The sequence below is a fragment of the Sphingopyxis sp. SCN 67-31 genome, from assembly GCF_001725095.1.
Genome location: NZ_MEFH01000060.1, coordinates 1 through 55373, shown reverse-complemented (window position 1 = coordinate 55373; position 55373 = coordinate 1). Strand labels below are relative to the sequence as shown.

The window sequence follows — 55373 nt, the reverse complement described above, 5'->3', positions numbered from 1 at the left end:
ATCGATCCGCCGCTCAGCAACGTCTCGCGCGCATAGGCGCGGTGCTCCTGACCACCCCGGACATAGCAAACGCCCCGCACCCGCCCGTCCTCGATGATCAGGCGGCTGACCGGCGCACGATCGAGCAGTTCGAGGTTGGGACGGCGCCGCGCCGGCCGGAGGAAGGAGTGGGCCGTCGAATTGCGCCGCCCCTCGCTGATCGTGAACTGATAGAGCTGGGCGCCCTCCTGCTGCGCGCCGTTGAAATCCTCCGTCGGCGGCAGCCCGGCCGCGCGGCCGGAATCGACGAAGGCGTCGACCACCGGGATGTCATAGGAAGCACGCGCGACGCGCATCGGCCCCGTCGATCCGTGATACTGGTCGACGAAATCGAGATTGGTTTCGGCGCGCCGGAAATAGGGCAGAACGTCGGCGGCCGACCATCCCGCATTGCCCTCCGCCGCCCACCGGTCGTAATCGAACCGATTGCCGCGGATATAGACCATGCCGTTGATCGCGCTCGATCCCCCCATCAGCATGCCGCGCGGGTGATAGACGCGCCGGCCGTCCAGCGTCGGCTCCTCTTCCGAATGATACATCCAGTTGAGCCTGGGATCGGTGTAGAGGAACGGAACTCCCGCCGGGGTGCGGACCCAGAAGCTTTCCTTGTCCGGCCCCGCCTCCAGCAACAGCACCCGGTGCTTTCCGCTCTCGCTCAGCCGATTGGCGAGCACGCAGCCGGCCGAGCCGGCGCCGACGATGATATAGTCATAGTGCTGCATGATCCGTCCGCCGGACCTGTCCGGCGCCTCCCGTCATTTCGTTCGCCGGCCATGATCATCGCCGCGGGGTCCCGCGCAAGCCGGGCACCCATCTCATTACATCTGCGATGGAATGGCGCCCCGCCGCCCGCCGCTCAGCGTCCCAGCAGATGGTCGGAAATGATCCGCAGCTGGATTTCCGACGTGCCCTCGAAAATCTTGGTCAGCCGCGCGTCGCGCCAATAGCGCTCGACGGCATAATGGGTGGTATAGCCGGCGCCGCCCAATATCTGCAGCGCGTCGCTGGTGACGCGCTCTGCCATTTCGGAGGCGAGATATTTGACCATCGACGCCTCGGCATCGCAGCGCCGCCCCGTGTCGATCTGATCGCAGACATGATACATGAGCTGGCGGCATGCCTCGATCTCGGTCGCCATCCGCGCCAGCTTGAACCTTATGTCCTGAAATTCGGCGATGGGTCGGCCGAACTGCTGTCGCTCCTTGGCGTAAGCGAGCGCATCCTCCAGCGCGCCGCGCGCGAGACCGATCGAGCGCGCCGCGGTGTGCGCCCGCGCGCGTTCGAGGCCGTGCGCGATCATGTAGAAGGCCTTGCCTTCCTCGCCCAGCAATGCCGAAGCGGGAACGCGCACGCCGTCGAACGCCAGTTCCCATGTCTTCCAGCCGAAATAACCGATCTTCGGGATCGGCGACCCCTGCACGCCCGCGGGCAATTCGCCGCGCGGCTTTTCGAGAACGAAGGCCGACAGCCCCGCATGGCGGCGCTTCGGGTCGGGATCGGTTCCGGTGCGCGCGATGACGGTGACGAAGTCGGCTCCATCGGCGAAGGTGCACCAATATTTGTTGCCGGTGATGATATAATCGTCGCCGTCGCGGACCGCGCGCGTGCTGATGTTGGCGACATCGCTGCCGGCGTTCGGTTCCGACATGGCGAAGGCACCGAGATATTCGCCGCGCGCGACGCGTGGCAGCACGTCGGCGCGCCATTCCTCGCTCATGCTTTCCATGCCGATCATGCTGTTGCCGCGCGCGATCAGGCTGCCGACGCTCATCCACGCGCGCGCCAGTTCCTCGGCGACAAGGCAATATTCGAACGCGCCCAATCCCAGGCCGCCGTATTTTTCCGGCACGACGATGCCGAAATAGCCAAGCTCGCCCATCTTGCGGATCAGATCGTCGGGGATGATCCCCTGGACGGGATCGAGCCGGTTCGCGATCGGCAGCACTTCGTTCATCGCGAAATCGCGCGCGCTTTCCTGAATCATCAGGCGTTCTTCGGTCATCCACCCCATTGCCAAGCTCCCGATCTCATGTCGTGCGGCGCTGCACCGGCGCCCTCGCTTCCCGTCTATGCGGATCGGCGTCCGGGCGCCACGCGACCACCCGCTTCATCGCATGTGTAATGGAAGGGTGCACGCAGCAGGTGCGAACTCGACAGCGAGGACAAAGCGCGCAAGACAAGGGGCATCGGACAGGACGGGCGCGAACCGCCGTCGCAGGGAGAGTGTAGCCATGCCTTCGACCGAGATATTGGACGCCTTGAACGCGGACCCGTCGGTCCAGCGAAGATTGCGATTCGCAAACTGCGTCTTGCGCATCGAGACCGGCGACCGGCGTTGGCTGCTGGCGCTGCGCGACGGAAAGGTCGCATCGGCGGCGGCCGACGAGACTGCCGACGTCACGATCCGGATCGCGCCGGAGGCCTGGGCCGCGTTCCAGCAACCGGTGCCGCCGCCGGGATGCCACGACATCTATGCGATGGCGGAAACGGGCCGCGCCGACGTGACGGGCGACTTCCTGACGCTGTTTCGCTATTCCTATGTCCTCAAGGACATTCTCCAGCAACTCGCAACCGGAAGGATGTTCGGATGACCACCGTCGCACCCTGTTTCGAACCGGCCGTCGGCCGCTACATCACCATCGACGTCGAGGGGCGCCGCAACCGCGTCTATGTCGAGCAGGCCGGCGAAGGCATTCCCCTGCTCTGCCTGCACACCGCCGGTGCCGACAGTCGCCAGTATCGCGCGCTGATGAACGACGAACGGCTGCTGTCCCAATATCGGGTGATCGCCTTCGACCTGCCCTATCACGGCAAGTCGTCGCCGCCCGAAGGGTGGGAGCGCGACGATTATCTGCTGACCAGCGACCGCTATGTCGCGACGGTGATGAAGGTGATCGAGGCGCTCGGCATCGACCGCCCCATCGTCATGGGCTGCTCGATCGGCGGCCGCGCCGTCCTGCACCTCGCGCTGCGCCACGGTCCGAAGTTCCGGGCGGCGATCGGTCTGCAATCGGGGCTTCATGCCGAAAGCGTCTTCAACGCCCAATATAGCGACGAAGCGATCATGAACCGCCCCGAAGCGCACGGCGGCGAGATGTGCTCGATGCTGATCTCCGGCCTGATCGGGCCGGAAGCGCCGCACAAGGACCGGTGGGAGACAATCTGGCATTATATGCAGGGCGGCCCCGGCGTCTTTGCCGGAGATCTCTATTATTATTTCGACGACGGCGACCTTCGCAACGGGCTGGTCGCCAATATCGACACCGCCGTCTGTCCGCTCTACCTGCTCAGCGGCGAATATGATTATTCGGCGCCGCCCGAAGCGGCGGAAGAGGTGGCGCGGCACGTCGAGGGCGCAAAGTACAGCCTGATGCCGGGCCTCGGCCATTTCCCGATGAGCGAAGACCCCGAGCGCTTCCTCGGCTATCTTCGCCCCGTGCTCGATGAAATCCGTGCCCGGGAAAGCAGTGTCGCGGCTTGAGATCGGGGCAGAATCGTCTTCGAACATGAGGCCGGGGAGGTCGGCACAGGCGACGCCCGGCGGCGATACGATCTAAGGGCCAAGGATCGTATCGCGCGAACTCGGCTCCTGCTGCGGCAGCGTGATGATTTTCAGCCGTTCGCTGGCATGGCGCAGTGCATCGACGATCATGTCATGCTTCGCCTCGATCCGCTCGACGGGAATGCCGACGCCCAGCGCCATCGGCATGAAGCCGCGCGGTGCGGGCACGGTCACGGCGATCGCCCCGAATTCCGGCGTGACGTCGCCGCGGGTCTGTGTGAAACCCTGCCGCCGGATCTGCTCGATGATCGCCATGAATTCGCTGACGCCGATCCGCAGCCGATCCTCGGTCGCCTCGGCGTTGCAGCGGTGCACCCAGCGCTGGATTTCGCCGTCGCTTTTCAGCGACAGCAGCATTCGTCCGACCGACGAGGCCGTGAGCAGTTTGTGCTGCCCCGCTTCCACACGCATCCCGCGCGGCTTCTTGAGCAGGATGGTCGCGATATATTGGGCATAGGGTCCGTTCTGGAGACCCAGAAAGACGGTTTCCTGCACTTCGCGCTGAAGGTCCGACAGGATCGCGGTCAGCGATCCCGCCTGGTCGAACTCGCGGTTGATCCAGCTACCGAGCAGCGCGACGCGGATCGTCGGCGCATAGGTGCGCCGGTGCGCGTCATAGGTGATGTAGCCCAGGTCGCGCAGATTGGCGAGCAGCATGCTGGTGCTCGCCTGCGGGATCGCGAGTTCGGCCGAAATGCGCCCCACGGTCAGCGGCTGCTGTCGGCGCGAAAACAGCTCGAACAGCGCGAGCGTCCGTTCCGCCGACTTCACCGACCGTGACATGTTCCTATCCTACATCCCTATGAGCTCGGCCTTGCGCAGCGTATTGCGCGTCAGGCGCAGCACCGCAACGTCGATCATCACGCCATCGACCTGCACCGCGCCCAACCCCGCGCTTTCGGCCTCGCGATAGGCCTGCTCGATCCGGCGCGCCCGATCGACTTCCTCCCGCGAGGGGCTGAACACGTCGAGAGCGGGCTGGATCTGCGACGGGTGGATTGCCCATTTGCCGACCATGCCGAGCGCCTTGGCGCGTTCCGCTTCCTGGCGATAGGCCGCGTCGTCCTTGAAATTGGCGAACGGCCCGTCGACCGCATCGATACCCGCGGCACGCGCGGCCATGGTGATGCGAAAACGGGCATAGTGGAAGATGTCGCCCGGATAACCGTCGGTCGATCCGATATTCTTCGTCTCGATTCCCTGCGATCCCGAATAATCGCCCATGCCGAAGATCAGCGCCTCCATCCGATCCGAACAGCGGGCGATCTCCTCGACATTCTGAAGCGCCTCGACTTCTTCGATCAGAACCTCGATGCCGATCCGCCTGTCCAGCGACAGCTTCTGTTCGAGCTGGCCGAGCATGCGATCGAGGAAGATCACGTCCGCGGCGCAATAGGGCTTGGTCAGCATGATCGTATCGACATTGGCGCCGGCGCCCTCGACGATCTCGATGATGTCGCCGTGGCACCATTGGGTGGTCACGTCGTTGATGCGGACGCAGCGGGTCTTGCCGCCCCAATCGAGCGTGTTCAGCGCGTGGACGATCTTCTGCCGCGCCTCGACCTTGGCGGATGGCGCAACGGCGTCCTCCAGGTCGCAAAAGACGTGGTCCGCAGCCGAGGCGGCCGCTTTCGCCAGCATCTTTTCGCTGCTTCCCGGGACGGAGAGCTGGGAACGGCGGGCACGCGCGGGCCGCTGGGTCATTCGGAATTCCTTTCGTTGGTATCAAAGCCGGCGGCCTCTCGGCGAGCGATCAGCCCTTCGATCTCGTCTTCGGTCAGGCCCGCCTCGATCAGGCGGACGCGGGTATGTTCGCCAAGGAAAGGCGCGCGCCGGCGCACCCCACCGGGCGTTGCGGTCATCTTGACGGGCACGCCCGCCACGGTGGCGTCGGGCTGCCCCGGCTCGTCCACCGTCACGATCATTTCGCGCGCGGCGAAATGCGGATCTTCGGCGATCTCGGCGATGTTCATTACCGGGCCAAAGGGCATGCGCCCGCCGAGCCGGACGACCAGTTCCGCCTTGGTGAAGCGCCGCGTGATGTCGCTGAGGATCGCAATCAGGCGCAACCGATTGGCCGACCGTGCATCCTGCCGCGCGAAATCGGGATCGGTCGCGAGTTGCGGCGCGTCGATCGCATCGCACAGCGAGGCGAAGAAACTGTCGATATGGGCCGCCAGCGTGACGAACCCGTCCGACGCGGGATACATGCCGAAGGGGCAGAGGAAGGGATGATGATTGCCCTCCGGCCCCGAAAGGACACCGTCGAACGATCGCTGCCACACGCTGCGCTCGCACACCGCGAGCACGGCGTCGGTCATCGCGACGTCGACGATCTGCCCCTCGCCGGTCCGCCGTGCATGGTGGATTGCCGCCAGCACGCCGAAGCCCAGCATCATGCCTGGTATGATGTCGCCCACCCCCGGCCCGACTTTCGTCGGCGTCGCGGCATCGGGCCCGGTGATCGCCATGATGCCGCCCATCGCCTGCGCGACGACGTCGAACGCCGGCCAATCCTGATAGGGGGAAGCCCCGGTACGCGGGTCGCCGAAACCGCGCAGGCATCCATAGACGAGCCGCGGGTTGATCGCGCGCAGCACGTCCCAGCCCAGACCCAGCCGGTCCATGACACCCGGGCGGAAGTTCTCGACCACGGCGTCGGCGTCGCGGACCAGCGCCTTCAGCGCCCGCACGCCGCCCTGAGTCTTGAGATCGAGGACGACGCTGTCCTTGTTGCGCCCGATGCTTTGGAAATATCCCGAAAGCTTCCTTTCGCCTGCGGCTTGCGCCCTTCCGGCCGCGGCGCGGCTCATGTCGCCTTCGGGGCTCTCGACCTTGATGACCTCTGCACCCTGATCGGCGAGCATCATCGTGCCATAGGGCCCGGCCAGCATCTGCGTCAGGTCGATGATCCGGATGTCGGACAGCGCTCCGAAACGCGGCGCGCTCACCGGTCGCCCCAATGGCTCTTGCGCTTCAGCAGCACCGTGCGCTCGACCTCGGCGACCAACTCGTCATGCTGGTTGTAGCCATAATGCTTGAAAACGACGATGCCCGCATCGTCACGATCGGCGTCGCGCTTCTCCAGCACCTCCGAACAGGCATAGAGCGTATCGCCGTGCGTGACCGACTTCGTCAGCCGGATATTGTCGAGCCGCAGTTCCGCCAGCGCATTCTCGCAGCAATCCTGCGACGCAAGTCCCAACACCATCGAGAAATTGACCCCGCCATAGGACAATATCTTCCGGAACGGCGAATTCGCCATATGATGCTCGTTGAAATGCCCCTGCGCCGTGTTCATCACCATGTTGGTGATAAGGACGTTTTCGAGCGGGGTGATCGTCTTGCCGCGCTGGTGCCGGATCGCGTCGCCGACCGAAAAATCCTCGAAATAGTTGGCTGTGCCCGTCAGGCTCGACAGCTTGTCCATCACTCCGCTCCTTCGGGAAAGCGCCGCGCGACCAGGTTCGAGCGCCGGAAGGACACGATCCGTTCGCCCGCGTCGTCGAGGCCTTCCGTCTTCCAGGTCACGATACCGTTCGCCGGATTGCTGGCGGACAGGCGCGCCTCGATCGTCTCGCTACGCGCACGCAGCGTAATGCCGGGATAGACCGGGCGATGATAGTCGAGGTCGAACACGCCCAGGAACGGCCCGCCGATCTCGCTGCAATCCTCGACCGTCAGGCCGAGCACGACGTTGAACACCAACTGCGGGTTGACCACGATGTCGGGATGTCCATGAGCGACCGCATAGCTGCGATTGAAGTAAAGCGGATTGAAGGACAGGGTCAGGGTAGAGAAGAGCATGGTATCGCTCTCCAATATCGTCCGCCCCCAATGATGATCGAATCTTTGCCCCTCGTGGAAATCCTCGAACAGCCGCCCCTTTGCCCAAAGCTCCGCTCGCGCTCGCACGTCGTTCGACACGACTTCCTTCTCCTGCTGCCGCCGCACGCTTTGCGATGCGATGTTCGCGGGAAGGCGGCAAGGTGGCAAAGCGCGTTGCGGCCTTGTCATTACAGATGCGATGAGATCGCTGCATTGCGGCGCATGGACGGGATCGGAATCCATCGCCGAAACCGTAGGCAGGCACGATATCGCCATGACGGCCGACAATTGATGCGGGAGAAGCGTGCGTTTTGCGCTAGGTCATTTCGTTGCGGCTGCCATCGGCTATCAATCGGTTCGCCACGCCCGGGACCGGCCGCGATCAAGATAAGGGGAGATATGTATGAACGGCGCCGAAGCTCTGATTGAAACCCTGGCCCAGGCAGGCGTCGAAGTATGTTTCGCCAATCCCGGAACGTCCGAGATGCAGCTCGTCGCCGCGATCGACCGGCAGCACGGGATGCGCGCGATACTGGGCCTGTTCGAAGGCGTGGTCACGGGCGCGGCCGACGGTTACGGCCGCATGGCCGACAAGCCGGCGATGACCCTGCTCCACCTCGGCCCCGGCCTCGCCAACGGCCTTGCCAATCTGCACAATGCGCGGCGGGCCGGATCGCCCGTCGTCAACGTCGTCGGCGATCATGCGACCTATCATCTGCAATATAATTCGCCGCTGACCAGCGATCTGGCGGGCGTCGCAAGGCCGATGTCCGATTGGGTCAAGGCGTCGCGGTCCGAACGCGACCTGCCGCAGGCCGGTGCCGAGGCGATGGCGGTCGCCACCGCCTATCCCGGACGCATCGCGACCCTCGTCGCCCCCGCCAACCATGCGTGGACCGAGGGCAGCGCGAGCGTCACTGCGCGCCCGGCGCAGGCCGCGCCGACGGTCCCGGCGGCGGTGATCGAAGAGGTCGCGACACTGCTTCGCGAAGCCGATGCGCCGAAAGCGATCTTCCTGGGCGGACGCGCGCTGCGCGAAGGCGCGCTCGATCAGGCCGGGCGTATTGCAGCGGCGACGGGCGCGCGCCTGATCTGCGAGACGTTCCCCGCCCGGCTGCAGCGGGGGGCGGGCCGTGTTGCGGCGGAGAGACTCCCCTATTTCGGCGAACAGGCGCAGGAATATCTGCAGGATTTCAAGGCGATCGTCTTTTGCGGCTGCGAACCGCCGGTGTCCTTCTTCGCCTATCCCGGCAAGCCCAGCCGGCTTTCGCCCGATGGCGCGCGCACGGCCCGGCTCGCCTCCGCGGAAGAGGATGCCGAACGGGCGCTGACCGATCTCGCCGACGCGCTGGGCGCCCCGGCCGAGCCAGCGCTGGTCCAGCAGGCGGGAACGCCTCCCATCGACGGCGGCCGGCTCGATCCGGTGAAACTGGGTGCGGTCATCGCGGCCGCGCTACCGAAGGACGCGATCGTCACCGACGAGGCGAACACGTCCGGCATCGCGCTATTTCCGTATACGGCGGGCGCCGCGCCGCACGACTGGCTGACGCTGACCGGCGGCGCGATCGGGATCGGCCTGCCGCTCGCCGTGGGAGCGGCGGTGGCATGCCCCGATCGCAAGGTGATCGCGCTCCAGGCCGACGGCAGCGCGATGTATACCTGCCAGGCGCTCTGGACGATGGCGCGCGAAAAGCTCGATGTCACGACGATCCTCATCAACAACGGCAGCTATGCCATCCTCAACATCGAACTGATGCGCGTGGGCGTGCAGAACCCCGGCCCCAAGGCGCTGTCGATGCTCGATCTGCGCAATCCGGCGATCGACTGGGTTTCGATCAGCGAGGGCATGGGGGTGCCGGCACGGCGGGCCACAACGTCGGAAGAGCTACGCGAAGCGCTGGACGAAGCGCTGGCCGACAAGGGACCGCACCTGATCGAAGTCCTGATCTGACCCCACCATATCCCGCCGCCAGGAGACGCAACCATGCCACAGGACGATCTGCTCGACGCCATCAGGGCCATCGCGGGGGATGGCGGCGTCATCGCCGGTGCCGAACTTGCCAAACGGCCGGGCGACTGGCTCGGTTTCTCGTCCTGCATGGCCGCCGCCATCGTCCGGCCGCGCTCGACGGACGAACTGTCCCGGATCATGCGTCTGTGCCACGCGCGGCGCCAACCCGTCATCGCCGCGGGCGGGCTGAGCGGACTGGTCCACGGCACCGACGCGGCCGGCCACGAGCTGCAGATATCGTTCGAACGGATGCGCGCGGTCGAAGCGGTCGATCCGGTCGGGCGAACGATGACGGTCGAGGCGGGCGTGCCGCTGCAGGCCGCGCAGGACGCGGCGCTGGAGCACGATCTGATCTATGCGGTCGATCTGGGGGCGCGGGGGTCGGCCACGATCGGCGGTACCGTCTCGACCAACGCCGGCGGGAATCAGGTGGTTCGCTATGGCATGACGCGCGAGAATGTCCTGGGGCTGGAAGTCGTTCTCGCCGACGGCACGGTGCTGTCGTCGATGAACCATCTGCTCAAGAACAATGCCGCCTATGACCTCAAGCAGATGTTCATCGGCAGCGAGGGGACGCTGGGCCTCGTCACCCGCGCCGTCCTGCGGTTGCATCCCAGGCCCCTGACCACCGCCACCGCTTTGCTGGCGGTGGGCGATTTCGATGGCATCACCGGGCTGCTTTCGCTGTGCAGCGGCAGGCTCGGCGCCATGCTGACCTCGTTCGAGGTGATGTGGCAATCGCATTACCGGGCGATCGCGATCGACAGCGGGCGGCACCAACCGCCCCTCCCCGCCGGGCACGCCTATTATGTCATCGTCGAAGCGTCCGGCATGGACCCGGGGCGCGACGAGACGTTCTTCACGGCATTGATGGAGGAAACGCTCGCCGGCGGACTGGCCGCCGACGCGGTGATCGCGTCGTCGGGCGTCCAGCGTAGCGCGATCTGGGGCATCCGCGAGGATATCCCCGGAATCATGGAGGCGATGATGCCCTGCGCGGTGTTCGACGTGAGCCTGCCCGTGACGGCGATGCCCGATTATGTCGCGGGCCTGACCGCTTCGGTCGACGCCGAATGGGCGGGCCAGGGCAAGCTGATGGTGTTCGGCCATCTGGGGGACGGCAATCTGCACATCAGCGTCGCTCCGCGCCCGTGGAGCGAAGAGGCGCGCCACCGCGCGGAGGAACTCGTCTATCGCCCGCTCGAAGCGATCGGCGGATCGATCTCCGCCGAGCATGGCATCGGACTGGAAAAGCGCGCCTGGCTGTCTTCATCCCGAACCCCGGAAGAAATCGCCACCATGCGACTCCTGAAAGCCGCGCTCGATCCGCTGAATCTGCTCAATCCGGGCAAGGTCCTCATCCCCGACAGCGGAGCCTGACCAATTTGTGAGGCGGATGGTCCACTTAGGGAAGGAGGCTCAGCGCGAAGCTCCCCATCCGAGCGACGGCTCGACAACTTGTTCCGGTTATTCCGGCCGATTGAAGACGATCCGCCGTGGAGAAAATTATAGGAAAAAGATACTATTCCGCCGACAATTGGCAGGCGATCTTGACCCAGGAATCGCCGCCAATCTGTGTGCATGTGTTGATGGGTATCTTTTTTCCCTTCAACAGCACAAACGCGTTCTTGAACTGGGTCGGTGTCAGGCCGAATGCCTGCTCCGTCGTGCCGATCATTCGGCTTCCAACATAAACGATTCCTCCGGCGGGCTGTGAACTGATGCGCAATTTAACGGGCTCCTGCCGACCGCTGTTGAATATCCAGTCCAGAATGCCTGGAGCGCGGATCGCCGCTTGTGATGTGGCGATGCCTCCCAACAATCCCCCGAGGCTTCCGCTTAAGATATCGCCAAAATCGGGCTGGACGCGCTCGGCGTCCGGGAGGCTTTCAAGTCCATTCCACGAAAGCCGTTTCCAACGCGGGATGCGGACGGAGACGGGGGTATTGGCAATCAAAAGCTGTTCTGGCGCACAGACGCCTTGCGGTTCGCCGTGCGGCAATAAAAACAGAATTGGTGTTTCGATGTCTGCGGGCGCGGGGTGGTTCGCGCGGATCGTGACCTTCATGATAAGGCCGTACTTCACGCCGGTTGCCGACCGATACTGGTCGACTGGCAGGACCGTATCACTGCAAATAGTGCTGGCTTGAGATTCGATGACCAGGCCGAAGAAAGCACAATTATTATCCGGGGCGGGAATGCAGTTCACCCGCTCAACTTGCCGAAACTCCTGGCTGACCGCAGTTTTCAATGCAGCTTGTCGTTCGGCATAAGATGCAACGGGCTCCTGCGCACGCGCCCCGCCACCGCATCCCCCGAGAACCGCTAGCATCGCCAAATGGCATAATCGCATCAACCGCGCCCCCCTGTGCGATATCGGCCGTCCCGATAATAATGATGGACCACGGCGGTGAAAGACAAGATCGACAGCTGGGCAAGAAGGCCTATGCCTTCCCAATAGAGCCGCGATCTCACAAGGCCGAACTCGAACGGCATCAGCGTAAGTTGGACGCCGCTGTCATAGAGAAATCGGAGGCCGGAATAAAAGGTGACAAGAGCCGCCAGCATGGATGCGATAAGCATCGCGCCCTGGAATCGCCGATATCTGGGCTTCAGCGGCTGCCGAAACAACCACAGCGCCGCAACGACCAACCCCACCGACATGGTAATCATGACCTGTGTCAAGGAGGCGAAAAGATCGATCGCCTTTTCGGATGGCCTGATGTCGACCAGAATTTCAGGGGTAGCGGCGTCAGAAAGGGCCAGGAATGAAAGCGCCAGGACCGCGAGCATGGGAACAAAAAAGGCGACGCAAGCGACTATCCATCCCCAAAGCTCGATCGTCCGTTCGCCCACAATATTTCGCCTCCCATCCCCCCTTGTTCATCATCGTTCTGCAAGTCGTCAACTGCTATTCAAGAGCATTGCATTTGGGAACGGCAGGACCACTCGACTGAAATTCTGGAAACCCGAAATCCAGGCGATGGTTCGGCGATTCGCTCAGAAAAGTTCTGGAAACCAGCCGCTTACTGGGAGATCCCGGACATTGCCTTAAAAGGCCAAATGGTGCCCGGGGGCGGGATCGAACCACCGACACTGCGATTTTCAGTCGCATGCTCTACCAACTGAGCTACCCGGGCATCGCCGCCGCGGCTGACGGCCGGGCGGGAGAGCGGCGGCTATAGGCAGGGCTTTCGATCCTGTCCAGAGCCTTTGTGGCGTCCGTCACGCCTCTCAATCTTCGCTTTGCCGGCCGCCGTCGGCGCCGCCGTCCGGGGGCTGGTCGACGGGCACCCGATAGCCTTCGCCGAACCAGGCGTTGAGGTCGCGATCGCGGCAGCCGCGGCTGCAGAAGGGCTTGTAGGCCTCGTCGCGCGGCTTGCCGCACAGCGGGCAGCGCCGCGCCCTCGCCGAACGTTCATTGGGCATGGCCCGCTCCTTTTACCTGCGCATCGGCGGCGACCGTCACGGCGCGTCCGCTCTTCTTCTGCAAGGCATCGATCCAGTGTGGATGCGCGCCGATCCATTCGGCAACGGCCGGGCGCGTCACAAGTTGCAGCGCTCCCGTCCCCACCGCGCGCCCCGCCTGTCGCAGCAGCAACGCCGCATCGGTCGCGACCGGGTCGAATCGCACCTGCTCGATCAGCGACGGCCGTTCGCGCCGCCGCACGATCTGAAGAAAACCGAAGCCGTTGACCGCGGTGCGCTCGAAAGGCTGCGGCAACAGGGCATCGATCAGCCCGTCGATCGCCTGCCGCTCGGCACGCCCGGGCAAGGACGGAAAGTCGATGCCGATCGCGCCGCCGACGTCGCAGCAGCGCACGACATGCACCGCCGCCGCCGCGCCCGCCCTGGCGAGCGCAAGAGCGTCGCCTTCGCCGTCGATGTCGATCAGCAGCATCGCCGGGGTCGCATCGACCCACAGCGCCCCGCCCGCGAAAGGCCAGTATCCCGTGCGAACGCGGTCGATCAGTTCGGACCAGCCGGCCGCTTCGAGCCGGTCGGGCCCGGTCGCGGGCAGATCAGCGACGGGAATCCCGGTGGCGGCGATCCGCGCGCGCAGGTCGGGGCCCGGCGAAAGGTGGGTGCCGTCATCCGCCAGCCGCGCGCGCGGCGGCTTGTCGCGGCCGCGCTCGCGCAGCGCCATGCGGGTGATCTCGACCGTCAGGCGGCTGCCGAGCGGGACGCCCGGCGCGGAGATCGTCGCGACCGGCTCGCCCGGCGCGTCGAGCGCCAGCCGGCCCGGTTCGACGAGCCGTGCCGTCAGGATCGCCCCGACACGCGGTCCCTCGCCTTCGCGCTCGACCCGCGCCTCGACGATGCGGCCGTCCTCGACCAGCGCGGCGCGCGCCTCGCCGATCCCGGCCTCATAAAGCCACTTAGCCAAGCGGAATGCCTGCGGCGGTCAGCAGCGCCCGCGTCTCAAAGAGCGGCAGGCCGACGACGTTCGAATGGCTTCCCGACAGGAAGCGGACGAAGATTTCGGCGCGCCCCTGGATCGCATAGCCGCCCGCCTTGCCCATGCCCTCGCCGCTCGCGACATACCAGTCGATCTCGGCAGGGGTCAGCCGCTTGAAGGCGACGACGGTGTCGGCAACGCGCCCCCGCGCCCTGCCATCGGCATCGACGACGCAGACGCCCGAATACACATGGTGCCGGCGTCCCGACAGCAGCGCCAGCATGCGGCGCAGATCCGCCTCGTCGACCGGCTTTTCCAGAATGCGGCGGCCGACCGCGACCGTCGTGTCGCCGGCGAGCACGACCTCGTCCGCCGCCCGCTCGACCGCGCACGCCTTGCTTTCGGCGAGGCGCGCGACATAGGCGCGCGGGCTCTCACCCTTCAGCGGCGTCTCGTCGATCTCGGGGGCGGCGACGCGCGACGGCGTCAGGCCGATCCGCGCCAGCAGTTCGCGCCTGCGCGGCGATGTCGAAGCGAGGACCAGATGTCGCATGGGGGCGGGCATCGTCGCCGCACCGCTCATTTGAAGCGATAGGTGATCCGACCCTTGGTCAGGTCATAGGGGGTGAGTTCGACGAGCACCTCGTCGCCCACCAGCACGCGGATGCGGTTCTTGCGCATCTTGCCGGCCGTGTGGCCCAGAATCTCGTGGTCGTTTTCCAGTTTGACGCGAAACATCGCGTTCGGCAGCAGTTCGACCACCTGGCCGCGCATTTCCAGAAGTTCTTCTTTCGCCATCTATCCTCTGGGGGCTCGAATATTCGGATGCGCGCCCATAACGCCAAATCGGCGCAATGGAAAGCCATCTGTCGCGGGGGTGGCCTTCACGCCGAAGGCATGAAGAATTTGCTTCACGCAAAGACACAAAGAGGGTGCGCCGCCTTGCAAGCGTGCTTGCCGCCGCAGGCGGTCGTTTTTTAAAGCGCTGCGCGCATCATGCACGATGTCGCGGAGCGCAGTCGCCCTCTTTGTGTCTTTGTGTGAGATCTTTTATTTGGCGATTATATCGATTGCAAACGCAAGCGAGGACGCCGGCTTTGGGGTGGGAAGCGGACATTCGCCTGCCTTCCCCACCTTTGTCATTCCCGCGAAAGCGGGAATCCAGGGTATGCGTCGGCTGCCCCCACGCTGGATTCCCGCTTTCGCGGGAATGACAAGATTCTAAACATGCCGGCAGTCGCCTTCCGCTCGAAGGCCGGCGCCAGCGCGTTTGCAAAATACATAGTCGCCTTTATTTACGCCTTTGCGTGAGGCAAATCATCATGACACCAGCCTGAGTTTCCGGGCGATCCGCCAGCCCACCGTCTTTACCCGCGCATAGTCCGGCCAGCGCGGCGGCATCGTGGGGTTCAGGCCGAAACGCCGCAGCAGCGCGTTGGCGGCGTGCGCCTCGGACTCGCGATAACTCCATTCGCTGCGCCAGGTGATCGACAGCGAGATCGACGGCGCATCGCCGTTGGCGACGAAATGCGGGGCCATCACCGGCACCAGCACCGCGTCGCCGGGGCCGAGCGGCACCTGCTGCTCGCCGCCGCGAAAGGCGTCCTGCCACGGCAGGTTGCGATGGCCGCCGGTGTGATAGCGCTCATGCTCGCGCCGGTCGGCGAAGCGTTCGTCCCCCGCGGGCCAGACGTGCATCACCTTGCGACCGCGCAGTTGCAGCAGAATGTTGTGCTCGGGATCGAAATGATAGGGGGTGATCGACCCGGGCGACGAGATGAAGAGAAAGCCCTGCGGCATCAGCATGGCGCCGGTGCGCGGTGCGACGACCGGTTCGAGCTCGCCGAGCAAGTCCATCAACAGCGCGCGATAGCCGGCCTCCGTCTCGATATTCTTGAGCACCGCCCAGCTCCGGTTGGTCTCGATGGTGCGGATCGTCTCGCCGATCGACAGGCCGTTCGACGGGACGTCCTCGGGCCGGATGCCGACCGGCAGGTCGCCGGGATTATATTCGACATGCCCCGCGGGCAGGCTCTCGCCGAGCGCCGCCAACGCGCCCAGCGACAGCAACGGATGCTCATCGAGCCGATGGTGCAGCAATCCGGCCTGCGAGGGATAGAGTTCGGCCATGCGGTCGAGCGTCTCGGCAGGAAAGATCGGAGTGGCGATCGCCTGATGCATGGTCATGACGGGTCCTGTATTGCGTCGGAAGGGGTGGAATGCGGGCGCTTCCAGCGCCGCCAGATCGCCTCGATCCGGGTCAGCGCGTCGAAGCGCCAGCGATCGGGCGCGGCGGACAGCGGCACATTGACCCAGACCAGCCGCCGGCGCTCGCGCCAGATGCTGTCGATCATCGGATGATGCGGCACCGCGCAACTGTCGACCCAGTCGATCGCCGGATCGGCGAGCAGGTCGAGATTCTCGCGCTGGAGGAGGACGCCGGGGGAGAAGCGCGCATAAGCCTCGTCGAACGCCGTCTTGAACGAGAAGCCGCCGGGTGGGCAGAGGAAATGGATCAGCATCGCGAGCGGCCGGCCGTCGAGATCGAGCGCGCTCATCGCGAGCCGGTCGGTGGCGACAGCGCCCGCCAGCGTCGCGCGAAACCAGGCCTCGGTCTCGCCATGGCTCGCGAGCGCCGACCCGGCGCGCCCCTTCCAGCCGCGCATCTCGAGGTCGAGGAAGGCGTCGATCCACGGGTCGAGCGGCTCGTCCGGCCGCCAGCGGCGAAAGGCAAGCTCGCCCTGATCTGCGAGACGCTTCGTCTGCCGGCGCAATTCCTTGCGCTTCTTGGCGCGCACGGCGGCCTGCCAATAGGCGTCGGGCGACAGGCGGCTGTCGAGCAGCGCGCGTTCCTCGCGGTGGACGATTTCGACCGCACGGCCGCGCCCCTGCGCCACATCGGCGAGCGCGCGGTGCAACGGCCCGTCCTCGGTCAGGCGCGGCAGGTGGACCAGCGTTCTCGCCCAGGGCGCGGCGTCGCACCAGCCGAGCAGGATCGACCAGAACAGCCGCTCGAACCCCGCGCGGACCAGCGGCAGGCCCAGGAAATGGTTGGGGTGCGCCCAGCCGATCGCATGGCGCAGCGGCAGGCGGCCGTACCGGTCCGCCGGCGCGAGCGGCATCACGCCGATCACCGGCCCGCCGTCGCCGTCGCGCACCATCACCAGCCGCGCCCGCCGTTCGGGGTCGAGCAGATGGAGCGCGGGCTGCAGGCACCAGCGTTCGGCAAAGGGGTTGGGTTCGCTCGCCTCGTTCGCCAGCGCGTCCCACGACGCCGCCAGTTCGGGCGACAGCGACAGCGGATCGACGACGCGCACCGCCAGCGGCGCGGCGTCCTCGTGCGTCGCCACATCGTGGGCCGGAAAGGCGGGATAGACCGTCATCGGCGGCGAGCCTGACAGCAAGTCGTTAAGATGACGTGGCGATTCATGCGACGGATTTTCCGTAGGCCGATCTTCAGCCGTCACAATCCGAACAGCTTCGCCAGCGACTTTTCGAGCATGAAGAACTGCCAGATCAGCCGGCCGTGATCGCGGCGGCCTGCCTGGTGCGCGGCGACGATGCGTTCGATTTCCGCCATGTCGAACCAGCCCGACCGCGCCAGCGTCGACGAGGTCGCGAGCGCGCGCGCCTGATCGGCGAGCGCGCCGCGGAACCAGTGCGACACCGGCGTCACGAACCCCATCTTCGGCCGATAGAGGATGTCGTGCGGCAGGTAGCGCTCCATCGCCTGCTTGAGGATCGCCTTGCCCGTTCCGCCCTTGACGCGCATCGCGGCGGGCAGCGCCGCGGCGAATTCGACGAGGCGATAGTCGAGCAGCGGCTCGCGCGCCTCCAGCCCGACCGCCATGCTCATCCGGTCGGTCTTGGTCAGGATGTCGCCGGGCAGCCAGATCTTCAGATCGGCATATTGCGCGCGGTCGAGCCGCTCGCGCGCCGGTGCCTCGACCATCGCCTTCCAATAGCGCGCCTCGGCGACATGATCGCCGAGCGCCCGTTTCGCGGCGTCGTTGAACAGCCGCGCGCGCTGGGCGGGACCGGTGACGCCGACCGCCTCGGCATAGGCTTCGGCCCCGCCTTTCGACAGGCCGGCGAGCGTCGCGCGGGCACGCAGCGGGCGCGGCGCCCAGTCCATCTGCGGCCAGACGCGCGCGAGCGGACCCAGCAGGTTGCGCCGCAGCACCGCCGGGATCATCGCGCGCAGCCGTTCCTCCTGATGCTGGAACACCAGCCGGCGATAGCCCGCGAACGCCTCGTCCGCGCCGTCGCCCGACAGCGCGACCGTCACCTCCTCGCGCGCCAGTTCGCACACGCGGTAGGTGGGAAGCGCGCTTGCGTCGGCGAAGGGTTCGTCGAACATGTCGGCGATCCGATCGACCAGCGCGAAATCGGCCGCCGCGACGGTACGCGTGCGATGGTCGGTGGCGAACCGCTCGGCGATCTGCTGCGCATAGGCGGTCTCGTCGAGCGCCGCCTGGTCGAAACCGATGGTGCAGGTCCTGACCGCCCGCGCGCTCGCCTCCGCCATCAGCGCGACGACCGCGCTGCTGTCGACCCCGCCCGACAGGAACGCGCCCAGCGGCACGTCGGCGACCATCCGGTCGGTGACGGCGGCGCGCATCAGGTGGACGAGATGCTCGGCCGCCTCGCCTTCGCTGGCGCGGATGCGGTTCGAAAAATCGGGCGACCACCAGCAGGAGGGCGCGGGAACGGCCTTGCCGCGTTCGAGCATCAGATAGTGGCCGGCGGGCAGTTTCTCGACCCCCGCGACGATGCAACTGTCGTCGGGAACATAGCCGAGAGCGAGATAATCCTCGACCGCGGTCAGCTTCGCCTCGCAGCGCAGCAGCGGGTGGCGGAGCAACCCCTTGAGCTCGGACGCAAAGGCGATCGAACCGTCGGACAGGCGCGCATAATGCAGCGGCTTCACGCCCAGCCGGTCGCGCGCGAGGAACAGGCAGCCGCGCGCATGGTCGTGGATCGCAAAGGCGAACATGCCGTTGAGTCGCGACAGGCAATCGGGCCCCCATTGCCGCCACGCGGCGATGATCACCTCGGTATCGCCGCTGGTGCGGAAGCGATGGCCGCGATCCTCCAGCTCGGCGCGCAGCGCGCGGAAATTATAGATTTCGCCGTTGTAGGTCAGCGTCACCGCCTCGTCGTCGCTCGCCATCGGCTGCGGGCTGCCCACGATGTCGATGATCGACAGGCGCAGGTGGCCGAGCCCGACCCCCGGCGCGGTCCAGTCGCCCGATCCGTCGGGGCCGCGATGCGCCATCGGGTGCAGCATCGCGCGCACGCGCGCCGGGTCGACGGGCTTCGCCGTTTCGAGATGATAGATGCCCGCGATCCCACACATGGATCAGGGCCTTAGCGGTTTTCGAGAGCGCGGTCAGCCATCGCCTGCGCTCCGCCCGACGCGGAAAGGAAATCGGCGATCGCATCGCGCCCGCCCTGCCCCGCCTCGCTCGACACGATCAGCGACAGCGCGCGCGGGTCGCCGCCGAGCAGCCGCGCCCGCAGCCCGGCCAGCTTCGCCGCGCGCGCGCTGCCGGTCGCGCGCCCGTCGACGACATACCAGGTCGCGGCGTCGCGAAGCACCGGGCCGGGGTGGAGCAGCCGCTCGGTCCGGCCGCCGTCCACCGGGGCAAGCGCCGCGCTCCACGCCCATTTGCTGGCGGGATCGACCGCCCCCTGTCCGAAAGCGACGACCTCGCGCCCCTCGGCCTGCCGCTCGTAACCGCCGATCGCGACCGCAACGCGCCGCCCCTTCGCATCGGCGAAATGGCGCAGCAGGCGCTGGTCGGCGCCGTCGAAACGCGGCCCCCAGCGCAGGCCCTGCGCCGCCGCCGCATGCCAACCGGCGGGCGTCTCGACCGGCATCGTCGCCGGCAGCGGCGCCGAACGCCCGCCGACCAGCGCGGCCCAGCCGATGAACAGCAACGGGATCGCCAGCGCGACCGGCAGGATGGCCCGGCCGTCGCCGCGATAGCGCACAGGCCCGCCGAGCCGCGAGACGTCGACCGCCGCATCGCCGGCCGGGCGGTCGAACCAGCGGCGCGCGCCCAGCATCACCGCCAGAATCACCAGACCGAAGAAGATCCAGCCATAGAAGATATGGTCGATCCCCGCCGCGCGCTCGATTCCCCAGATTTCGGCGGCGACCATCGTGCCCCAGGCGCGCAGCGCGTTGGCGAGAACCGTCGCGGCCAGCGCGATAGCGACGAACAGGACGCGCCGCGGCCAGCTTCGGAAGCAAAGATGCGCCGCGAACACCGCATAGGCGAGCATCGCGATCAGGAAATTGACCCCCGAACAGGCTTCGGCCACCTCGAAGAAACCGGCGCGCGTCGTGATGAACACGCCCTCCATATGCGCTTCGAGCCCCGACAGATGCAGCAGCGCGACGCTGATATGCGCGGTGAGCGTCTGGAGCAGCGGCACCAGTTCCTCGCCGAGCGGCACGAGGAGCAGCGCATAGCCGAGCGGAAAGAGCAGCGCGCGAACCACTTTTTCGCCGAGCGTCGCGCCGACCGCTCCCTGCAGCATCAGCACAAGGCCGAACTGTCGCAGCAGCGCCACCCCCGCCGCCTCGCCGACCAGCCAGACGCATGCCGCACCCGCGAGCCAGCCGACCGCCGGCCACCAGAAGGCCGGCGTCAGCGTCTTCAGTTGCGGCCAACGCTGCGCCACCAGCCAGCCGATCATCGGCACCATCAGCAGGCAATGGGTGAAGGTGGAACTATGCCACCAGATGCCGACCAGATCGGCCAGGTCGCGCGCGAAAAGCGCGAGGATCGCCCCCGCCAGTAATGCCAGCGCGGCCAGATGTCTCCGCCACCCCGTCATCGCGCCGTCAGTCCCAGCAGATCGCCGAGCGGGGCCAGCCGCGCGTCCCAGCCATAGCGCGCGATCATCCGCGCGCGCGCGGCGGCGCCCATCGCCGCGGCCGCCTGCGGATCGTCGAACAGACGGACGACCGCATCGGCCATCGCCGCCGCATCGTCGGCGACCAGCAACTGATCGCCGCGGACCGCGTCGATCCCCGTCGCGGCGGCGGCGCTGGCGACGACGGGCCGCGCCATCGCCATCGCCTCGAGCAGCTTGTTCTGCACCCCGCGCGCCAGCAGCAGCGGCGCGACGACGGCGTCGGCGGCGGCCAGCCACGGCCGCACGTCGGGCACTTCGCCGGTGACGGTGACGCCGGGCTGGCCTTCGAGCGCGCGCACCGCATCGGTCGGCGCCCGGCCGACGATCGCGAAACGCGCCTGCGGATGCCGCCGTCGGATCAGCGGCAGGATATCGGCCGCGAACCAGCTTACCGCATCGACATTGGGGCGATAATCCATCTGGCCGGTGAACACGGCAAGCGGCCCCTCGCCCGCCCCGACTTCGGCCAGCGGCAGCGCGGGGTCGAAGCGATCGGTGTCGATACCGTTCTCGACCGCGTGCACCTTGTCGGCATCGACCTCGCTTTGCCGGCGGAACAGCGCCGCCTCCGCCTCGCTGACGAACAGACTGGCATCGGCGCTGCGCGCGACCTTGGCTTCATAGGCGCCGAGCACCCGCGCTTCGCGCGCATGAACCCAGTGGAGCGGCTGGCGCGCGTCCTGCTGTGCGTAAGTGGCGAATTTGGCCGAATCGACATCGACGAAATCCATGATGACCGGACCGTCGAACCGCTTCGGCAGATATTGCGCCATCTGGCCCGAAAAGCCGACGATATGCGTGACCCGGCCGCTCGCCAGAAGCCCGCGCACATGCGCGGCAAGCGCACTGCTGCGGAACAGCCGGTTCGACACCGGCTCGCCGCGCAGCACGGCCTGCGCCAGCGCCACCGGTCGCGACACCTTGCGAACCTCGATTGCCAAACTTTTGCAAAGCGGGGTCATTTTCTCACGCGCCACCGCTGCATCCGCCACATCGTCGGCGAGCGCGGCAACATGCACCGGTGCCCATTTCGCCAGTGCCTCGAACATGTGCCAGCTTCTGATCCGGTCGCCGCGATCGGGCGGCCACGGCGCGCGATGCACCAGGAACAGGATTTCAGCCATCGGGAAAAGGCCGTCGAGGGGCAGGCATCTATCCCAACCCCCGCGCGATCAGCGGTCCGATGCGGTTGGCGGCCCACAGGGGCATCTTCTTCCACAGATCGACCTGCAATCGGTATTTCGCGCTGGTGGGATTGGTGTCGCGCGGCGTCTCGCCCGACGCCAGCCAGCGCGCATAGACAAGCGGTCGCGGCTCGAACCCCCAGTTCTTCTTGTAGGCGAACGGCCCGGTGCCGACTTTCGAGCGGCCGAAATCGAAGCGCGTGCACCCCTTGGCGCGCGCATGCCCCATCAGCGCATAATACATCAGCTCGTTCGCGCGCAGCGCCCGCGCCTCGGCCAGCCCGCCGCCCCAATAGGGCATTACGGCGCCGCGCCAGTAGAGGCTGAGTACGCTCGCCACCGCGCGGCCATTCTCGCGCACGGTCAATATGTCGGCATCGTCGCCAAAGGCGTCGAGCACCGCGTCGAACAACCGTTTCGGGAAAACCGGCGTTCCCAGATTGCGCACGCTCGTCGCATAGACGCGATAATGGTCGCGCCGTTCGGCTTCGTCCCGGCCCGTCGTCACGGTCAGGCCGCTTTCGAGCGCCTTGCGCACCTCGGCGCGCTGCTTGCGCGGTATGGCGAGCAGTTCTGCGGCATCGTCGGCCGCCAGATCGCGCGCGAAACCGGCGTAGACGCCATCCTCGCGCGTCCATCCTTCCGCCATGGGCAGCACGCCGCCGCGCAATTCGACCGAAGCCACGCCCAGCGACCGCGCGACATCGGCCGCCCCGTCTGCCAGCGTCGCCGCGACGGCGTCATCGTCCGCCAATATCCCGCCATCGACGGCAAAGCCGGTCGCGACGAGCGCTTGGCCGAACAGCGCCGATCGGACATGATGAAGCGGCAGGATGCCGGTCAGCGCCCCTGTCGCGTCGCGCGCCGCGACCAGGTGGCACCGATGTCCCGTCGCCGCGGTCACCGCCTCGCACCACATGCGGCTGTGGAAAGGCGTCGCGGCGGGATGCGCCGCGACATAGGCGTCCCACGCCGTCGCTTCGCTGAGCGGCGCGGCCGAAACGCCCGGCGCTGCGGCTGGATGGGTGGGGGCGTTCATGCCGCGGCGCGCCACGGCCGCGCGCGGTCCTGCTGCGCGGGAAGCAGCGCATCGGCTCGCGTCCATTCGAAATCGGCGAGCAGTTGCTTCAGCTTGCCAGCCATGGCCGACAAGCCGCTGTAATGTCGTATCTTCGATTTCAGCGGCGCGTCGGTCACGCGCGGCTGGCCGGGGTCGATCTCCCACGGGTGAAAATACAGGATGGCCGGATGCCCCTCGGCATTCATCCGCCGAATCGCCCAGCGCGTGAAGCCATAGGGCAGCAGGCGCATGAAGCCGCCGCCGCCCGCCGCGAGCGTGCGGCCAAAGGCGCGCGCCGTCGTCACCGGCCATTCGACAAGCTCGCTGTCCGCGACCGGCCGCCATGCGTGGCGCGGACTTTGCGGCCAGCCATAATGATCGTGGACGACCGGCGCGACGCTGCTCGAATAGGCATAGCCCTGTTCGGCAAGGATCGGATGAGCCCACGGCGTGCGCGCGTCGATCGAAAAGCTCGGCGCGCGATAGCCGCGCACCGCGACGCCGCCCAGGTCCTCGAGGATCGCGCGCGCTGTCTTCAGGTCCGCGGCGAAGTCGTTTGCGCTCATCTGAAAGACGCGCTTGTGGTCGTAGCCGTGGCTCGCCAGTTCGTGTCCCGCCGCGACGATCCGCCGGATCAGCGCCGGGTAGCGCTCGGCGACCCAGCCCAGCGTGAAGAAGGTGCCGTGGACGCCGGCTTCGGCGAACATCTGCAGCACCGCGTCGCAATTCGCCTCGACCCGGCATTCGAGCGTCGGCCAGTCGGCGCGGTCGATCGTGCGCTCAAAGGCGCCGACCTGGAACCAGTCCTCGACATCGACCGACAGGCCGTTCCGCATCGTTCTTCACCTCATGAAACCCATAGCCGGGAATCGTGGCTGCGTCAGGCCGCCCATACCTGCGACCGCGCCGGATTGGGCGCATTCTCGGGATCGCGCTCGACCCATTCGATCAGCAGGTCAAGCACCCGGCGCAGCGCGTCGTCCTGTTCGCAGACGCGTGCCTCGAGCTGCGCGATCTGTTCGCGCAGGGCGGCAAGCTGCTCGGGATCGACCGCCGGCGGATCGGCGGCGACCGGTGCGGCAAAGGGCGCCGCGTCGGGCGCGGCCGGCGGCCATTCCGTCGGCGCCGCGGGCGCGGCGACGGGCGCCATCGCGGCGGCAAGTTCCACAACCTCCTCGACCGGCGCCGGCGCCAGCGTCGCTTCGTCGATGCCGCGGTCGGCCTCGATCTCGGCGATCACGCTGCGGACATGATGCCCCGAAATCCGGTTCAGTTCCTCGACCGCGCCGAACAGCAGCAGGCGGCTGACCAGCACGTTCAGCTTGCGCGGCACGCCGCCGCTGTAATCGAAGATCAGCTCGAACGCCTCGGGGCTGAAGCTCGGGTTGCCCGTCCAGCCGACCTTGCCCAGCCGGTGCAGGATATAGGGCTCGACCTCCTCGGGCTCCATCGGGTCGAGGTGATGCGTCGCGATCACGCGCTGGCGCAACTGCTCCAGCGTCGGCGAATGGAACAGGGTCTGGCGGAACTCCGGCTGGCCGAGCAGGAAGATCTGGAGCAGCGAATGCCCGCCAAGCTGGAAGTTCGACAGCATCCGCAGTTCTTCGAGCGCGGAGATGGCGAGATTCTGGCCTTCGTCGACGATCAGCAGCGTGCGGCGGCCCGCGCGCGCCTGCTCGCGCAGATATTGTTCCATCGCGCGGATCAGTTCGGCCTTGCTCTGCCCTTCCCACTCCAGGCCGAACTGCTCGGCGACCAGGCGCAGCAGATCGTCGCCCTCGACCTGCGTCGACACCAGCTTGACCGCGGTCAGCCGGTTGGCGTCGATCGTGTTCATCAGGTGGCCGACCAGCGTCGTCTTGCCCGCGCCGACGTCGCCGGTGATGACGATGAACCCCTCGCCCTGCGCCAGGCCATAGCCGAGGTACGACATTGCCTTGCGGTGCGTGCCGCTCTCGAAATAGAAGGCCGGGTCGGGCGTAAGCTGGAACGGACGCCCGCTGAAGCCGTAAAATTGATCGTACATCGTCTATCCCCGGGAGTCTGGATCAGAAATTATAGCGCAGGCCGACGAGCGCCGAACCGATAAGCTGGCTGTTGAAGCCGTCCTGGTCGAACGCATTCAGCGCCGCCGCCGCGGTTCCGGTCAACCCGCGCCAGAATCTACGCGAATAAGCCGCCGAAACCCCACCCGACCGCACATCGCCGGCCCCCGGCGCGCCATTGTCGAAATAGTTGACGTAACCCGCAAGGCTGAGGCTTGCATCGGCGCCGAGTTCGCGGCCCGCCGACAGGAAGAGATAATAGCTTTCATCCTTCACACCGTCGAAATCGGCGATCGCCGACAGTGCCGGTGCCAGCAAGCGTCGCTGGTCATAGCCGACACCGACGCCATAGGTCCAACGCCCGTAGCGCGAAGAGTACATCGCCTGAACGCCGCGGCTGCGGAACTGGAACGCCGTTGCGCTGCCGAGCTGCGGATTGAGGCATCCGGCGCTCTGCTGGCCGAAGACACAGGGATTGATGTCGCCACCGACCGGGTTGCGCGACGGGTCGAACTGGGTCGGGAGCGCGGCAAGCCCGCCCGACAGGCCGCGTCCGAAGCTGGAAAGGCCGTCATAGAGGCCGACCTGCACCAGCGTCGCGTGATCGGGACGATAGGTGAAGCTGCCGGTATAAATGGTATCGCCATAACGGCGGCCGACGCGCGCGGTCAGCGAGGTGCGGCGGCTCGGCTGCCACATGACGCCTGCGTCCCAGATCAGCCCGTCGGTATCGAAGGAAAGCTGGCGCGGGCTCGATTTGTCGGTGACGTAGCGGCCATTGGCGTCGAGAACCGGAATGCCGTTCGTGTCGAGCACAGGGTCGCGCTGACCGATCTCGATGTCCTCATAGCCGACACCGCCAAGCAATGCGACGGTCGGGCTGATCGGGACGGTGATGTCGGCGCGCGCATATTTGCCTTCGAAGCGCTGGTCTAGTTGGCTTGCATCCTCGCGTTCGTAGCCGCCCGAAAGCTGCCAGCCGAAGGGCAGATTGCCCGGCCGCTGGCCGATGCTGGCCCACGCCGCATGGTTCGTCGAGCTGTCGAAGACATTCTGCCGCGCAGCACCGCCAGGCAGTAGCGCGGGCGCCTCTACGTCTACTTTGGTGTAACCAAAGCGATAGCCGGCCCCGATGTCGAGATCGCCAATGCGCTGCACCAGTGTCGGGCCGGCGTAGAATGAATAGAGGTTTGCGACGTTCGTGGCGCGGCCGTTGAAGATGCCGTTGTCGGCGCCCTGCCCGTCGGCACGCGTTCGCGTCGCGAGCGCGCCGCCTTCGAGGTTGAGGCCGCGCACGAGTTCGAGCCGCCCGCGCGCCAGACCGCTGATGATATCCTGATCGCTGTAGCCGCGCGATTCGGCGAACTGATGCTCGTAGCGCAGCGTTGCCGCCAGCTCGGCGCGGCGGGTGACGATCGCGGCGTCGACCCCGGCCGCAACGGTCGTGTAGGTCAGCACGTCGCCGCCGCCCTTGAGCTCGGCGGTCAGCACCTGCCCGATTTCGAGATAGGGCGACACGTCGACCTTCTTCTGTCCGCGCGACCGCGAACCCGCGCCGGCTGCGGAAGGCGCAGCGGGGGCCTCGTCCGCCTCCGGACCGCCATCGCCCGAAAATTGCGCGTGCGCACCGGTCGCGGTGCCGGCGAGCAGCAGCGCTGCGATCGCGCCCACGCGGCGCAAGCTGGTTGTGCGCATCATGACGCGCCTCCCTGTCCGTAATAGGTGCCGAAGCGGCGACCGCCCGGTGAATATTTGACGCCGTTGAGCAGCAACTGAACGTGCGGGCAGGCGCCCATCAGTCCGATCGCGTCGCGCAGTGCCGATTCGAGCGTTTCGTCGGCGCGCACGATCATGATGAGCTGCCCCACATGGCCGGCGAGCACCGCGGCCGGCGATGCCGCCAGCACCGGCGGCGAATCGAAGATGATGATGCGCCCCGGCGCACCCGCTTCGAGCTGGGCGATCAGCGCCTCTGTGCGCGCGGAGGCGAGCAGTTCGGTATCGTGCGTATGCTGCGTTCCGGCAGGCATGACCTTCAGCCCCGGAATGTCGGTCTGGATCAGGCAATCGCCGAGCGTCAGATGCGGATCGGCGAGCGCGTCCATCAGGCCCGGCCCATCCTCCAGCCCCAGCGTTTCGAGCACGCTCGGCTTCGCGATGTCGGCATCGACGAGCAGCACGTCATGATCGGCCTCGACCGCGAGGCTGAGCGCGAGATTGACCGCGGAGAAGGTCTTGCCCTCGCCCGGATTGGCCGAAGCGATCAGCACGCGGTGGCCGCGCGGCACGACCGGGCGGTTCGCCGTTCCCGCGAAGTTGCGGATCAACTCGCGCTTCACGATACGATATTCCTCGGCGATCCCGGTGACGGGCGCGCCGGGCACGATCATGCCGCGCGCGGCAAGCCGCTCGCGGTCGATCGTCCCCTGGCGCGTCGGCACGACCGCGGGCGCGGCCTTGGCGACCTCCTTGCGCGGCGAAGGTTTCGCCGGCGCGGGATCGATCGCGGGGGCGGCCTCGACCACGGCTTCGGGAGGCAATGCCTCCGCCTGCGGCGTTTCGGCGGCGGGCGCCGGCCGGGCCTTCGCCTTCTTCTTCTCGGGCTCGGGCGGCAGCTTCGATACGTCGATCGTCGGCGCGTTCGCCGCGGGGTCGAGGCCGAACATGTCGGCGGCGCGTTCGAGCAGCGACGGCGGGCGCTTGACGGGGCGTTGGTCGTTCATGTCCTTCTCCCCGCTCACGCGACCATGCCGCGCTGGACGAACTCGGCGACGAGCAGCAGGGCGTAGAGGCCGACGAGCGCGCCCGCCCCGCCCGCGAGCCACATCAATCGCTTGCGTCGTTCGACATGCCGTTCGGGCGTCACCACCTCGGTGATCGAGCCGATCACCGGCAGTCCGCTTGCGCGTTCGAGCTTGCCCGCCGTCGCGTAGCTGGTGCGGACCTGCGCGAGGCCAAAGGCCACGCCGATGCCGCCGGCAAGACCCGCGAGCAGGACGCCGGTCAGGAACAGCGGGCGATTGGGCGCGGCGGGGCTGGTCGGCTTGGTCGGCGGATCGAGCAGCTCGACGCGGATCGCGTCGGTTTCCGTCTGCACGTCGCCGCGGAGGCGCACCTGCTCGCGCTGCCCGAGCAGCTTGTCATATTGTGCCTTGAGCGCGGTATACTCGCCGTTGATCCGGTCATATTCCGCCGCGATGCCGGGATTCTGGATCTGCTGCGACGTGATCCTGGCGATATCGGCGGTCAGTTGCGCCTTGCGCGCGCTCAGCGCGCTGACGGTGGCCTGCCGCTCGGCACGCATGGCGGCGAGCGAACCATAAGCCGGGTTCTGCGCGTTGCCGGCGCTTCCGCCGCTGCCTTCGCGATCCGCCTGCGCCTTCAGCGAGGCGATCTGGCTCTTGAGCGCGACGACGTCGGGGTGCGCATCGGTCAGCCCGCGCGCGCGCATCGCCGACAGTTCGGCCTGCGCGCCCGCCAGCTGCTGGCGCGCGACGCCGCCGCCGGTGGCACCGAGACCCGGCACGTTGATCGTCGCCGGGGTCGAGGCGAGCTGGCCGTTGGTCGCGGCAAGCGCAGCCTGCGCGGCAACGAGCTGCGTGTCGATCTGACCAAGTTCGGCGCGCGCCGCTTCGACGCGCTGCGCGGGCGAGCCGGCGCCGGCGGGAATCAGCCCGATGTTCTGCGCCTCGAAGGCCGCGCGCCGACCCTCGACCTCGCGCAGCGCCTTTTCCCGGTCGGCGATCTGCGAATCGAGGAATTTCAGCCCCTCGCGCGCGTTCATGCGCCCGCCGCGCAACTGGTCGTCACGGAAAACGGTTATCAGGCTGTCGAGTACCCCCGAAGCCAGCTTGGCATTGTCGGCATCCGACAGGCTGCCGACGGCGACGCTCGACGTGATCTCAAAGATATTATCCTGTTGCGGAACGATCTTGATGCTCTTCTGCAACATGCCGACCGCCCCGGCCTGCTCGCGCTCGCCCGCGCCGACGGGCAGCAAGCCCGTCGTCACCGCGACCTTTTCGAGGTTGCGCGCGCTGGTCAGCGTCTCGCGAATCTGATCGATCCGCTGACGGCCGCCGAAACCGGCGGTCGTATCGTCGGGCAGGATCTGGTTGATGTCGACGAGCAGGCGCGCCCGCGAATCGTAGCGATTCGGGATCGAGGCGATCGCGAGCCAGCCGAGGATGCAGATACCCCAGGCGACGCCCAGCACCAGCCACCGGCGTGTCCAGACGCTGTGCAGCGCCAACCGCAGTTCGTCATATAGACCATTCATCGCCGGGGTTCAGTCCTTCGGATCGGGGGGCAGGGTCGGCCGTCCATGTCAGAACATGCTTTCGGGAATGATGATGACGTCGCCCGGCTGAAGCTTCACATTGGCCTTGATGTCGCCGCGCTTGATCAGATCGTTGAGGCGCAGCGCATATTCGTGCTGCTTGCCGCTTCCCTTATCGTAGCGCACGAGCCGCGCCTTGTTGCCCGCGGCATATTCGCCGAGACCGCCGACGGCGATCATCGCGTCGAGCACGGTCATGTTGGCGCGATAGGGAATCGACGCCGGCTTCTCCGTCGCGCCGACGATGCGCACCTGCTGCGAGAAGGTGCTGTTGAAGCTGGTGACGATGACGCTGACGATCGGGTCGGTGATATATTGGCCGAGCGCCAGCTTGATGTCCTGCTGAAGCATCGTCGGCGTCTTGCCGACCGCGGGCATGTCGGTGATCAGCGGCGTCGTGATCCGCCCGTCGGGACGCACCTGGACCTTGCCGCCGAGTTCCGGATTGCGCCACACGAAAATCTGCAGTTCGTCGAGCGGCCCGATGATATATTCCTCGCCCGGCCCTTCCTGGTTCGCGACGAAATTGGCGCTCGGCAATTGCGGCGCGGTTCCGGCGCTCATGCAGCCGGTCAGCGCGGTCGCGGCGATGCCGGAAACCAGCGCGGCGCGGGCGGCGCGGAGCGAGGGGAAGGATCGCATGTTCATATCACCTTTCGCATAGCCGGGCGCCCTCGCGGGCCCGGAAACGCGCCGGAACCCGCAATGACATCCATTGCGTCGGGGTCAGCCATGCTCGAAAAGGGTGAACATACCGTTAGTATTGGGGTAGGTTCGCGCCGCGCTTGTCGCAAACTGTCCCTGTTCGGAACAGAAATCGCCGTCTAGACGAGCATTTCGCGCGCCGGTCCCTGGCCGAGAAAAGCTGCCGGGCTCGCCGTGGCGCCATAGGCGCCCGCCTGAAAAAGCGCAACAAGATCGCCGACTTGTGCCGCGGGTAGCGCAACCTGATCGCCCAGCCGATCGAGCGGCGTGCACAGACAGCCCACTACCGACACCGTCTCGGCCGGCTCGCCGCCGAAGCGGTTGGCAAGCGCGATCGGATAGTTGCGCCGGATCACGGTGCCGAAATTGCCGCTTGCCGCCAGTTGATGGTGGAGTCCGCCATCGGTGACGAGGAAGGTTTCGCCGTGGCTGACCTTGCGATCGACGATCCGCGTCAGGTAGACGCCGGCTTCGGCGACGAGCCAGCGGCCAAGTTCCATCGCGAAGCGGCTGGTCGCCAGCACCGGATCGCGCGCCGCCAGCGTATCGGCGAGTGCGGCGCCGACCGCCACAGCATCCACCGCGGTATCGCCGGGAAAATAGGGCACGCCCATACCGCCGCCGATGTTGACGAGCGGCGGCGGCGCACCGACGTCGTTCGCCAGCCGCGCCGCGAGCGCCACCGTCTGCCCCTGCGTCTCCGCGATGGCGGCGGCGTCCAGCGCCTGCGATCCGGCGAAAATGTGGAAACCCCGCCAATCGGCACCGGCGTCGATCAGCCGCCGCACCAGCGCCGGGACCTCCGCCGCATCGACGCCGAACGGCTTGGCGCCGCCGCCCATCTTCATCCCCGATCCCTTGAGGTCGAAGTCGGGATTGACCCGCACCGCCAGCCGCGGCGTGATGCCGAGCCGCGCGGCGACAGCGAGCGCGCGGGTCGCCTCGCCCGCCGATTCGAGGTTGAGCGTCGCGCCCGCCGCGATCGCCGCTTCCAGTTCGCGGTCGCGCTTGCCGGGTCCGGCAAAGCTGATGTGTTCGGCCGCCATGCCGCTCGCCAGCGCGGCCCGCAATTCGCCGCCCGAGGCGACGTCGAACCCGTCGACCCGCTCCGCCATGAAGGCGAGCAATGGCGGATAGGGGTTCGCCTTCATGGCATAGTGAAGCTGCACCGTTTCGGGAAATGCGGCGCGCCATTCGGCGATCCGCGCCGCCAGCAGCGCGCCGACATAGACGAACAGCGGCGTGTCGCCCGCAGCATCGGCAAGCCGGTCCGCGCGCGCGCCCCCGATCAGCAGCATGCCGTCGGCGTCGGCGGCGAAGCCGGGCGGGATCGGGCCGTGCGGCTTCATGCCGCCACCTGCCGCGTCCAGTCCGCAGCGATCGCGACGCGGTCGAGCTTGCCGTTGGGATTGCGCGGCAGAGTGTCGCGCCACTCGATCGTCTGCGGCTGCATGAAGTTGGGCAGCGTCTGGCGCAGCCACGCCGCCAGCCCGTCACGATCCGCATCGCCCCCCCTGCCGCGCACGATCAGCACGATCGCGGCGCCGAGCCGCGCATCGGGGATGCCGAAAGCGACCGCCTCGTAAACAAGGCCGGAGGCGACGGCCGCATCCTCGACCTCGGTGGGGCTGACGCGATTGCCCGCAGTCTTGATCATCGCATCGTCGCGGCCAACGAAGGTCAGCAGGCCCTCGGCATCGCGGCGCACGGTGTCGCCCGACCAGACCGCGATGCCGCCATGGCGCGAGGCCGGCGGTGCGGGGCGAAAACGCTCTGCGGTGCGTTCGGCGTCGCGCCAGTAACCCTGCGCGACGAGCGGTCCGCAATGCACCAGTTCGCCCGGCTCGTCGTCGTCGGTCACGCTGCCGTCGGGGCGGCACACCAGGATTTCGGCATGGGGGATCGCGCGGCCCATCGAGGTCGGATGCGACGCCACGAGCGCCGGGTCGAGCCAGGTCGACCGGAACGCCTCGGTCAGTCCGTACATCGGGTAGATGGCGGCATTCGGAAAGGTGTCGCGCATCGCATCGATGAGCGTCGGGGTCAGCGCGCCGCCGCTGTTGGTCAGGCGGCGCAGCAGGGCGGCAGTATCGGCGGGCCAGTCGCTTTCGACGAGTTGCACCCACAGCGGCGGCACCCCCGCCAGCGTCGTTGCGCGGTATCGCGCCACGGCCTTCACCACGTCGCGCGGGGTCAGATAGTCGAGCGGCGCGACCGCCCCGCCCGCGTACCAGGTCGAAAGAAGCTGGTTCTGGCCATAGTCGAAGCTGAGCGGCAGCACCGCAAGCACGCGGTCGTCGGGCGCGATCTTCAGATAGGAGGCGACGCTCTCTGCCCCCAGCCACAGGTTGGCGTGGCTCAGCATCACGCCCTTGGGACGCCCGGTCGATCCGCTGGTGTAGAGGATCGCGGCCAGTTCGTCCGTTCCGGCCCGCGAGGGCGGCAGCGCCGGCCCGTCCGAATCGATCGCCGTTTCGGCGGCCTTCAGATCCTCGAACGCGCAATCCGCCGGCCGGCCGTCGCCGAGCATGTCGGCGCGCGGCGCGTTGGTGACGAGCAGCGTCGCACCGCTGTCGGCCAGTATATGCGCGACCTGCGGTCCCTTGAGCAGCGGGTTGACGGGCACATGGATCAGCCCGGCGCGCGCCGCGGCGAGCGGCATCAGGCAGATCGCCCGCGTCTTCGCGCCCCAGCTTGCGACGCGCTCGCCCGGACCGCCCGCGCGCTCGCGCAGCCAGGCGGCCAGCCGCCCGACCCCGGCATCGAAGTCGGCGAAGGACAGGACGCGCTCGCCGATCAGCAGCGCGGGCGCGTCGGGAACGCCGCGCAGCGCGAGATGGTCGATCGGATGCGACGGAGGATTTTCGATCTTGGTCATCGGCTGTTAGGAGACGGGTGATAGAGCGCGCGACCATGCAAGGGAACGGTGAACATCCCGCTAATGATGCGAAACGCCCCCCGGCGCGGGGCGCTGGCTTCGCCTCGCCCTTCGACCGCGAAGAGTGGTTCGATCTGCTCGCGGCGCATGGCTTTGCCGGTGCGGGACGCCATGACGCGCGCGGCACGGCCGGCGACACGCACGCCCTCCTGCCCCTGCGCATCGAACGGCCGGGCCATTATGCCGGGCTGACCAACTGGTACAGCTTCGCGATCCGGCCGCTCTACACCGGCGATGGCGACCGCCCGGCGGCGCTCGCGGACCTGTTCGCGGCGCTGCGCCGGCGCGCCGTGCGGCTGACCCTCTACCCCGTTCCCGATGCCGAACAGGAGGCCGTCGCCTCCGCGTTGCGCTCGGCGGGCTGGTGGGTGAAGGCCGGCCCGAAAGGCGACCGGCACTGGCTCGACCTGTCGGGTCTCGATCATGACGGCTGGTGGGAGAGCCGCCCCGGCGCGCTGCGCAGCACCGTCCGGCGCAAGGCGAAGAAGGGCGTGGTCGACATCGAACTGTTCACCGCCTTCGACGCCGACGCGTGGGCGGCCTATGAAGCGATATACGCCGCGAGCTGGAAGCCGGAGGAAGGCGACCCCGCGCTGCTGCGCGCCTTTGCCGAGGCCGAAAGCGCGCGCGGTACCTTTCGCATGGGGCTCGCGCGCATCGAGGGCGCGCCGGTCGCCGCGCAATATTGGACCGTCGAGGACGGCACTGCCTTCATCCACAAGCTCGCGCATGTCGAGGACAGCCTGAAAGCGTCGCCGGGGACCTTGCTGTCGGCGGCGCTGTTCCGCCACGTCATCGAAGTCGACCGCGTGTGCCGGGTCGATTTCGGCACCGGCAACGACGCCTACAAGCGCGACTGGATGAACCGGCACGAACCGCTGTGGCATATCGAGGCTTTCAATCCGGCGCGCATCGCGGCATGGGGACCGGGACTCAAGGCTTTTGCGCGTTCGGTCCTCGGGCGCGAATGAGGATCAGGATCGTGACCGAACCCGTCGATACCCAACTTCGCGCCCTGCTCGCCGACATCCTCGGCCTGGGCGAAGAGCGCGCCGCCGCGCTAACCGCCGACAGCGGCCTGTTCGGCGAACTGCCCGAATTCGATTCGATGGCGGTCGCGACCGTCCTCACCGAGATGGAAGATCGCCTCGGCATCCTGATCGACGACGACGAGATCGACGGCGAGATATTCGAAACCTATGGCCACCTGCTCGCCTTTGCCGAGCGCAAGGTTCGAGGTTCATAGGATAGGCGGGGGCGCATGGACGGTCATCGGCTGCGCATAGACCCCGCCGGAACGCCGCGCGCGACCGTCCTGTTCGTCCCGCCGCTATTCGAGGAAGCGAACCGCACGCGCCGCACGCTGGTGCTGGCGATGCGCGCGCTGGCGGCCGACGGATTCGCCGCGCTGCTGCCCGACCTGCCCGGACAGAATGAAAGCCTGACCCCGCTCGTCGAGGTCGATCTGGCGCGCTGGATCGAAGCGCTGGCCGCGGTCGCAGAGCGAATCGACGGCCCGCTGATCGTCGCGTCGCTGCGCGGCGGCTGCCTGGTCGATCATCGCGCCAAGGCCGCGGCCCATTGGCGGCTGGCCCCGGTCGCCGGCGCGTCACTGCTCCGCACGCTGCTGCGCGCGCGCGTCAGTGCCGACCGCGAGGCTGGAAAATCCTCGTCGCTCGAAAACCTGCAAGCCGAAGCGCGCAATGCCCCGCTGCTGCTCGCAGGCAATCTGCTGTCGCCCGCGATGATCGCCCAGCTTGGCGGCGCCGAGGTCCAGGCGGTCGCGCCGTTGCGCAGCCTCACACTCGGCAGCGGCGATGGCGCGCTGCCGGGCACGCCATTGTGGCTGCGCGCCGAGCCGGGCGAGGATGCCGCGATGGCGCACGCGATCGCCGCCGACATCGCGGCCTGGGGGGCGGCATGCGGCATCAGCTGAGTTTTGCCTGCGAGGGTGCGGCGCTTGCTGCGACGCTCGACGACGCGCCGGGAACGAGCGGGCTGCTGATCGTGTCGGGCGGCAACGAAATCCGCAGCGGCGCGCATCGCGGCATGGCGATACTCGCGCGGCGGATTGCCGACGCCGGTCATCCGGTCTTTCGCTTCGACCGCCGCGGCATCGGCGACAGCGAGGACGATAACGGCGGCTTCGAGTCGAGCGCCCCCGACATCGCCGCCGCCATCGCCGCCTTTCGCACCGCGGCGCCGCAGGTCGCGCGGATCGTCGCCTTCGGCAATTGCGACGCGGCGAGCGCGCTGCTGCTCCATCAGCCGCTGCCGCTCGACGCGCTGATCCTTGCCAACCCGTGGACCTATGATGCGGAAGCCGACGACGAAGCGGACGCCGAACCGGCGCTGCCGCCGGCGGCGGCGATCCGGGCGCGCTATCTGTCGCGGCTGAAAGACCCCAAAAGCCTGCTCAGGCTGGTGAAGGGCGAGATCGATCTTCGCAAGCTGGCGCGCGGCCTGTCGGCGCTCGGCAGGCGGAAGCCGGAAACGGCTCCCGACAGCCTTGCCGCGCGGCTCGACAAGGCGATGGCGGCGCTTCCCTGCCCCGCCACGATCCTGCTCGCCACGGGCGACCGGACGGCACAGGCATTTGCGGAGAATTGCAGGCCGGACGCGCTGCCGGTCGAACGGCTCGACAGCGCATCACACAGCTTTGCGGGTGCGGATGGCGACTGGCTGGCGACACGGATATTGGAAAGACTGGGCTGACGTCCGGTTCGGGACAAGGAACTGCCCGTTCCAAAATCGTCATGCTGAACTCGTTTCAGCTTCCATGGCCAGCGTCGACAGGTAACCGTTCCCCGGCAAAAGCCGGGGTCCAGCTACGTGCGCCTGCCTCGCATGGACCCCGGCTTTCGCCGGGGATCACCAACGTCCCTGTCTCAGGGGTATAAACACCAGACAAGTTCAGGGTGCCGACGAAATCTGAATGTCAGCTTTGACCGAAGCCTCTCCGTTCGGGCTCCGTTTACGCATCCACCGTGGCGCGATACTCCGCCTCGGCAAGGAAGCGTTCGGCGTCGAGGGCGGCCATGCAGCCCATGCCTGCCGCGGTCACCGCCTGGCGGTAGACCTTGTCGGTCACGTCGCCCGCCGCGAAGACGCCGGGAACGGCGGTCAGCGAGGTGCCGGGCGTCACCTGCAGATAGCCGTCATCGTCGAGCGGCAGCTTGCCGACGAACAATTCGGTCGAGGGTTTGTGCCCGATCGCGACGAAGCCGCCGTCGGTGGGCTCGTGGCTCGCTTCGCCGGTGACGGTGTCGATCAGGTCGACACCGACCAGCCCCGCGGCGCCTTCGCCCGCGACGAAGCGATCGACCTTCTTGTTCCAGATGACCTTGATCTTCGGATTGGCGAGCAGCCGGTCCTGCAATATCTTTTCGGCGCGCAGCGAATCGCGACGGTGGATCAGCGTCACGTCGTCGCTGTGGTTGGTGAGGTAGAGCGCCTCCTCGACCGCGGTATTGCCGCCGCCGATCACCACCACTTTCTTGCCGCGATAGAAGAAGCCGTCGCACGTCGCGCAGGCCGACACGCCCTTGCCGCCCAGTTCCTGCTCGCCGGGAACTCCCAGCCATTTCGCCTGCGCGCCGGTCGCGATCACCAGCGTTTCGGCGACATAGACGTCGCCGCCGTCACCGATGAGCCGGAAGGGGCGTTGCGACAGGTCGACGTCGACGATCGTGTCCCAGATCATGCTGGTCCCGACATGGACCGCCTGCGCGGTCATCTGTTCCATCAGCCAGGGGCCCTGAATCACCTCGGCGAAACCGGGATAATTTTCGACGTCGGTGGTGATGGTCAACTGGCCGCCGGGCTGGAGCCCCTGGACCACGATCGGCTGCATCCCGGCACGCGCGGCATAGATGGCGGCCGACAGGCCCGCCGGACCCGAGCCGAGGATGAGCATCTTGGTGTGGTGAGTGGTGGGCATGATCGTCCTGTTGCTGCGTGATCGATGAGCGTTTCGACCGTCTCTTCGACAATCGAACCGCCCGGTCAGATGGGTGTTGCCAAGCGCGCTAGCAAGGGACAGGCTGCGCGCCAAGGGGAGAGAGACAATGGCTAGCTGGTGGGACCGTCACGCCGTACCGCGCCTGATCCGCTGCGCCTGTTCGCAGGGTCAGATCATGAAGGCGCGCAGCAAGGTCGTCCCGAACGCGTCGGGCGACGTGCTGGAACTCGGCTGCGGTGGCGGCATCAACATGGAATTCTATGATTGGAGCCGGGTCTCCAGCTTCACGGGCCTCGACCCGTCGCCCGAGCTGCTCGCCATGAGCCGCGCCGCGGCGCAGGAGCGCGGGATCGAGGCGACGATCGCGGGCGGGGTCGGCGAGGCGATGCCCTTCGACAGCGGACGCTTCGACACCGTCGTCACCACCTTCACCCTGTGCTCGGTCGCTGATCAGGCGGCGGTACTGGCGGAGATTCGCCGGGTTCTGAAACCCGGTGGCACCGCGCTGTTCCTCGAACATGGCGGCGCACCCGACGCGGGGGTCGCGAAATGGCAGCGGCGGATCGAGCCGGTGTGGAAGCGCATCGGCGGCAATTGCCACCTGACGCGGCCGATTTCCGACGCCTATGCCAAGGCCGGCTTTGCGGTCGATCGACAGGCCGCGCACTATATGCCCAAGACCCCGCGCCCGTTCGGCTGGATCGAATATGGCGCGGCGCGTGCGGTGGGGTGAGGTAAGGATTGACGGAAAGGGACGTTGCCCGGCCTCGCGACCATTCATGGAGCCGGAAGGCCGGCCACGGCAAAATTCTTCCAGAGCCGCGGCCCGATCAAGCCGTCGGATCGGCAGCTTCGTCAGCCAGCACCAGAGGCATGACCGTGGGAAGAGGGGTGCCTCGTTCCCCTTTGAACCGGCTTCGTCGATAGCGACTTTGATACTCGCGCCTCTGTTTCGTCACCTCGTAAAGGACGATGCCAGAACTGGTTCCAAGGTTGAGGCTCTCTATCATGCCGAACATCGGGATCGCGATGCACATCTCGCTACGCTCTACCGCGATGTCGCTGATCCCACGTTTTTCATTACCGAACCACACGGCGAGCTTGGTATGCCGGGTGTAATCGCCTTCATGAAGATAAACGCTTTTCTTTCCCTTTACTTGGGGCGAGGTCGCAACTGAAACAAAGCCCTGCTTTTCCAGGTGATCGAGGCATTCGGCCGTGCTGTCGAAGCGTTTGACGAAAGTCCATTTGACGGCAGACACCGAAGTCTGGGAGAGCGACTTACGCGAGCGCATGTCCTGCCAATCCTCCGGAAGGGCTTTGCGCGGATCGACGATATAGACTTTTTCGACGCCAAGCGCGTTCACATTGCGAATGACGGTCCCGATATTCCGGATGTCGGACGGGCTTTCGATAACGGCGATCAGATTCTTGCAGCGGAAGGATTTTATGGCATCCGCCCGTTCACGAACCGACGGCTTCGACTTGCTTAGCTCGATCATTTCCATCTAAACAACCTAACATGGTCGAAAGAGGCTGCAAGGATTGACCTGAAGCCGTGTCCCGCACATGTCCACGCCAAATCGCGCGCATCTCTACGCCTTCTCCCCCATCTCCACCAGCCCGTGGCCGACGCCGACGCGCTCGTCGAAGACGAAGCAGTTTCCGTGCCAGCGGCTCTCCGCCTCGGGCACCTGTTCGAGATAGGCGAGGATGCCGCCCTTCAGATGGACCACGTCGGCGACGCCCTCGCGCTTCAGGAAGGCGGTCGATTTCTCGCAGCGAATCCCGCCGGTGCAGAACATCGCGACGCGCTTGCCCGCGAAGCGATCGGCATTGGCGCGCCACCAGTCGGGAAAATCGCCGAAACTGCGGGTGCGCGGGTTGATCGCGCCGTCGAAACTGCCGTAGCCGACCTCGAAATCGTTGCGCGTGTCGATCAGCACCGTGTCGGGATCGTCGACCAGCGCGTTCCAGTCGGCGGGATCGACATAGGCGCCGACCTCGCGCGCCGGGTCGATTCCCGGCACCTTCATCGTCACGATTTCCTTTTTCAGCCGGACCTTGAGGCGCCCGAAGGGCATCGCCGCCGCCATCGAATATTTGACGTCGAGGTCAGCGCAGCCGGGAAGCGCGCGGATATGCGCGACGACCGCGGCGATACCGGTTTCGCTGCCCGCGATCGTCCCGTTGATGCCTTCGCGCGCCAGCAGCAGCGTGCCCATGACCCCATTGGCGGCGCAAAGCTCCAGCAAGGGCTGGCGCAACGCGGCGGGATCGTCGAACGGCGCGAAGCGATAGAGGGCGGCGACGGTGAAGCTCATGGCCGACGCCCATAGCCGCGCGGCCAGGCGATTTGAAGATCAGGCGGCCGCGACGACACCATGCCGCAGAAAAGGCCGGACAGCCGCCATCGCGCGCTCGACATAAAGCGCCTTCTCGCCGACCGGCGCGACATAGTGGAGCGCCTCCTCCGCTGCGGCTTCGTCCGCAAGGCGCGCGATGACCCACGCAGCGAGATATTGCGAGGCGAGACAGCCGCCCGCGGTCGCGACATTGCCGTGCGCGACGAAGGGCGCGTCGAGTACCTCTACCCCCGCCTCGATCACCCAGGGCTTCGTCGTCAGGTCGGTGCAGGCGGGAAGATCGCCGATCAGTCCCAGCTTCGCGAGCAGCAATGTCCCCGAGCATTGCGCGCCGACAAGCTGGCGTGCCGGATCGAGCCGGATCCGGTCGAGGATCGCCGGATCGGCCGCGATTTCGCGCGTGCGGACGCCGCTGCCGACGATGACGGCATCGGCCTCTTCAGCATATTCCAGCGGCTTCTGCCGGTCGATCGCGACGCCGTTCATCGAGGTCACGCGCGCCGTCGGTGCCGTAATATGCGCCGCCCATCCCTGTCCGCGTAGCCGGTTGAGGATCGCGGCGGCGATGAACGAATCCAGTTCGTTGAAGCCGTCGAACGTCAGCACCGCGATCTGCATGGGAAACTCCATCGAATGAATGAGACGGAAGCCCTACAGGACTCACCCCCACATTCAAATCTTCGTCACCCTGAAGGTCAACGCTGCGCTACGCCGCCTTCTTCGCCTGCCGGAAGCTGTGCAGCAGCGGCTCGGTATAGCCCGACGGCTGGACCGTGCCCTCGAAGATCAGCGCCCGCGCCGCGCGCCAGGCGATGCCGTCGGGCGTCAGCGTTTCGTAGAGCGGGTCGCCGGCATTCTGCGCGTCGACCTTCTTTGCCATGCGCGCGAGCGCGGCATCGACCTGATCGGCGGTGCAGACGCCGTGGAGCAGCCAGTTGGCGATCGCCTGGCTGCTGATCCGCAGCGTCGCGCGATCCTCCATCAGGCCGACGTCGTCGATGTCGGGCACCTTCGAGCAGCCGACGCCCTGGTCGATCCAGCGCACGACATAGCCGAGGATGCCCTGGCAATTATTGTCGAGCTCGCGCGTCACCTCCGCCTCGCTCCAGTTGCGGCCGGTGGCGACGGGAATGGCGAGCAGGCGGTCGAGCGGCGGCACCGCCTCGCCCGCGATCTCCTTCTGACGCGCGAACACGTCGACGGCGTGATAGTGGAGCGCGTGGAGCGTCGCGGCGGTCGGCGACGGCACCCAGGCGGTGTTCGCGCCCGACTTCGGATGGCCGATCTTCGCCTCCAGCATCGCCTTCATCATGTCGGGCATCGCCCACATGCCCTTGCCGATCTGCGCCTTGCCCGACAGGCCGCAGGCGAGGCCGATGCGGACGTTGCGATCCTCGTAGGCGGCGATCCAGTCGCTCGCCTTCATCTCCCCCTTCGGGATCATCGGGCCGGCGTGCATCGAGGTGTGGATCTCGTCCCCGGTGCGGTCGAGGAAGCCGGTGTTGATGAAGACGATGCGATCCTTCACCGCTTCGATGCAGGCGGCAAGATTGGCGCTGGTGCGGCGCTCCTCGTCCATCACCCCGACCTTCACGCTGTGGCGCGCGAGACCGAGCATGTCCTCGACCGCGTCGAACAGGCGGTCGGTGAAGGCACATTCCTCCGGCCCATGCTGCTTGGGCTTGACGATATAGACGCTGCCCGCGCGGCTGTTGCGCAGCGTGCCGAGCTGCTTGAGGTCGTGCAGCGCGCACAGGCTGGTGATCACCGCGTCGCAAATCCCCTCCGGCGCCTCGCCGCCGCCCGGCAGGCGGATCATCGGGGTGGTCATCAGATGACCGACGTTGCGCACAAACAGGACCGCGCGGCCATGCAGCGTGAAGGCGGTGCCGTCGGGCGCGGTCCATTCGCGGTCGGGCGCCATCGCGCGGGTGACGGTCCGGCCGCCCTTGTCGAAGCTTTCGACGAGGTCGCCGCGCATCAGGCCGAGCCAGTTGGCATAGCCGAGCACCTTGTCCTCGCCATCGACCGCGGCGACCGAATCCTCGAGGTCGATGATCGTCGTCAGCGCGGCCTCGATCACTACGTCGGCGATTCCCGCCGGGTCGGTGCGACCGATCGGGCTGGCGGGGTCGATCACCAGTTCGATGTGCAGACCGTTGTGCCGCAGCAGGATGCCGCCGTCGCGCGTGCCGACAAGCTGCGCGGGGTCGGCGAGTTGCGGTTCCCCGCCCTGCCAGTCGGCCCACGAACCGGCGGCGAGCGGCACGGCTTCGTCAAGGAAGGCCTTGGCGCGCGCGATCACCGCCGCGCCGCGCTCAGGGTCGTAGCCGCCGGGCTTCGCCGCCGGCGCGTCGAGCGCGTCGGTGCCATAAAGGGCGTCGTAGAGGCTGCCCCAGCGCGCATTGGCAGCGTTCAGCGCGAAACGCGCGTTGAGCGCGGGAACGACGAGTTGCGGGCCGGCCATGGTCGCGATCTCGGGATCGACATTCGCGGTGCCGACCTGAAATGGCGCTGGCTCCGGAACGAGATAGCCGATCTCGCGCAGGAATGCCTGATAGGCGGCGGGATCGTGCGCTTCGCCCTTGCGGGCGTCGTGCCAGGCATCGATCTTCGCCTGCAAATCCTCGCGCCTGGCGAGCAGCGCGGCATTCTCGGGCGCGAACCGGCCGAGCAGCGCCGCGAAATCGGCCCAGAAGCGATCGGGATCGAGCCCCGTTCCCGGCAGCGCCCGGGTTTCGAGAAAATCGGCCAGACGCGAATCGACGGAAAGGCCGTGGCGATCGAGAAAATCAGTCATGCAAGCACCCTTTGGTCGGCGCGAACGCGCCAGTGGACCCGGGGAGGAAAGGGCCGCCGCCCTATGGCGCGAATGGCGGGGCTTGGCAATGGGGCGGTGGGTCGAAAGAAAAGGGATGGGAGGGTGCCGACGCCGGTCAGGCGGCGCCGCGCACCGGCGTCGGCGGCAGATCGCCCAGCGCAACGCAGACCCGGTTCCTACCGCCCGACTTTGCCCGGTAAAGCGCCGTGTCGGCGCGATGGAGCAGGTCGGGCAAAGTCTCCGGCGGCATCCATTGGGCAACGCCGAAGGACGCGCTGAAACGGCGGTCGACGCCGAGCACGGGCAATTCCGCCGACGCAAAGGCGGCGCGCACCGCCTCGGCATAGAGGCGCCCGTCGGACAGCAGCGCGGCAGGCAGCAGCACGGCGAACTCCTCGCCCCCGACGCGGCCGACGATTGCTTCGGATGGAGCGGCTTCGGTCAGCATCGCGGCGAAGTGCGCGATCACGCCATCGCCCGCGGCATGGCCGAAACTGTCGTTGATCTGCTTGAAATGGTCGAGGTCGGCTGCAATCAGCGCCGCTTTGCCCTCCCGCGCAAGCGCCGCTTCGGCATGGCGTTCGAAACCGCGGCGGTTGAAGACGCCCGATAGCGGATCGGTTTCCGAGCGGGCGATCATCTCGGCCGTCGTGTCGCGCATGGTCACCAGCAGCATGACGAGACCGGTCGCGATCAGCACCACGACGCTGCCGCTTTGCGAGATCGCGGCATAAGTCGTCGCCATATAATCCTGCGGCGTGCGGGCCGTCCCCACCAACATCGCGAACAGCGGCTTGAGCAGGTAAAGGGTCGCCCCGACCGCCTGCAACACGACGAGCAGCAGATCGAGCGGTTGCCGGCGCCCCGAGCGCCAGATCATGATGCCGAAGAGCGCTTGCATGGCGAAATAGGGAAGCTGGTAGAGCACCAGCCGCGACAGCGAGCCATAGGTCATGCTGAAGACGACCGGCACCAACAGGACCGTGACAATCCAGATCGCGGCCATCGCGGTCCACGGCGGCTCGACGCGGTAATGGCGCGCGACCCCGATCAGCGCGAAGCTGAGCGCGGAAAGGAAAACGAGGAAGATGGCGATGCTGACCGGCACCGGATCGGCCTGTTGCCGGAGCAGGAATTCGAGGCCGGCGTTGACGATTCCGACGCCGCAACCGAGCGCCAGCCACCATGCGCCGCACGCGCTCCGGTTCGTCGCCGCGACAACGGTGAAGGCCACGGCAAAGATGCCCGCAACGGCCATGTTTATGCCAAGCACGAAAGCAGCTGTCATCGACCCACTCACCATTGGTCCGCACCGCGTAGCGAGGCGGCCACCAAATTTTGGTTAATGGCACGATCGGCAGTCGGCTTCCCTGGAGGCTCTACTGGCAGGATTATTGGGCATCAGTGACTTACGGTATCGTGCCGACAAAATGCCAGGCTGGGGGTGCAAAAGCCCCCCGCCCCCCGCTATAGGCATGCAATGATCGCCCTTACTGCGAGCGAAATCGCGACGCTCGAACGCGCCGCCGATGCCCCGATGCTGGCCGCGGTCGAGGCGTGGGCGGCGGTGAACAGCGGTACCGGCAATCTGGCGGGGCTGAAGACGATCGCGGGGATGCTCGCCGACGCCTTTGCCGTCCTGCCGGGCACGGTGCGGCTGGTCGAGCCCGATCCTGTCGAAAGCCTCGACGCGGCGGGGCAGGTCCAGACGATCGTGCGCGGCGATCATCTCCATGTCCGCGTGCGCCCCGACGCGCCGGTGCAACTGCTGCTGACCGGCCATATGGACACGGTGTTTCCGGCCGATCACCCGTTCCAGTCACTGACATGGCGCGAACCCGGCGTGTTGAACGGTCCCGGCACCGCCGACATGAAGGGCGGAATCGCGGTGATCCTCGCGGCGCTGACCGCGCTCGAAGCGTCGCCGCTCGCCCCGCGCATCGGCTATGACGTGATGATCAACAGCGACGAGGAAACGGGAAGCCACGCCTCGGCCGCGCTGATCGCCGAACTGGCGAAGGGCAAGGCGGCGGCGCTCACCTATGAGCCCGCGCTTCCCGACGGGACGCTCGCCGGCGCACGGCCGGGCAGCGGTAATTTTTCGGTGTCGATCCACGGCCGTTCGGCGCACGCCGGGCGCAACCCCGAGGAGGGACGCAACGCGCTGATCGCCGCGGCAGACCTCGCACTCCGGCTGAACGCGCTGAAATCGCCCGATCTCAAGGTCAACCCCGCGAAGATCGACGGCGGCGGACCGAATAACGTCGTTCCCGATCAGGCGATCCTGCGCGTCAACATGCGCCCTGCGACCCCCGATGCGATGGCGGCGGCCGAAGCGGCGCTGCGCGATGCCATGGCAGCGGTGGCGCGGGAGCATGACGTGCATTGCCACCTTCATGGCGGTTTCAACCGGCCGCCCAAGCCGCTCGACGAGCCGGCAACGCGGCTGTTCGAACTGGTGCGCGATTGCGGCGCGCTGCTGGGGATCGCCATCGACTGGAAGGCGACGGGCGGCGTGTGCGACGGCAACAATATCGCCGCCTGCGGAGTGCCCGTGGTCGACACGATGGGGCCGCGCGGGGGCGCCATCCATTCGGCCGACGAATTTCTGATCGTCGACAGTTTGCCCGAACGCGCGCGGCTGTCGGCGCTGACCATGCTCAGACTGGCGGAACGGGGGACAGCGTGAATTATCTGATCCGGGCGGCAAAGCCGGGCGACCTGCAGAGCATCTATGAAATGGCGAAGCTGACGGGCGGCGGCTTCACCAACCTGCCCCCCGACCGGCAGGCGCTACGGTCCAAGCTCGAACGCGCCGAGGCGAGTTTCGCGCGCGAGGAGGATGCGCCGGGCGACGAACTCTATCTGATGGTGCTAGAAGAGGTCGAAACCGGCGAGGTGCGCGGCACCTGCCAGATTTTCGCGCAGGTCGGGCAGCACTGGCCCTTCTATTCCTATCGCATCGGCACCGACAGCAAGCATAGCGAGCAATTGGGCCGCACCTTTCACGCGCAGGTGCTGATGCTGAGCAACGACCTGCACGGCGCGAGCGAGGTCGGCGGACTGTTCCTGCACCCCGCGGCGCGCGCGGGCGGGCTCGGCCTGCTGCTCGCGCGGTCGCGCTATCTGTTCATCGCGCGGCATCGCGCGCGTTTCGCCGATCGCATCCTCGCCGAATTGCGCGGGGTGATCGACGAAGCGGGCGGCTCGCCCTTCTGGGACGGAGTCGCGGGCAAATTCTTCGGGATGAGCTTTCAGGAGGCGGACCAGTTCAACGCCGTTCACGGCAACCAGTTCATTGCCGACCTGATGCCCAAGCATCCGGTCTATATAGCGATGCTGCCCGACAGCGCGCGATCGGTGATCGGCGTCCCGCATCCCAGCGGCCGCGCCGCGATGCGGATGCTGGAGAATGAAGGCTTCGCTTTCGAAAATTATATCGACATCTTCGACGGCGGCCCGACGATGACCGCGCGCACCGATCAGGTCGCGAGCATCCGGAACGCGCGGCATGTCGAGGTGACGGGAATTGCGGAGAGCGGCGAGGACGCGCTGATCGCGACCGGCCGCCTCGCCGATTTCCGCTGCTGCTTCGGACAGGTCGGTGCGGATGGGACGATCGATGCGAAAAGCGCGGGGCTGCTGGGCATCGGCAAAGGCGCCGAGATCAGCTGGATCGGGCGGTAGTAGGAAACTGCATCCCTCCCCTGAAGGGGAGGGGCTCAGGAAAGAAAACCATGCTCACCGAAATCAACTTCGACGGCATCATCGGCCCCACGCACAATTACGCCGGGCTCAGCCGCGGCAACATCGCCTCGGCCAGCAATGCCGGCGACGTGTCGCAGCCACGCGCCGCGGCGCTGCAAGGGATCGAGAAGATGCGGCACAATCTGGCGCTCGGCCTGCCGCAGGGATATTTCATGCCGCTCGACCGGCCCGACGCGGCGTGGCTCGAAACGCTCGCCACCACGCTCGACGAGGTCGAGCCGCACCTGCGCGCACAGGCGTGGTCCGCCTCGTCGATGTGGGCCGCCAACGCCGCAACCGTGTCGCCGGCGCCCGATAGCGACGACGGGCGATGCCATCTGACCATCGCCAACCTCGTCACCATGCCGCACCGCAGTCACGAATGGCCGGGCACGCTCGCGCAGCTTCGCCTTGCCTTCGCCGATCCGGCCTTCGCGGTCCACGGTCCCGTGCCGGCTCCGTTCGGCGACGAGGGTGCGGCGAACCATATGCGGCTGTGCGCGGGGCATGGGGCGCCGGGGGTGGAGATCTTCGTCTATGGCATCGGCGGCGGCCGCTTTCCCGCGCGCCAGCACCTCGACGCATCGAAGGCGATCGCGCGACGGCACCGGCTCGATCCCGCGCGCACGCTGTTTCTTCGCCAGTCGGACATGGCGATCCAGGGCGGCGCCTTTCACAACGACGTCGTCGCGGTCGCCAACGAGCGCGTCCTCTTCACGCACGAAACGGCGTTCGAGAACCGCGAGGAAGCGCATGCCGCAATCCGCGCCATCTTTCACGAAGTCGAAATCGTCGAGGTTCCGGCCAGCGCGGTGAGCCTGCCCGAGGCGATCAGATCCTATCTGTTCAACGCCCAGCTCGTCAGCCTGCCCGAAGGCGACGGCATGGGACTCGTCCTGCCGACCGAGGCGCGCGAGACGCCGAGCGTCTGGACCTGGCTGGAGGCGCATGTCGCCGGCAACGGCCCGATCCGCAGGCTGCTGCCCGTCGATGTGCGCCAGTCGATGGCGAACGGCGGCGGCCCCGCCTGCCTGCGGCTGCGCGTCGTTGCCGATCCGGCAACCGTCGATCCGCGCTTTCTGGCCGACGAGGCGAAGCTCGACCGTATTGCCGCGGTGGTCGCGGCGCATTGGCCCGAGGCGATCGCGCCGGGAGACCTTGCTTCGGCGGCGCTGGTCCGCGACGTCCGACGTGCCCGCGCGGCGTTGCTGGACGCGATGGACTTCGGCGAACTGGTATAAGGCGGCGCTCTTCCCCTTCCCTTGCGTGTCGGGTTAACTTACAGTTTACTGACATGGCGCTTTCCCGCCCCTTTCAAGAGAGTTTTCCAAAAAGTTTTCCCGTTCTATTTCCGTTCCTGCCATTTCAGGACGGCTGCGGAGGATAGAATTTTCTGGTCGCGTTGCTTCGCGTAATACTCGACCATCGCGAAGGATTGGCCTGATACGGCGGCGGTTTCGGCAACGCTGCACCCCGCCTCCAGAAGCGCGATGACAGCATTTTTTCGCAATCCATGCGGGACGAGCCGCGCGCCATATTTGGCCGTGAAGGACTGTATCTCTTTTCGGATCGCGTCGTCGCCGACCGGGCCACCATCCGCCCGCGTCAGAATCGTCAGCCCGCGCTTGGGTGTGGCCGCGAGCATATCCGAGAGCGATTGGTGCATCTGAATGGTGAGTGCCCGGCCCGTCTTGCGCTGCACAACGGATATGGTCTCGTCGCGAATATCGCCCCAGCGCATCGCGCAAACATCGCCGATCCGTTGGGCGGTATAGTAGAGCAAATGAACCGCCAGTTTGACGCGCGGCAGCTCGCACGTCAGCGCCGCGTCGAGAATAGCGACGGGCCAGGGTTCATGGCTTCCCATCGGGACGGCTTCGCGGTCGCCAACCGGATCGGTCGTCGCTTTGACGAGGTGGTTGTTCCTGCCCCATTTATAGAGTGCGGCCATCACGCTGCGGGTAAGGTTCACCGATCCTGCGGCGTTGCCCAGCTTGGCGAGCAGGACCGACAAATCGCGAGGCTCCACGTCATCAACCGGTGCGCGCGCCATCTGCGCCTCGATCTTGCGTAGCGCATAGCCATATGTTCGCTGCGTCCCGTCCGACAGCCGGCTGAACTCGGGGCTGCGCTCATAGTGGCGGATGAGACTGCCAACGGTCAGGAGGGGCGACACATCAACGCGGCGGGTGACGCCGGCCTTCATTGCCGCATAGACGGCGCCGAAGTCGGCGGCCTTGATATCCGGCAGGCGATTGAAGATGCGCTTTCCCCGCTCATTGCGGACGCCAGTGTCAAAATAATAATAATCGCGCCCTTTCGAGCGCACATGTTTCACATGGGGGAGGTCATTACCTTTCGGCATAGAGCGGGCTGTCCTTGCGCCAGTCATATGCTGCTCCGGCAATACGCTCAAGGTGCTGGTCGAGCGTCGGTCGGTGCCAGTGATCGCGGCCGCCGAGTTTGACGGGGTTGGGCAGTCGGCCGTCAATAATCTCCCGCTCGAACTGCGCTTCCGAGAGGCAGCAGTAGTCAGCCGCAAGTTTGCGCGTCATCATCTGCGGCCAATGCGGAATCCGCTCGATACGAGTGGGCGCGTTCACAGCCTATTCCTCCATCACCCCAGCCCGAAGATCATCGGCAAGGACACGGTAAATGCGGGCGGCTGATCGGTTTCCCGCGCGATTTGCACGGCTGGCGCGCGCTTCGAGGGTCGCGGGCAGGTTCAGCGCGGCAACGATCACCCTCGCCGCTTCATCGGTCGAAGCATCGGCGAAGTGCTCGCCGGCTTTCAGGATTTGCTTGCCGGATGCGCGGAAGGTCATCTCCCCAGCACCCTCGCCAGAAGCCCGCGCCGGGGCGGCCCAGCCTCAACAACCCGTGCCCTATGCGTCGGATGGAACACGCCATCGCGCCAATACCCGGCGCTTGTATAGACCACGACGCCGGGGCGCTCGGGAAGCCGCTCGATAGGAGGCCAGTCGCGGGAGCGCATCATGACGACGCGCCCCGCTTCGCGGCCTTCCGGCGATTGTCGCGAGCGGCTCGCCAGAGTTCGGCGTCGGGGCGCAATCCTTCGATCACGTCCGACTGATATGCGATATCGCTGACCGCCCGCTTGAACTTCTGCCGTTCGGCGACGAGGTCGCGCAGCAGGCCCTTGTTGGCCTTTGCCACGGCTTCATGCTCAGACCGCTTCATCAGTCCAAAGAACCCGAGTATGCTCATCTGAATTTCACCCGCCGCTTCTTAGGCTGCGCGGGCCTCCTTGGTGGTGAAACTATGCGGCCTCCTGAACGAGCATCTCGGGATCGGCCCCGAGCGCTTCGGTCAGAAGTTTGATCGTGTCGGAATAGAGCCGCTCGAACTCGTCACGCGGCATGGAAGCCACGGCCATCGAGTGAACGACCTTCTCGACCTCGCCGGTGAACTCGTTGACATGTTCGTCGTAGCGGCCGAGCGTCAGCAGAATGTCGCGGCGCAAATGCTCTTGCGATGCCCAGCGTCCCGTGGCCTCCACGACGTTCCGCAGGATGGCGAAATATTTTCGGTGCTGCGCCATATTCCGGGGCAGCCACAGATTCAGGAAAACGCCCTTCCCGTCCGGCACCTTGGCGAGCAATTCACGGGCGTAGGCATCCGCCGGAACGAACGTCAGGCCGCGCTTGGTGAAGCGAGCGGAGTCCTTCATGCCGCAAACCTCCGCGCTTCCGCGTCTTCGCTCAGCGCCCAAAGACGCTTCACTTCCGCCTCGGAATCCAGCCCGTTGCGCTCGCACCAAACGGCCTCGCTCCTAATCCCGTGAATGCCGTATCGACCCCGGTGGCATCGCGGACAGACGGGGAGAATGAAGCGATGATCACGGCGCCAGCGCTTTCCCTCGAAGGCGAGCATGGTATGATGACACTCGCTCGGTCCCGGCGCGCCGCAACCGAAGCAATCGAGTAGCTTCACGCGATGATGGTGCCGCATCTCCACAGCGTTCGGCTGCGGATTGTAGCGCGGCTTCATCCTGCGGTGGTTGACCGGAGCGCCCATGGCTAAAACGGAACCTCGTCCGAACCGAGATCGTCGTCAGACCAGCTACCACCCTGCTGCTGGTCGCGCGGCTTGGTATGACCGTAGGAACCGCCCCAGCCATCGTCGGACTGTCCGCCACTTTCGCGCTTGTCGAGAAGCGTCAGGACAGCGCGCGGGCCGCTCAGCACAACCTCGGTCGAGTAGCGGTCGTTGCCGTCACGGTCCTGCCACTTGCGGGTGCGAAGCGCGCCCTCAACGTAGACGGCGCTGCCTTTGCGAAGATACTTCTCCGCGACCCCGACCAAGCCGTCACCGGAGATGACAACGCTATGCCATTCGGTGCGCTCTTTTCGTTCCCCGGTCTGCTTGTCTTTCCAGTGCTCGGAAGTGGCGATGCGCAGGTTCGCGATGCGCCCGCCATCGCGGAAGCTCTTAACCTCGGGATCGGCACCCAAATGGCCGATGAGGATGACTTTGTTGACGCTGCCGGCCATCAGACAATCCTCTCTTCGATGATATCGACGCCGGGGATCGGCGAGACGCCATCAATCGGGCGGACCCCCGCCTTCACGTCCTCGTCGGCGAGAACCTGGAGAAAGGATTTCACGCGCTCGGGCTGCGTCTTGGCGTAGTAGGTCAGCGCCTTGCCGCCCTCGCCGTCGCGGAGTTTGGCAATCCAGCGCGAGCGCAGGCCGATGGCGCGATGCTCGCCCTTCGCCTGCACCTTTTCATTCTCGACGGCCTTGAGCGCCTTTCCAGCTTCTTCGGCGGCGTCCAGAAGATCGTCGGCGGCATCGATCGCGTTGAGGTCGCCGGTGCCGATGGCGGCGCGGCGGGCGTCTATTGCTTCCGCCTGCGCCTTTTCGTGTGCCTCGCGAGCGGCGCGCTCGCGCTCCTGCTTTTCGGCTTCCAGCTTGTTCAGCCAGACAGTCAGGAGCGAGCCGAGCGCCGCCACCGCCTTGCTCACAGATCCCGGCTGCCTGTTTTTCAGCGGGGCGATATAGACATTATAGCGGTCCTGAATTTCTTGCGCGGCTTCGTCGAGCGGCTTCTTTTCGGCAACGCGGGCTTCGTCCGCCAGTTTGGCGGCATCCTGCAACTGCTGGCGCAGCCGCCCGATCTCATCGGCGATACCCTGCGAGGAAATGGCTTCGCCGTCCGCCCAATTGCGGGCTTCTGCGAGAAGGTCGTCCATATGGGACTGGATTGCATCCCATTGCATGGCCGCCTTGGCTTCTGCCGGGGGATTGTTGCCACCAATGCCGCGGTTTGGTTCGTCGGTGGGCGCTTCCGCTTCCAGCTTGCGGATATGCTGGTCGAGCCAGCCGATTTCCGCCGTGCGGTGGCGCTGCGTCTCGTCGCGCTGGATTTTCGCCAGTGCGTTTTTCGCGTAGGACAGGGGCATAGTGTCGATAGCGATCGGCCCCTTGGACGACTGATACATGTTCATGGGAAGGCCTTTCAGGCTGCGAGATCGGTTTCGGAGATGTCCCCGAAATCGTCGTTGGATTGGGCGGCTTTGTTCGTTTCGGCCTTCGCCTGTTTCGCGATCCTCTCGTCGCAGACGCCGATGACCTCGTTGAACTGGTCGTAGTTGAGCGCGCGAATGTCTTTCACGCCGTATTTCTCGCAGACGCGGGCAGGCGTCAGGCGACCGGCCTTCATCTTGGCGGTGAGGCGATTAAGCTCGTCATCGGGCATCCCGCGCACAACTTCGTGTGTCGTCGCGTCGGCGTCGTTGTCGCCTTCGGTCGGGATCGCGAATGCCATGAAGGCAGCGTATTTGTAGGCAGCGGACATGGCCTTGTTCGTGGCCTTGTCGCCGCTGTCCATTGCCTCGCCATAGGTGCGGACGGTGTGCGTCGATCCATCCTCGACCGCGACGAAATCGAACTCCGCCGTCACGGTCACATAGAACAGGACGCTTTCTTTCGGTGGCCCACCATTGTATCCCGGCTTCATCGATACCCGCTCGGAGCGGGAGCAATCGACCATGCGGGGCAGGACGCAAAGGCCGTGTTTCGCGAGCAGCGGCGACAGGGCCGAATAGACCTGATCAATGCCGCGGAATCGGTATTTCTGTTGCTCGTTCACACCATCCTTGGCGATGCCGACTTTCGACAATTCTTCCTGGATGGCGGCGATAGCTTTGTAGACAGCGGTCACTTGCTTTTCTCCATGTCAGGGGTGTTGGGGGTGGCGGGCGGCTGGAAACCGAAATTGTCATCGGGATCGCCGTCGTCTTTGAGGGAGAAGCGCCAAGCAGCGAACGCCACGACGCGCCGCAGCCACGTCCAATTCTGATTGGCGTAGACCGAAATCGGGCGCTCTTTGAGCAAGTCAGCACTGCCAACGGTGAGCACGACCACTACCGTCGGCTCGGCCGCCTGCTCGATCTCCCTGCGGGCATCATCGAGAGCCGCGAGGGCATTCTTGCGCCAGTCGGTCATACGGCCTCCGCAAGATGCTTTTCGACGCGGACAGGACCAAGCGCGCCCTCGATCAGGATCGGCTTGGCGTTGACCTTGACGATTTTCCTGACGCCGTAGAGGGTGCGGACTTCCTGCCCGACATGAAAATCGCTGGCGACGATCTTTGCATCGCGTTCGGCTTTCGCGTCTCCGGCTACGCGGGGTTGCGCGCTGATAAGTCTATTGGCCCGCTCACGCAGCAACTTGGCGCGATGATACAGGTCGCCGACAGTGATCGACCGGCTGCGCTCCCTATCACGCGCCCGTGCGAATGCGCGGCCAGCAGCGTTGCCATAGCTTGGTTGCGTCAGGAAGGCGGGGTCGCGGTTCGGCCCTTGCTCTATGATCGCAGCGCGCGCTTCCAGTTTCTGCGCCCTGTCGGTCAGACGTGCTGCCTTGTCGAGCATCATCTGCTTGCGCTCGGTCCGGATTTCGGAATCCCCGCTCACTTCCCGTCCTCCCTGTCAGTGGTTTGACGGGCGAGGAGCATGGCGTCGGCGAGCGCGTATGCGCCGTAAGCGACCATCGCATGATAGCCGTCGATGGTTTGGCCGCTCGTCATGTGGGTTGTCCCCGACGAGAGAATGCCAATGAGCGCCTGCCCCGCGAGCCAGTCGCGCAGCTCCATCCCGCTATCTCCAGCCTGCGTGTTGTCGTCGCACCGCCAAGGAAATGCGTATGGATTTTCTGGCTTGGCCATCACCGCTCTCCCATGGTCAGCCGGTCATCAATTCGCCGGTCGCGCTCGTCGTCGGGGTCGGGGCCGCCCTTCGATCGGTTCTCGATCAGTATGTCCGCTTCCTCGCAAAGGTCGCGGGCGCGCTTGAGCATGGTCGAAAGTTCGTCCGTTCCACCCTCGGGATCGCGGTATTGCTGATAGAGTTCGTCCAGCGCGTCGAAGATCGACATCAGGCGCGGCTCCGCCCAGCCGATGGCGTTCAGGGGCGTCGTCATGCGATCACCGCCAGTCCCGCCGCCACGACAGCCAGCAACCCAAACACAGCAAACCAGCCTGCGATTTCACGCTTCGGGATGGTGCGGATCACCGAAATGGGGTCGCGCTGGATTTCCTCTGCCGGGACAAGCTGCATTTCCGGCAGCGCGTCGGAGTGGGTGGCGCGGTTGAATTGCTCGCGCGTCAGGCGAAGGTGGCGGGTGTGGGCGTGTTTCATGCCTTCGCCCCCCTCATCTGGTCGCGCAGCGCGATCTTGTCGCCGAGGCACATATCACCCGCCATCTCGTTGCATTTGCGGTGCGCGAGGACGAAGTTTGCCAGCGTGTCAGGCCCACCCTGCGAACGCGGAACAAGGTGCTCGATGCTTTCGGTCGCCGCGGTCGTGCTTTCGCCGCAGAACCAGCAACCCTTGCCGTCGCGGGCGATGATCTGCGCGCGAAACGACATACGCTTCGAGCGGTTCATTTTGCTCTTGAGGGAACCATCACCTTCGATGCCGAGAAACTGCGCATAATGCTCGCGCGTCCCCGGCATGAAGGTCAGCAGGCCGCTTTCTTTGGCGTAGATGATATGCGTGACCGGCTTGCGATGACCCTCAGCGTGCGCAAGGTAGCGGACGACCTCATACTGGTTCGTTGGAACGCCGATTTCAGCTCCATTGTATGCGAGCCATGCGACGAAGCCTTGCACGTCGAACTGGTCGCGGCGGATAGGAACATTGCTCACGATTGCATCTCCCGCGGATTGCGCGCCCCACGCTCGGCGCGGCGCTGCTCTAAAATCCGGTCGCACTCGGCCATGAAGGCGTCGCTTGCTTCCAGTGTGGCGTGGAAGCGGTCTGCTGCTGGCGCGTCAGCCGGGATGCTCTCGAGGACGCGCATCATCTGCGAAAATCCGCCGGTCATCGCGCTTCCCCCGCCCCATTGCTGCGGCCCTCGCCTGAATGGGCGGTGCGGTGGCTATGGTTCTCAGTTGGCATTTGCGGCACTCCGTCGTCTCGCTCGTAATCGTCTCACTCGCTCGCGCGTGGCGATCCGCGCGCAGGTGGCGCAGCGAAACCCGCCAGTTGTTGGCTTGCGATTCTTGCCCGTCATGGGATGTCCGCGCTTGCAATGGCTGCGGGGCTTCGACGCGTGGCGACCTTTAGCCACGCAGTCGCGAATGTTATCTGCGGCCGTCCCCGGCCAAATATGGTTAGGGTTCACGCAGGGCGGATTGTCGCAGCTATGACACCCCATCATCCCTTTCGGGAAAGGGCGCCCGTTGGCGATTTCCCAAGCGACCTGATGCGCTGGTCGGGTTCGGGTGCCATCCCAAAATCGACCGTATTTAGAGCGTGCGGAACTGCATCCACCAAGCCAGATCCAGCAGTCGTCCGGACCCCGCTTTTCGACGCGAGCCCAGAAGGCCTGCGTTACAGTCTGATCGTTGGTCATGCTGCCTGCTCCTCACGGAACAGAGCCTTGAACTGCTCGCCATAGTGGCCGAATGCAGCGCTCAACACGGTAGCCAGCGGCAATTCGTCAGCGTTCGGGTCCAACCCCGCCTGCTCCATGCCGTGCTTCAACCCGCTTTCGCAGGCGCCGGTGATCAGGCGAAAGTCGTTGAACTGGACGGTGCCGCGCGCCTTGATCTCGGCAATGAGCTCGTCCTGGTCGAAGTCGTGCTCCATCGCCTTGAAGCGAACATCGCGCATCGCCTGCTCGATGGTCTCGCCGTGCGCGTAATAGTCGCCGCTCCGCGCGATCCAGCATTTCTTGAGGTCGGCCAACTCGCCGCCGCCGAAGTAGGCCGCGCGGTAGAGCGTATAGTCGCCTTTCGTCCGCTTTGAGCGGATGAGCATCGTGTAGCCGTCGATGGCGCGAAGGCGGATGCGCTCGCCCCGATAGACCGGATATTCATCCGTCAGGCTGCGGAGATCGACGTAGCCGCCGTTGCTGAACGTCGTGTTCTCGGGCAGCGTCGTCAGGCTGCTGAGATAGACGTTGCCGC

General features: G+C 66.4%; 62 protein-coding genes and 1 tRNA gene (1 of these 63 running past the window's edge). 12 read left to right on the top strand and 51 right to left on the bottom strand.

The window, feature by feature from the left end; genetic code table 11:
• Together ABS88_RS11840 and ABS88_RS11835 are read right to left on the bottom strand one after the other, a co-directional pair.
• On the bottom strand, positions 1-761 hold the 5' end (the start) of the coding sequence (locus tag ABS88_RS11840) for a GMC family oxidoreductase (protein ID WP_067105797.1). 838 nt of this gene lie to the left of the window's left edge; only the first 761 of its 1599 coding nucleotides appear in the window; its start codon is at positions 759-761; its stop codon lies beyond the left edge, outside the window.
• 134 nt (positions 762-895) lie between these two features.
• On the bottom strand, positions 896-2041 hold the full coding sequence (locus ABS88_RS11835) for an acyl-CoA dehydrogenase family protein (RefSeq protein WP_234002612.1): 1146 nt from the start codon (positions 2039-2041) through the stop codon (positions 896-898).
• Positions 2042-2270: 229 nt separating this feature from the next.
• On the opposite strand from ABS88_RS11835, the gene ABS88_RS11830 reads away from it, so the two are divergent.
• Together ABS88_RS11830 and ABS88_RS11825 are read left to right on the top strand one after the other, a co-directional pair.
• Complete coding sequence (locus ABS88_RS11830) at positions 2271-2630, top strand: SCP2 sterol-binding domain-containing protein (RefSeq protein WP_286749866.1); 360 nt, start codon at positions 2271-2273, stop codon at positions 2628-2630.
• Positions 2627-3520 (top strand): alpha/beta fold hydrolase, encoded by an 894-nt coding sequence (locus ABS88_RS11825; RefSeq protein WP_104959498.1) that lies wholly within the window; start codon positions 2627-2629, stop codon positions 3518-3520. The genes ABS88_RS11830 and ABS88_RS11825 overlap by 4 nt, the downstream gene beginning before the upstream one ends.
• Positions 3521-3592: 72 nt before the next feature.
• Here the strand turns inward: ABS88_RS11825 and ABS88_RS11820 are convergent, their stop codons facing one another.
• The 5 genes from ABS88_RS11820 to ABS88_RS11800 are packed head-to-tail and all read right to left on the bottom strand — an operon-like array spanning position 3593 to position 7528.
• The gene (locus ABS88_RS11820; protein WP_104959497.1) at positions 3593-4384 is read right to left on the bottom strand and encodes an IclR family transcriptional regulator; all 792 of its coding nucleotides are present in this window, start codon (positions 4382-4384) and stop codon (positions 3593-3595) included.
• 9 nt (positions 4385-4393) lie between these two features.
• On the bottom strand, positions 4394-5305 hold the full coding sequence (locus ABS88_RS11815) for an HpcH/HpaI aldolase/citrate lyase family protein (protein WP_067105807.1): 912 nt from the start codon (positions 5303-5305) through the stop codon (positions 4394-4396).
• A complete protein-coding gene (locus ABS88_RS11810; protein ID WP_286749865.1) occupies positions 5302-6552 on the bottom strand; it encodes a CaiB/BaiF CoA transferase family protein in 1251 nt (416 codons plus the stop codon). Before ABS88_RS11810 ends, ABS88_RS11815 begins: the two co-directional genes overlap by 4 nt.
• A complete protein-coding gene (locus ABS88_RS11805) occupies positions 6549-7031 on the bottom strand; it encodes a MaoC family dehydratase (RefSeq protein WP_104959496.1) in 483 nt (160 codons plus the stop codon). Before ABS88_RS11805 ends, ABS88_RS11810 begins: the two co-directional genes overlap by 4 nt.
• On the bottom strand, positions 7031-7528 hold the full coding sequence (locus tag ABS88_RS11800; protein WP_199775099.1) for a MaoC family dehydratase: 498 nt from the start codon (positions 7526-7528) through the stop codon (positions 7031-7033). The genes ABS88_RS11805 and ABS88_RS11800 overlap by 1 nt, the downstream gene beginning before the upstream one ends.
• Positions 7529-7832: 304 nt before the next feature.
• Between ABS88_RS11800 and ABS88_RS11795 the strand changes: the two genes are divergently transcribed.
• Entirely contained in the window at positions 7833-9380 is a 1548-nt protein-coding gene (locus ABS88_RS11795) for an acetolactate synthase large subunit (RefSeq protein WP_104959495.1), read from the top strand.
• 33 nt (positions 9381-9413) lie between these two features.
• Positions 9414-10820: an FAD-binding oxidoreductase gene (locus tag ABS88_RS11790; protein ID WP_104959494.1), complete on the top strand. Its 1407-nt coding sequence runs from the start codon at positions 9414-9416 to the stop codon at positions 10818-10820.
• A gap of 142 nt (positions 10821-10962) precedes the next feature.
• Here ABS88_RS11790 and ABS88_RS11785 read toward each other — a convergent pair whose 3' ends face one another.
• From ABS88_RS11785 to ABS88_RS11685, 21 genes are all read right to left on the bottom strand, one after another.
• On the bottom strand, positions 10963-11772 hold the full coding sequence (locus tag ABS88_RS11785; RefSeq protein WP_286749864.1) for a hypothetical protein: 810 nt from the start codon (positions 11770-11772) through the stop codon (positions 10963-10965).
• A gap of 20 nt (positions 11773-11792) precedes the next feature.
• On the bottom strand, positions 11793-12296 hold the full coding sequence (locus ABS88_RS11780; protein WP_158682126.1) for a hypothetical protein: 504 nt from the start codon (positions 12294-12296) through the stop codon (positions 11793-11795).
• 208 nt (positions 12297-12504) lie between these two features.
• Positions 12505-12580 (bottom strand) — tRNA-Phe (locus ABS88_RS11775).
• Positions 12581-12674: 94 nt separating this feature from the next.
• The gene (locus ABS88_RS11770; protein ID WP_076075882.1) at positions 12675-12869 is read right to left on the bottom strand and encodes a DNA gyrase inhibitor YacG; all 195 of its coding nucleotides are present in this window, start codon (positions 12867-12869) and stop codon (positions 12675-12677) included.
• Complete coding sequence (locus tag ABS88_RS11765) at positions 12859-13827, bottom strand: ribonuclease (protein WP_286749863.1); 969 nt, start codon at positions 13825-13827, stop codon at positions 12859-12861. Before ABS88_RS11765 ends, ABS88_RS11770 begins: the two co-directional genes overlap by 11 nt.
• The gene (locus ABS88_RS11760) at positions 13820-14392 is read right to left on the bottom strand and encodes a Maf family protein (RefSeq protein ID WP_076077946.1); all 573 of its coding nucleotides are present in this window, start codon (positions 14390-14392) and stop codon (positions 13820-13822) included. Before ABS88_RS11760 ends, ABS88_RS11765 begins: the two co-directional genes overlap by 8 nt.
• A gap of 26 nt (positions 14393-14418) precedes the next feature.
• Positions 14419-14637, bottom strand: a complete 219-nt coding sequence (infA, locus tag ABS88_RS11755) for a translation initiation factor IF-1 (RefSeq protein WP_010162480.1) — start codon at positions 14635-14637, stop codon at positions 14419-14421.
• Between the two features lie 522 nt (positions 14638-15159).
• On the bottom strand, positions 15160-16026 hold the full coding sequence (locus ABS88_RS11750; protein WP_076075887.1) for a cupin-like domain-containing protein: 867 nt from the start codon (positions 16024-16026) through the stop codon (positions 15160-15162).
• Positions 16023-17222, bottom strand: a complete 1200-nt coding sequence (locus ABS88_RS11745) for a GNAT family N-acetyltransferase (protein ID WP_076075890.1) — start codon at positions 17220-17222, stop codon at positions 16023-16025. The genes ABS88_RS11750 and ABS88_RS11745 overlap by 4 nt, the downstream gene beginning before the upstream one ends.
• A gap of 80 nt (positions 17223-17302) precedes the next feature.
• Positions 17303-19198, bottom strand: a complete 1896-nt coding sequence (locus ABS88_RS11740) for an XrtA/PEP-CTERM system amidotransferase (RefSeq protein WP_286749862.1) — start codon at positions 19196-19198, stop codon at positions 17303-17305.
• Positions 19199-19209: 11 nt separating this feature from the next.
• Positions 19210-20688, bottom strand: a complete 1479-nt coding sequence (gene xrtA, locus ABS88_RS11735) for an exosortase A (protein ID WP_286749861.1) — start codon at positions 20686-20688, stop codon at positions 19210-19212.
• Positions 20685-21893, bottom strand: coding sequence for a TIGR03087 family PEP-CTERM/XrtA system glycosyltransferase (locus ABS88_RS11730; protein WP_076075898.1), 1209 nt, complete (start codon positions 21891-21893; stop codon positions 20685-20687). The genes xrtA and ABS88_RS11730 overlap by 4 nt, the downstream gene beginning before the upstream one ends.
• A 28-nt stretch (positions 21894-21921) precedes the next feature.
• A complete protein-coding gene (locus tag ABS88_RS11725) occupies positions 21922-22992 on the bottom strand; it encodes a FemAB family XrtA/PEP-CTERM system-associated protein (RefSeq protein ID WP_076077949.1) in 1071 nt (356 codons plus the stop codon).
• Positions 22989-23849, bottom strand: a complete 861-nt coding sequence (locus ABS88_RS11720; protein ID WP_067111576.1) for an XrtA system polysaccharide deacetylase — start codon at positions 23847-23849, stop codon at positions 22989-22991. Before ABS88_RS11720 ends, ABS88_RS11725 begins: the two co-directional genes overlap by 4 nt.
• A gap of 44 nt (positions 23850-23893) precedes the next feature.
• Positions 23894-25039 carry an XrtA/PEP-CTERM system-associated ATPase gene (locus ABS88_RS11715; protein ID WP_076075901.1) on the bottom strand — a complete coding sequence of 382 codons (1146 nt, stop codon included), beginning with the start codon at positions 25037-25039 and terminating at the stop codon, positions 23894-23896.
• 22 nt (positions 25040-25061) lie between these two features.
• Positions 25062-26756 (bottom strand): porin family protein, encoded by a 1695-nt coding sequence (locus ABS88_RS11710; protein WP_104959489.1) that lies wholly within the window; start codon positions 26754-26756, stop codon positions 25062-25064.
• Positions 26753-27781 carry a P-loop NTPase gene (locus ABS88_RS11705; RefSeq protein WP_076075904.1) on the bottom strand — a complete coding sequence of 343 codons (1029 nt, stop codon included), beginning with the start codon at positions 27779-27781 and terminating at the stop codon, positions 26753-26755. The genes ABS88_RS11710 and ABS88_RS11705 overlap by 4 nt, the downstream gene beginning before the upstream one ends.
• Positions 27782-27795: 14 nt before the next feature.
• Positions 27796-29337 (bottom strand): XrtA system polysaccharide chain length determinant, encoded by a 1542-nt coding sequence (locus tag ABS88_RS11700; RefSeq protein ID WP_286749860.1) that lies wholly within the window; start codon positions 29335-29337, stop codon positions 27796-27798.
• A gap of 48 nt (positions 29338-29385) precedes the next feature.
• Complete coding sequence (locus ABS88_RS11695) at positions 29386-30039, bottom strand: XrtA/PEP-CTERM system exopolysaccharide export protein (protein ID WP_067111617.1); 654 nt, start codon at positions 30037-30039, stop codon at positions 29386-29388.
• Between the two features lie 182 nt (positions 30040-30221).
• Positions 30222-31451 (bottom strand): pyridoxal-dependent decarboxylase, exosortase A system-associated, encoded by a 1230-nt coding sequence (locus ABS88_RS11690; protein ID WP_076075907.1) that lies wholly within the window; start codon positions 31449-31451, stop codon positions 30222-30224.
• Complete coding sequence (locus ABS88_RS11685) at positions 31448-32980, bottom strand: acyl-CoA ligase (AMP-forming), exosortase A system-associated (protein ID WP_076075910.1); 1533 nt, start codon at positions 32978-32980, stop codon at positions 31448-31450. Before ABS88_RS11685 ends, ABS88_RS11690 begins: the two co-directional genes overlap by 4 nt.
• 35 nt (positions 32981-33015) lie before the next feature.
• On the opposite strand from ABS88_RS11685, the gene ABS88_RS11680 reads away from it, so the two are divergent.
• From ABS88_RS11680 to ABS88_RS11665, 4 genes are read left to right on the top strand one after another with little or no spacing between them, the layout of a single operon-like run.
• Positions 33016-34011: a GNAT family N-acetyltransferase gene (locus ABS88_RS11680; protein ID WP_076075912.1), complete on the top strand. Its 996-nt coding sequence runs from the start codon at positions 33016-33018 to the stop codon at positions 34009-34011.
• 11 nt (positions 34012-34022) lie between these two features.
• Positions 34023-34286, top strand: a complete 264-nt coding sequence (locus ABS88_RS11675) for an acyl carrier protein (protein WP_234002610.1) — start codon at positions 34023-34025, stop codon at positions 34284-34286.
• A gap of 15 nt (positions 34287-34301) precedes the next feature.
• Positions 34302-34976: an alpha/beta hydrolase family protein gene (locus ABS88_RS11670; protein ID WP_067111604.1), complete on the top strand. Its 675-nt coding sequence runs from the start codon at positions 34302-34304 to the stop codon at positions 34974-34976.
• The gene (locus tag ABS88_RS11665; RefSeq protein ID WP_067111607.1) at positions 34961-35755 is read left to right on the top strand and encodes a hydrolase 1, exosortase A system-associated; all 795 of its coding nucleotides are present in this window, start codon (positions 34961-34963) and stop codon (positions 35753-35755) included. Before ABS88_RS11670 ends, ABS88_RS11665 begins: the two co-directional genes overlap by 16 nt.
• Before the next feature lie 259 nt (positions 35756-36014).
• On the opposite strand, the gene trxB is transcribed toward ABS88_RS11665, so the two are convergent.
• On the bottom strand, positions 36015-36980 hold the full coding sequence (gene trxB / locus ABS88_RS11660) for a thioredoxin-disulfide reductase (protein WP_067112046.1): 966 nt from the start codon (positions 36978-36980) through the stop codon (positions 36015-36017).
• Between the two features lie 127 nt (positions 36981-37107).
• On the opposite strand from trxB, the gene ABS88_RS11655 reads away from it, so the two are divergent.
• Positions 37108-37734, top strand: coding sequence for a class I SAM-dependent methyltransferase (locus tag ABS88_RS11655; RefSeq protein WP_076075918.1), 627 nt, complete (start codon positions 37108-37110; stop codon positions 37732-37734).
• A gap of 97 nt (positions 37735-37831) precedes the next feature.
• On the opposite strand, the gene ABS88_RS11650 is transcribed toward ABS88_RS11655, so the two are convergent.
• The 5 genes from ABS88_RS11650 to ABS88_RS11630 all read right to left on the bottom strand — a co-directional run bounded on the left by ABS88_RS11650 (position 37832) and on the right by ABS88_RS11630 (position 43476).
• A complete protein-coding gene (locus ABS88_RS11650; RefSeq protein ID WP_234002609.1) occupies positions 37832-38509 on the bottom strand; it encodes a TrmH family RNA methyltransferase in 678 nt (225 codons plus the stop codon).
• A gap of 87 nt (positions 38510-38596) precedes the next feature.
• Positions 38597-39325: an oxygen-dependent tRNA uridine(34) hydroxylase TrhO gene (gene trhO, locus ABS88_RS11645; protein ID WP_104959488.1), complete on the bottom strand. Its 729-nt coding sequence runs from the start codon at positions 39323-39325 to the stop codon at positions 38597-38599.
• Between the two features lie 39 nt (positions 39326-39364).
• Positions 39365-39985 (bottom strand): DJ-1/PfpI family protein, encoded by a 621-nt coding sequence (locus tag ABS88_RS11640; protein WP_067112040.1) that lies wholly within the window; start codon positions 39983-39985, stop codon positions 39365-39367.
• Positions 39986-40073: 88 nt separating this feature from the next.
• On the bottom strand, positions 40074-42167 hold the full coding sequence (locus ABS88_RS11635) for a malate synthase G (RefSeq protein ID WP_104959487.1): 2094 nt from the start codon (positions 42165-42167) through the stop codon (positions 40074-40076).
• Between the two features lie 136 nt (positions 42168-42303).
• Positions 42304-43476 (bottom strand): GGDEF domain-containing protein, encoded by a 1173-nt coding sequence (locus tag ABS88_RS11630; RefSeq protein WP_076075926.1) that lies wholly within the window; start codon positions 43474-43476, stop codon positions 42304-42306.
• Positions 43477-43668: 192 nt separating this feature from the next.
• Here ABS88_RS11630 and ABS88_RS11625 point away from each other — a divergent pair, with 192 nt between their 5' ends.
• Genes ABS88_RS11625 through ABS88_RS11615 form a run of 3 tightly spaced genes read left to right on the top strand, consistent with a single transcriptional unit; the run spans position 43669 to position 47176 of the window.
• Positions 43669-44877 (top strand): hydrolase, encoded by a 1209-nt coding sequence (locus tag ABS88_RS11625; protein WP_076075929.1) that lies wholly within the window; start codon positions 43669-43671, stop codon positions 44875-44877.
• Positions 44874-45875, top strand: a complete 1002-nt coding sequence (locus tag ABS88_RS11620; RefSeq protein ID WP_076075932.1) for an arginine N-succinyltransferase — start codon at positions 44874-44876, stop codon at positions 45873-45875. The genes ABS88_RS11625 and ABS88_RS11620 overlap by 4 nt, the downstream gene beginning before the upstream one ends.
• Before the next feature lie 50 nt (positions 45876-45925).
• Positions 45926-47176: an N-succinylarginine dihydrolase gene (locus ABS88_RS11615; protein ID WP_076075935.1), complete on the top strand. Its 1251-nt coding sequence runs from the start codon at positions 45926-45928 to the stop codon at positions 47174-47176.
• A 104-nt stretch (positions 47177-47280) separates the two neighbouring features.
• Here ABS88_RS11615 and ABS88_RS11610 read toward each other — a convergent pair whose 3' ends face one another.
• The 17 genes from ABS88_RS11610 to ABS88_RS11535 form a co-directional block, all read right to left on the bottom strand.
• Positions 47281-48300, bottom strand: a complete 1020-nt coding sequence (locus tag ABS88_RS11610; protein WP_286749859.1) for a site-specific integrase — start codon at positions 48298-48300, stop codon at positions 47281-47283.
• Positions 48287-48538: a helix-turn-helix transcriptional regulator gene (locus ABS88_RS11605; RefSeq protein ID WP_286749858.1), complete on the bottom strand. Its 252-nt coding sequence runs from the start codon at positions 48536-48538 to the stop codon at positions 48287-48289. Before ABS88_RS11605 ends, ABS88_RS11610 begins: the two co-directional genes overlap by 14 nt.
• A 3-nt stretch (positions 48539-48541) precedes the next feature.
• Positions 48542-48760 (bottom strand): hypothetical protein, encoded by a 219-nt coding sequence (locus ABS88_RS11600; protein WP_286749857.1) that lies wholly within the window; start codon positions 48758-48760, stop codon positions 48542-48544.
• Positions 48761-48929: 169 nt separating this feature from the next.
• Positions 48930-49112 carry a hypothetical protein gene (locus ABS88_RS11595; protein WP_286749856.1) on the bottom strand — a complete coding sequence of 61 codons (183 nt, stop codon included), beginning with the start codon at positions 49110-49112 and terminating at the stop codon, positions 48930-48932.
• A gap of 103 nt (positions 49113-49215) precedes the next feature.
• On the bottom strand, positions 49216-49626 hold the full coding sequence (locus ABS88_RS11590) for a hypothetical protein (protein WP_286749855.1): 411 nt from the start codon (positions 49624-49626) through the stop codon (positions 49216-49218).
• A 349-nt stretch (positions 49627-49975) separates the two neighbouring features.
• The gene (ssb, locus tag ABS88_RS11585) at positions 49976-50449 is read right to left on the bottom strand and encodes a single-stranded DNA-binding protein (protein ID WP_286749854.1); all 474 of its coding nucleotides are present in this window, start codon (positions 50447-50449) and stop codon (positions 49976-49978) included.
• Positions 50449-51405 carry a hypothetical protein gene (locus ABS88_RS11580; RefSeq protein ID WP_286749852.1) on the bottom strand — a complete coding sequence of 319 codons (957 nt, stop codon included), beginning with the start codon at positions 51403-51405 and terminating at the stop codon, positions 50449-50451. Before ABS88_RS11580 ends, ssb begins: the two co-directional genes overlap by 1 nt.
• A gap of 11 nt (positions 51406-51416) precedes the next feature.
• Positions 51417-52121: an ERF family protein gene (locus ABS88_RS11575; RefSeq protein ID WP_286749850.1), complete on the bottom strand. Its 705-nt coding sequence runs from the start codon at positions 52119-52121 to the stop codon at positions 51417-51419.
• Entirely contained in the window at positions 52118-52405 is a 288-nt protein-coding gene (locus ABS88_RS11570; protein ID WP_286749848.1) for a hypothetical protein, read from the bottom strand. The genes ABS88_RS11575 and ABS88_RS11570 overlap by 4 nt, the downstream gene beginning before the upstream one ends.
• A complete protein-coding gene (locus ABS88_RS11565) occupies positions 52402-52875 on the bottom strand; it encodes a hypothetical protein (RefSeq protein ID WP_286749846.1) in 474 nt (157 codons plus the stop codon). Before ABS88_RS11565 ends, ABS88_RS11570 begins: the two co-directional genes overlap by 4 nt.
• Positions 52872-53126 carry a hypothetical protein gene (locus tag ABS88_RS11560; protein ID WP_286749844.1) on the bottom strand — a complete coding sequence of 85 codons (255 nt, stop codon included), beginning with the start codon at positions 53124-53126 and terminating at the stop codon, positions 52872-52874. Before ABS88_RS11560 ends, ABS88_RS11565 begins: the two co-directional genes overlap by 4 nt.
• On the bottom strand, positions 53126-53380 hold the full coding sequence (locus ABS88_RS11555; protein WP_286749842.1) for a hypothetical protein: 255 nt from the start codon (positions 53378-53380) through the stop codon (positions 53126-53128). The genes ABS88_RS11560 and ABS88_RS11555 overlap by 1 nt, the downstream gene beginning before the upstream one ends.
• A complete protein-coding gene (locus ABS88_RS11550; RefSeq protein WP_286749841.1) occupies positions 53377-53598 on the bottom strand; it encodes a hypothetical protein in 222 nt (73 codons plus the stop codon). Before ABS88_RS11550 ends, ABS88_RS11555 begins: the two co-directional genes overlap by 4 nt.
• The gene (locus ABS88_RS11545; protein WP_286749840.1) at positions 53595-54071 is read right to left on the bottom strand and encodes an HNH endonuclease; all 477 of its coding nucleotides are present in this window, start codon (positions 54069-54071) and stop codon (positions 53595-53597) included. Before ABS88_RS11545 ends, ABS88_RS11550 begins: the two co-directional genes overlap by 4 nt.
• 32 nt (positions 54072-54103) lie before the next feature.
• Positions 54104-54286, bottom strand: a complete 183-nt coding sequence (locus ABS88_RS11540) for a hypothetical protein (protein ID WP_286749839.1) — start codon at positions 54284-54286, stop codon at positions 54104-54106.
• A gap of 63 nt (positions 54287-54349) precedes the next feature.
• Positions 54350-54817: an HNH endonuclease signature motif containing protein gene (locus ABS88_RS25035; RefSeq protein ID WP_353745073.1), complete on the bottom strand. Its 468-nt coding sequence runs from the start codon at positions 54815-54817 to the stop codon at positions 54350-54352.
• On the bottom strand, positions 54814-55373 hold a 560-nt coding region (locus ABS88_RS11535; protein ID WP_286749838.1), incomplete at its 5' end, for a hypothetical protein. The genes ABS88_RS11535 and ABS88_RS25035, both read right to left, overlap by 4 nt.

Bases quoted from the DNA above. Each gene is read 5' to 3' on its own strand.
- ABS88_RS11590 (WP_286749855.1), bottom strand. From the start codon at position 49,626: ATGAAGGACTCCGCTCGCTTCACCAAGCGCGGCCTGACGTTCGTTCCG.
- ABS88_RS25035 (WP_353745073.1), bottom strand. From the start codon at position 54,817: ATGACCAACGATCAGACTGTAACGCAGGCCTTCTGGGCTCGCGTCGAA.
- ABS88_RS11665 (WP_067111607.1), top strand. From the start codon at position 34,961: ATGCGGCATCAGCTGAGTTTTGCCTGCGAGGGTGCGGCGCTTGCTGCG.
- ABS88_RS11630 (WP_076075926.1), bottom strand. From the start codon at position 43,476: ATGACAGCTGCTTTCGTGCTTGGCATAAACATGGCCGTTGCGGGCATC.
- ABS88_RS11550 (WP_286749841.1), bottom strand. From the start codon at position 53,598: ATGAAACACGCCCACACCCGCCACCTTCGCCTGACGCGCGAGCAATTC.
- ABS88_RS11635 (WP_104959487.1), bottom strand. From the start codon at position 42,167: ATGACTGATTTTCTCGATCGCCACGGCCTTTCCGTCGATTCGCGTCTG.
- ABS88_RS11805 (WP_104959496.1), bottom strand. From the start codon at position 7,031: ATGGACAAGCTGTCGAGCCTGACGGGCACAGCCAACTATTTCGAGGAT.
- ABS88_RS11625 (WP_076075929.1), top strand. From the start codon at position 43,669: ATGATCGCCCTTACTGCGAGCGAAATCGCGACGCTCGAACGCGCCGCC.
- ABS88_RS11835 (WP_234002612.1), bottom strand. From the start codon at position 2,041: ATGACCGAAGAACGCCTGATGATTCAGGAAAGCGCGCGCGATTTCGCG.
- ABS88_RS11570 (WP_286749848.1), bottom strand. From the start codon at position 52,405: ATGACCGACTGGCGCAAGAATGCCCTCGCGGCTCTCGATGATGCCCGC.
- ABS88_RS11760 (WP_076077946.1), bottom strand. From the start codon at position 14,392: ATGCGACATCTGGTCCTCGCTTCGACATCGCCGCGCAGGCGCGAACTG.
- ABS88_RS11770 (WP_076075882.1), bottom strand. From the start codon at position 12,869: ATGCCCAATGAACGTTCGGCGAGGGCGCGGCGCTGCCCGCTGTGCGGC.
- ABS88_RS11555 (WP_286749842.1), bottom strand. From the start codon at position 53,380: ATGACGACGCCCCTGAACGCCATCGGCTGGGCGGAGCCGCGCCTGATG.
- ABS88_RS11600 (WP_286749857.1), bottom strand. From the start codon at position 48,760: ATGACCTTCCGCGCATCCGGCAAGCAAATCCTGAAAGCCGGCGAGCAC.
- ABS88_RS11750 (WP_076075887.1), bottom strand. From the start codon at position 16,026: ATGACCATGCATCAGGCGATCGCCACTCCGATCTTTCCTGCCGAGACG.
- trxB (WP_067112046.1), bottom strand. From the start codon at position 36,980: ATGCCCACCACTCACCACACCAAGATGCTCATCCTCGGCTCGGGTCCG.
- ABS88_RS11725 (WP_076077949.1), bottom strand. From the start codon at position 22,992: ATGAACGCCCCCACCCATCCAGCCGCAGCGCCGGGCGTTTCGGCCGCG.
- ABS88_RS11825 (WP_104959498.1), top strand. From the start codon at position 2,627: ATGACCACCGTCGCACCCTGTTTCGAACCGGCCGTCGGCCGCTACATC.
- ABS88_RS11670 (WP_067111604.1), top strand. From the start codon at position 34,302: ATGGACGGTCATCGGCTGCGCATAGACCCCGCCGGAACGCCGCGCGCG.
- ABS88_RS11815 (WP_067105807.1), bottom strand. From the start codon at position 5,305: ATGACCCAGCGGCCCGCGCGTGCCCGCCGTTCCCAGCTCTCCGTCCCG.
- ABS88_RS11610 (WP_286749859.1), bottom strand. From the start codon at position 48,300: ATGCCGAAAGGTAATGACCTCCCCCATGTGAAACATGTGCGCTCGAAA.
- ABS88_RS11715 (WP_076075901.1), bottom strand. From the start codon at position 25,039: ATGTACGATCAATTTTACGGCTTCAGCGGGCGTCCGTTCCAGCTTACG.
- ABS88_RS11560 (WP_286749844.1), bottom strand. From the start codon at position 53,126: ATGGCCAAGCCAGAAAATCCATACGCATTTCCTTGGCGGTGCGACGAC.
- ABS88_RS11745 (WP_076075890.1), bottom strand. From the start codon at position 17,222: ATGACGGTCTATCCCGCCTTTCCGGCCCACGATGTGGCGACGCACGAG.
- ABS88_RS11785 (WP_286749864.1), bottom strand. From the start codon at position 11,772: ATGCTAGCGGTTCTCGGGGGATGCGGTGGCGGGGCGCGTGCGCAGGAG.
- ABS88_RS11730 (WP_076075898.1), bottom strand. From the start codon at position 21,893: ATGGCTGAAATCCTGTTCCTGGTGCATCGCGCGCCGTGGCCGCCCGAT.
- ABS88_RS11695 (WP_067111617.1), bottom strand. From the start codon at position 30,039: ATGCGATCCTTCCCCTCGCTCCGCGCCGCCCGCGCCGCGCTGGTTTCC.
- ABS88_RS11705 (WP_076075904.1), bottom strand. From the start codon at position 27,781: ATGAACGACCAACGCCCCGTCAAGCGCCCGCCGTCGCTGCTCGAACGC.
- ABS88_RS11640 (WP_067112040.1), bottom strand. From the start codon at position 39,985: ATGCAGATCGCGGTGCTGACGTTCGACGGCTTCAACGAACTGGATTCG.
- ABS88_RS11685 (WP_076075910.1), bottom strand. From the start codon at position 32,980: ATGACCAAGATCGAAAATCCTCCGTCGCATCCGATCGACCATCTCGCG.
- ABS88_RS11740 (WP_286749862.1), bottom strand. From the start codon at position 19,198: ATGTGTGGGATCGCGGGCATCTATCATCTCGAAACGGCGAAGCCCGTC.
- ABS88_RS11680 (WP_076075912.1), top strand. From the start codon at position 33,016: ATGCAAGGGAACGGTGAACATCCCGCTAATGATGCGAAACGCCCCCCG.
- ABS88_RS11795 (WP_104959495.1), top strand. From the start codon at position 7,833: ATGAACGGCGCCGAAGCTCTGATTGAAACCCTGGCCCAGGCAGGCGTC.
- ABS88_RS11690 (WP_076075907.1), bottom strand. From the start codon at position 31,451: ATGAAGCCGCACGGCCCGATCCCGCCCGGCTTCGCCGCCGACGCCGAC.
- ssb (WP_286749854.1), bottom strand. From the start codon at position 50,449: ATGGCCGGCAGCGTCAACAAAGTCATCCTCATCGGCCATTTGGGTGCC.
- ABS88_RS11540 (WP_286749839.1), bottom strand. From the start codon at position 54,286: ATGACCGGCGGATTTTCGCAGATGATGCGCGTCCTCGAGAGCATCCCG.
- ABS88_RS11820 (WP_104959497.1), bottom strand. From the start codon at position 4,384: ATGTCACGGTCGGTGAAGTCGGCGGAACGGACGCTCGCGCTGTTCGAG.
- ABS88_RS11580 (WP_286749852.1), bottom strand. From the start codon at position 51,405: ATGAACATGTATCAGTCGTCCAAGGGGCCGATCGCTATCGACACTATG.
- ABS88_RS11830 (WP_286749866.1), top strand. From the start codon at position 2,271: ATGCCTTCGACCGAGATATTGGACGCCTTGAACGCGGACCCGTCGGTC.
- ABS88_RS11655 (WP_076075918.1), top strand. From the start codon at position 37,108: ATGGCTAGCTGGTGGGACCGTCACGCCGTACCGCGCCTGATCCGCTGC.
- trhO (WP_104959488.1), bottom strand. From the start codon at position 39,325: ATGAGCTTCACCGTCGCCGCCCTCTATCGCTTCGCGCCGTTCGACGAT.
- ABS88_RS11615 (WP_076075935.1), top strand. From the start codon at position 45,926: ATGCTCACCGAAATCAACTTCGACGGCATCATCGGCCCCACGCACAAT.
- ABS88_RS11700 (WP_286749860.1), bottom strand. From the start codon at position 29,337: ATGAATGGTCTATATGACGAACTGCGGTTGGCGCTGCACAGCGTCTGG.
- ABS88_RS11650 (WP_234002609.1), bottom strand. From the start codon at position 38,509: ATGGAAATGATCGAGCTAAGCAAGTCGAAGCCGTCGGTTCGTGAACGG.
- ABS88_RS11790 (WP_104959494.1), top strand. From the start codon at position 9,414: ATGCCACAGGACGATCTGCTCGACGCCATCAGGGCCATCGCGGGGGAT.
- ABS88_RS11710 (WP_104959489.1), bottom strand. From the start codon at position 26,756: ATGATGCGCACAACCAGCTTGCGCCGCGTGGGCGCGATCGCAGCGCTG.
- infA (WP_010162480.1), bottom strand. From the start codon at position 14,637: ATGGCGAAAGAAGAACTTCTGGAAATGCGCGGCCAGGTGGTCGAACTG.
- xrtA (WP_286749861.1), bottom strand. From the start codon at position 20,688: ATGACGGGGTGGCGGAGACATCTGGCCGCGCTGGCATTACTGGCGGGG.
- ABS88_RS11720 (WP_067111576.1), bottom strand. From the start codon at position 23,849: ATGCGGAACGGCCTGTCGGTCGATGTCGAGGACTGGTTCCAGGTCGGC.